We start from the raw sequence: 57,671 nt of genomic DNA on the forward strand, positions 1-57,671 counted from the left end.
GATCTCCAGCTGGCATCCAGCAGCCACCACACACTCCGTCACAATCCATTCCATCTACGATACTCCTTCGCTTCAATCCCAAACGGCTCCAGAAGCTTCGCCGCAATATGATAAACCATATCATCAATACACTCCGGCCTATGATAAAACGTCATCATCGGCGGAATGATCCTCACCCCCGGGAGCATAGAAAGCTCATAAAGATTCCGAAGATGAATTCCGCTTAAAGGCGTTTCCCTGGCAGCCAGTACCAGCGTTCTCTGTTCTTTGATCGTCACATCCGCCGCACGCAGGATCAGATTATCCGCATAACCACTGTGGATACCAGCAATCGTTTTCATACTGCAGGGCACGATCAGCATCCCCTCTGTTTTAAAAGAACCACTGGCCGGTTTTGCCCCGATCTCCTCCGGTGCACACACATGATCTGCCAGCCGTTTCACATCATCCACTTCCAGCTCTGTCTCCTGCCGGAGAGTCAGCTCTGCGCTGGAACTCATGATCAGATAAGACTCAAAATCCGGATCTTCCCGGATAATCTCCAGACATTTTACAAGGAGCGGCAGGCCACTTGCACCTGTCGCACCAACTATAATTCTCTTTTTCATTTTTTCAGCCATTTCTCCGGATCCAGTTCCATAAAACGTGCTCTGTGGAAACGATCTTTCAGATCATAAGGTACTGTACAGTCAAAAATAGTCTTGCATGCAATTCCATGGTCACGGATGCTTGGAGAAAATGCCGGATCATTGGACGGATCAAGGGGATGGCATCGAACACCCGGAATGGTGATCACATCCACATCTCCCTGGAATCTTGTGTTCATCGCCCAGAGAACATCATTCATGTCAAAACAATCCACATCTTCATCTACAAGAAATACATTTTTCAGCTCACTGAACGCGGAAAAGGCAAGAAGAGCAGCCTGGCGCTGTCTTCCCTCATCGCTTGGAGAAAGTTTTTTAAACTGAAGGACAGCCATATATTTTCCACCGCCGGCACTGCTGCAGTACACATTCTGAAGTCTTCCAGGCATTGCTTTTTCCACCATGCCATAGATACTGGCCTCTGTAGGGATCCCAGCCATGGAAACATGCTCTTCACTTGGTCCGATACAGGTCTGCATGATCGGATGCTCACGGTGTGTCACTGCCGTAACTTTGATCAGCCAGCACTGGTCACTTGCAGGTCCGGTATATCCAGGAAACTCCGGCATAGCGTATCCGGTGTTGCTGTTCTGATCTTCTTTTACACGCACACCAGGGATCACTTCTCCCTCAATTACATATTCCGCATTGGCAATGGCTCTCTCATTAACTGTCACACATTTACAAAGTTCCACCGGCTCTCCACGCAGCGCACCGGCTACAGACAGTTCATCATATCCCAGTGGTGTTGTAGGCGGCTCAAAGCAGGAACCGATCTCAATAGCAGGATCAACTCCGATACTGATAGAGATCGGAAGCTTCTGTCCCAGTTCCTCAGCACGCTCCGCCATAGCTCCGATATGTCTTGCTCCCGGTGTAAAGAAAATGGAAAGCTCATCTTTTCCCTGAATGCAGAGACGGTGAATCGTTACATCATGAACTCCTGTATCCGGGTGTGTGGCATAGCACATGCCAAGTGTGATATACGGACCTGCATCATCCGGCGTATTGGTTGGTGCTGGAACCAGTTTATAAAGGTCAAAATCCGGATCTGTTGTCTTATGCACTACCTGCTGGCACGGTGCATCCCCTTTAAAATCTACCGGTGGAATAGGATTCTCCACACTTTTACAGAGCATCTTTCCAAGATTTTCCGGCCGGGTATCAAGCAAAGCGGCAACTCTCTTTCTACTTGCCAGAAGACCGATGGCCACCTTTGCATCCGGATGTCCTTTCACATGATTAAAGATCATGGCAGGACCTTCTTTTGTAGGACGCTTTACCGTTCCGCCGGCTCCTACATAGCGGTATACCCCTGCAAGTTCTGCCATCGGATCTACTTCCACATCTGTCTCGATCAGCTGATCCGGCATCTGTTCCAGAAGTGCCAGGGCACTTCTTAAATCTCTTACTTTCTCTGCCATAAAAAACCTCCTGCATTCTCTTTATTTTCTGAAGTTATTTTATCTCTTTTTCACATGGTGAATCAATTCTTTCTATGGTATAATTGTTTCCAATATGGAATGATTAATTAAAAGGCAGGTGTTATCATGACTCTTGAACAGATCGACTATTTTATCTGTGCAGCCCAGTCCCGGACTTTTTTTGATGCAGCGGAAACCATGCATATCTCCCAGTCCTCCCTTTCCAAACAGATCATGAAACTGGAAAAAGAACTGGAACTTACCCTGTGGGACCGCAGCAAACGCACAGCTGTGCTTACTCCTGCAGGAGAGTTTTTTTACAAAGAAGCACTTAAAATTTCCAGACAGTACCATCGTTCTATGGAAGCAGTGTCCCATTTTAAGGACAGTGAATCCAAGGTCCTGCATATCGGAACTCTTCCTTTTCTCTCCCAGTACCATCTTACTTCTGTGATCCACAGTTTCTGTGCCGCACATCCGGAGCTTTCTTTTTCTCTGAAGGAGGTGGAAGATCAGGAACTTCTCTCCGGTCTTGAAAAAGATCTCTTTGACCTGATCTTTGCGCGGAAACACATGCTGGATCTGAACCTTTATACTTTTCACGTTCTCACAGAAGACCGGCTGGTTGCCGTATTTCCAAAAAATCATCCTTCTGCGTCCAAAAAAACGGTCTCTCTTACTGAACTGAAAAGAGAAACTTTTATCCTGATGCCTCCGCACACTTCCATTTATCGTTTCTGTATGCGAAGTTTTCACGATGCAGACATCCATCCGCAGATCCTGCGTACTGCCCGTGCAGAGTCTATCGTCAGTGCTGTGGAGATCGGTGAGGGGATCAGTCTCCTTACAGAAAGCAGCTTTCAGTTTTTCCGCCAGCCTTCTCTTACTGCTGTCCCGGTTAACGGACTGGAAAAATTATCGATCGGAATCGCCCATAAAAAAAATATGGCTTTCACATCTTCCGCAGAATGTTTTCTGCAGTTTGTGAAAAGCCATATGTAAACTTTTTTTATAATCCAAACAACATTCCTATTCCATGCACGATGAATGCAACGATCCACGCAGTCACACACTGGAGAAGTGCAATGCCTGCTGCCGTCCTTACGGTTCCCATTTCTCTTCGTACAGTTGCTACTGCTGCCACACAGGGCGTATAAAGCAGGGTAAAGATCAGAAATACATAGGCAGTAAACGGTGTGAACAAAGTCGTCAGCAATGCTGTTTTTCCGCCAAGAAGAACCGTCAGTGTAGATACCACGCTCTCTTTTGCCATAAATCCTGTGATCAGGGCTGTAGATACTCTCCAGTCTCCAAATCCAAGCGGTGCAAACAACGGCGCCACAAGACTGCCGATCTGTGCCAGAAGACTCTGATCTGTGCTGGTAACAAGGTGAAGACCAGCATCAAAGTTCTGCAGGAACCATACGATCAATGTCGCCGCAAAAATAATCGTAAACGCTTTCTGGATAAAACCTTTCGCCTTCTCCCAGATCAGCTGCCCTACACTTTTTGCAGAAGGAAGCCTGTAGTTTGGAAGTTCCATAACAAAAGGAACCGGTTCGCCTTTAAATTTCGTCATTTTCAGGATCAGTGCATACAAAATCCCACAGAGGATTCCCGCAAAATAAAGGCTGATCATCACAACACCACGCCACTGTTTCGGGAAAAATGCGCTGGTGAGAAGCCCGTAGATCGGAAGCTTGGCACTGCAGCTCATAAATGGAGTAAGCAAGATCGTCATCTTCCGGTCACGCTCACTGGAAAGAGTCCTCGTTGCCATAATAGCAGGCACAGAACAGCCGAATCCGATCAGCATCGGCACAAAACTTCTTCCGGAAAGTCCGATCTTTCGAAGAAGTTTATCCATAACAAAGGCAACACGCGCCATATACCCGGTATCCTCCAGGATCGACAGGAAGAAAAACAGGGTGACAATGGTCGGAAGAAAACCGATCACACTTCCGATACCGCTTAAGATTCCATCTACAACAAGAGAATGAAGTACCGGGCTGACACCGGCTGCATCAAGTCCTGCTCCGATAAGACTGATCACCCAATCTACGCCCATGGTCATCCAGTCAGACAGCCATGCGCCAAGGTAATTAAATGTCATGACAAACACAAATGCCATGATTCCTACAAAACATGGGATTGCCGTATATTTTCCGGTAAGTATGCGGTCAATGGACACACTTCTTTTGTGCTCCCTGCTCTCCGCCGGTTTTATCACAGTTTTCTCACAGAGCGTTTCTATAAAATTAAAACGCATATTGGCAAGTGCGGCTTCCCGGTCAAGTCCGCCCTCTTTTTCCATCACATCTACCAATTCTGCCAGAACTTTTTTCTGACCTTCCGGAAGATCCATCCTGCCTTCGATCAGCCGGTCTTTTTCCACGATCTTCGTCGCTGCAAAACGAACCGGAAGTCCTGCTTTCTTTGCGTAAGGTTCGATCAGATGAGCCGTCGCATGGATACAGCGGTGAACAGAGCCTACCGGATCCCCGGGTGACTGGTTTTCCGTACAGAAATCAATCCTTCCAGGTGCTTCCCGGTACATGGCCACATGGACCGCATGATCGATCAGTTCGTCGATTCCTTCATTCTTCACTGCAGAAATGGGAACTACCGGAATCCCCAGGATCTCTTCCAGTTCGTTAACCCGGATGGAGCCTCCGTTGGCTCTTACTTCATCCATCATATTCAAAGCAAGAACCATAGGAATGCCCAATTCCATCAGCTGCATGGTAAGATAGAGATTTCTTTCGATATTGGATGCATCCACAATGTTGATAATACCGGAAGGCTTTTCATTGAGCAAAAAATCTCTTGTCACGATCTCCTCACTGGAATACGGGGAAAGCGAGTAGATTCCAGGAAGGTCCGTCACCGTAGCCTCCGGATGACGCCGGATCGTTCCTTCTTTCTTGTCCACAGTTACACCTGGAAAATTCCCCACATGCTGATTGGAACCTGTCAATTGATTAAAAAGTGTTGTCTTTCCACAGTTCTGATTACCGGCCAGCGCAAATGTGATTGCCTGCCCCTTTGCAATCGGTTCTCCGATCCTGTTCTTCCGGTAATCCCTGGCTTTTCCAAGTTCTCCTACTCCCGGATGTGCAATGGAACGATGTCTCTTATCCTCACAGGGTTCTTCCGGAATCGTCTCAATCTCCGTAATCTCAATCTTTGCAGCCTCCGCAAGCCGCAGCGTCAGTTCATATCCCCGCAGTTCCAGCTGAATGGGATCTCCCATGGGAGCTGTTTTACGAAGGGATACCTCTGTTCCCGGCGTAAGTCCCATATCCAGAAGATGATGTCTTAATTCTCCCTCTCCATGAACATGGATGATTCTTCCACTTTCACCGGTGTTTAATTTATCCAGTGTCATTTCGTCACCTCATCATAAGTACAGTTTATATGGCTAATACCCGTATATGTATTATCCACTGGTATAAATGTAACATAGTTTAAGTTATTTGACAATAACTGATTATTTTCATAAGTTTTATGTAAATAACATGAATTTAAAAGTTATTTATCATTAACATTATTATTTTTTCTCATTAGAGTACAATTTTACCGTATAAAAAACAGACGACAGAAGAATCTGCCGTCTGCATTTCCATATCACTCTTATGTGTACAAAGAAAGGGACTTACTCACCGATCAGCCAGTTATACATCTCTTCATACTGACGTGCGGAATTATTCCAGGAGAAGTCTGCTGCCATCGCACGATCTACCAGTTTATTCCACTCGCGCTTCTTATCGTAATATACACTCTCCGCATAACGGATCGTAGCAAGCATCTCATGTGCATTGTAATTTACGAAGGAAAATCCGGTTCCTGTTCCCTCAAATTCATTGTACGGAACAACGGTATCTTTCAGACCGCCGGTCTCTCTGACGATCGGAAGGGTTCCATAACGAAGGCTCATCAGCTGGCTTAAACCGCATGGCTCAAACAGTGACGGCATCAGGAATGCATCGGATGCTGCATAAATTCTGTGAGACATTGCCTCATCATAGTAGATCTGTGCGGAAACCTTGCCATGGTATTTCCAGTCAAAGTGGCGGAACATATTCTCATAACGTTCCTCACCGGTACCAAGAACAACGATCTGAACTGCATCCTGGCACAGCTCATCCATGATGTAAGCGATCAGGTCAAATCCTTTCTGGTCTGTAAGACGGGATACGATACCGATCATCATGGCCTTCGGATCCTGCTCAAGTCCAAGATCTTTCTGAAGCTGGATCTTGTTCTTGATCTTCTCTTTACGGAAATTCTTGGCATTGTAATTTCTGGTGATGTTCGGATCTGTCTCCGGATTAAATTCATTGTAATCAATACCATTTACAATACCACGCAGGCTGTTGGCTCTCGCATTGAGAAGACCATCCAACTTCTCACCGTAGAACGGTGTCTTGATCTCTTCCGCATAAGTATTACTTACTGTGGTGATGGCATCCGCAAATACCATACCGCCTTTCAGGAAGTTTGCATCCTTGTATGCTTCCAGTTTATCCGGTGCAAAGTAGTAATCAGAAAGTCCTGTAATGTCCTTAACAGTCTTAACATCCCATACACCCTGGAATTTCAGGTTATGTATTGTCATAACAGTCTTGATTCCGCGGAAGAACTCATTCTCCTGGAAAGAATCGTGAAGATAAACCGGAACAAGTCCTGTCTGCCAGTCATGACAGTGAATGATATCCGGTCTGAATCCGATTACAGGAAGAACGGATAACACAGCCTTGGAAAAGAAAGCAAATTTCTCAAGATCCCATGGTGCGCTGTCATATGGTTTCGGACCGCTGAAATAATATTCATTGTCAATAAAGTAGAACTGAATTCCGTCGTACTGCATCTGCATGATTCCCACATAGCAGTTCTTGAATCCCAGATCCATATAAAAATGGGTCACATACTCCATTTTATCTTTCCATTCCTGTTTCATGCAGGCATATTTCGGTAAGATTACGCGGATATCAAAATATTTTTTGTCAAAGCACTTAGGCAGTGAGCCGGCAACATCAGCAAGTCCTCCTGTTTTAATAAAAGGTACTGCTTCTGATGTAGCAAACAGAATTTTTTTCATCTGTATTCCCCTCCCTGGGTACACCCGTTTTTATTTGTAATTATACTCCAAAATTCATTCAATTTAAAGACCGATTTTTATATTCCAGTCTGATTTTATCCGCGATCAGTGCTATGAATTCTGAATTCGTGGGTTTCCCTTTTCCGGTGCTTACGGTATATCCAAATAATTCATCAATCGTATCCATTTTTCCACGGCTCCACGCCACCTCAATTGCATGGCGAATAGCCCGTTCCACTCTGCTTGGCGTCGTCTGGTGACGCTTGGCAATGGTCGGATACAGTATTTTGGTAATGGAGTTCAGCATTTCCATATCATTTACAGATAAAATAATCGCATCTCTGAGATACTGATAACCTTTAATATGCGCCGGAACACCAATTTCGTGAATGATATTTGTCACATCGGTTTCCAGATTTCTCTCCGGTTTCCGTTCTCTCTTTTCTGCAATATTCGGTCTGCTGATCTCCCGAATTCTTCTGTCTCCAGCTCTCCGGATATGTTTAATCCGGTTCAGAAGCATGGTGTTATCAAAAGGCTTCAACACGTAATAGTCTGCTCCCAGACTGAATGCATCCTCCGTGATCCTTTCCTGTCCAACTGCGGATACTACGATAAACACAGGAACTTTACTGCCGCTGGTGTCATGGGAGAATTTCTCCATCACAGACAACCCGTCCATTTTCGGCATGATAATATCCAATATCACCACGTCCGGTTCCTTATCTTTTATAATGTTACAGATTTCTTCTCCGTTGTGTGCTTTTCCGACCAGTTCAAGGTCTTTATCTTCTTCGATCATCTGACCCAGCATATCTGCCATTTTTGTGTTATCGTCTGCAATTGCTACATTTAATTTGTCCATGAGGACATTCCCTCCTAACTTCTATCTCCTTCAATTTCCAGACCTACCCCGTATGACCGTCTGCAGAAATTAATATTCTACCCTTTTCACCCTTGTTTTCTGCCTACGGTTTCTTTTTCCCCTCTGCTGGCGACAAAATTATTATAGTGGAAATCCTATGCCGAAATCAAGATAAAAGTTGGTACTTTTCCTTATTTTCGTACGATATTTTTCGACATTTTATTTGGTTTATATCACAAAATTCACTTTACAGACACTTTTCCTCACAATGATCTACTTTTTTCTTACATAAAAAAGAGGCACTTTTCCTGTGTTTTTACAGCATTTTTCCGTGCCTCTTTTTCTGATTATGCCACATCCATCATATTTTCAATAAAAATTCCATACCCACTCGTGGAATCCTGTACAAAAACATGTGTTACCGCACCAAAGAGCTTTCCATTCTGAAGCACAGGGCTACCGGACATTCCCTGGACAATCCCGCCTGTTTTTTCCAGAAGTTCTTTGTCCGTAATCTGAATCACGAAGCTTTTGTTGGAATCTTCATGATTCAAATCGATCCTGGTGATCTCTGCCGCATACTCTTTTACCTCTCCATCTGTGCAGCAGAAAACAGATGCAGGTCCGGTTTTCAGATCCTGCTTGTACCCTATGGGAACTTTCTCCAGATTCATATTTTTCAGCTGACTGGCCTCCATCGTTCCAAAAATACCGTTTTTTCTGTTTTCAGAAATCTCTCCCAGGATATTGCCGGCTTCGTATCGAATCAACCCGGAAAGTTCTCCGGGATTTCCTTTTTCTCCTTTCCGGATTCCAAGGATCTGAGCATCATACAGATTTCCGTCTGCGATACTTAAGAGTTCGCCTGTGTCCACATCGCTGATCCCATGACCAAGAGCACCGAATCTTCCCTCTTCATCCACATAAGTTAATGTTCCGATTCCCTGCGTATCATCCCTCACCCAGATCCCCAATTTGTATTTCCCCTCCTCATCTTTCACCGGAGTTAAAGACAGAGGGATCGTTTCTTTTCCCCGACGAACCTTCAGTGTCACAGATTCCCCGTCAAGATCAGCCAGATCTTCCAGAAGATCCTGCTTACACTGGATCCGGTTCTGATTAAAAGCCACAATATAATCTCCCGGTTTTACAATGTCCCGGGCAGGTTCTTCCGTCTCGCCGCTTTCTGAGAGGATCTCACCTGTGTCAATGATCAGAACGCCTTTTGTCTGCATATAAATGCCCACTGCAGCTCCACTTACGTATACTTCTTTTGCAGTTGTATGTTTTACTTTCACATCCTTAAAAGGAATCACTCCCAACACTCTGCAGTGCAAAGTATAGCTGTCTTTTCCTGAGACTGCAATGGCATCATCAAAGCTGACAAAAGGGCGCTTAAGAAGGCTGGCCACCTCCCGGCTGTTCTCGTGATCCACCAGGATCTGATCCGGAATCTTCCGGTCCAGAATCCGGTAGCCCAGCCATCCCATCAGCATCAGATCCAGTGCAAGAAATGCCAGGATCAGATAACGGTACTTCCTTTTTCTGTTCATCATACGTCACATCCTTTGTATTTTTTTAACAAGGGGCTATTTGCAATCCACATTCGGTTAAAAAAGAGGACTGACCTTCCGGCCGTCCTCTCTTAGTATGTAACGTATGAATTATTTCAGTCTTGTATTTTTTTGTTGCTGTGCCAATTCCTTCATTTCTCTCGCATTTTCAAGAACAGCCGGTGTGATCTGGGCGCCACCCAGAAGTCTTGCAAGCTCACGAACAGATTCCTCTCCTTCAAGAGGATGGATCTGGGTGATGGTCTCTGTTCCTTCCACATGTTTCTCAATCTCAAAATGGGTATCCGCCATTGCCGCAATCTGTGGAAGATGGGTGATACAAAGCACCTGTCTGTGCTGTCCGATCACAGCCATTTTTTCGGATACTTTCTGTGCGGTACGGCCGCTGATTCCTGTATCGATCTCATCGAAGATCAGCGTATCAATCTGATCCTTATCTGCAAGGATCGCCTTGATGGCAAGCATAATCCTGGAAAGCTCTCCACCGGATACGATCTGCCCCAGCGGTTTTCTGCTCTCACCCGGGTTTGTGGAAATCTCGTATTCTACCGTATCATAACCATTGTCTGTATAATTTTTTCTGCGGTCAAAACGGATGGAAAAATCCACATCCTCAAAATTCAGCTCCTTCAGTCCGTCGATGATTTTTTCATCCAGCTGTTTACTGTATTCTTTCCGGATTTCTGAAAGTTCATGCGAAACTTCTTCGAGAACCTTTTCTGTCTGTACAAGTTTTTCTTTCAGAAACTGGAAATTTTCTTCAAATTTTTGAAGTTTTTCCAGTTTTTCCTGCTGTTCCTTCTGATAAGACAAAATTTCCGGGATCGTCTGGCCGTATTTTGCCTTCAGGCCATTGATCAAATCCAGACGTTTTTCTGTTTCAAAAAAAGTTTCTTCATCAAAAGTAAGGCTGTCCATATAAGAGGACAGATCCCGGCAGAAGTCACTGAGAAGAGAATCGATCTCTCCAAGGGCTTCCTGTAAAGGTGCAAGTTCCTTATCGTAATCCACAATTCTGGAAAACTCTTTCAATGCGTTTCCGGTCATGTCCGCGGCACCCTGTTCATATCCGGTCAGCCCGTGAACCATCTGTGCGGTTTCCATGATCCTTCTGGCATTGCTCAGTTTCCGGTAGCGGTCTTCCAACATTTCATCCTCGCCCGGAACAAGAGCTGCTTCTTCGATCTCGTTGATCTCAAATTCCAGAAAGGCTTTTTCCCGGTTACGCTGTTCCTCATCCATGTCCAGCGCTTTCAGCTGATCCATACAGTTCCGATACTCCCGGTAAGCTTCCCGGACCTTCTCCCTGGCCGGAAGGATCCGTTCTTTTCCGTATACATCCAGGATCGCCAGCTGGCGGTCACCGTAAAGAAGGGACTGATGCTCATGCTGTCCGTGAATGTCCAGAAGGCAGGCTGCTGCCGCTTTCATCTGGCTGACTGTGCTTGTCTCTCCGTTGATCTTGTTGATACTTCTGCCGTCCATGATCTTACGGGACATCAGCACCTGTCCGTCCTCCGGATAGATGTCAAGCGCCGCAAGGGACTCTCTGGCTTTCGTGTTTTCAACCTGAAATAACAGCTCTACCAGGGCATAGGAAGCATTTTCGCGGATCATGCTTCTGGAAGTTTTTCCGCCCAGGATGAGCTGTATGGATCCTAACAGGATGGATTTTCCGGCTCCGGTCTCACCGGTTAAAATGTTTAATCCCGGTCCGAATTCCACCTCTGTTTCCTCTATCAGTGCAAGATTTTTTACATGCAGATGTACTAACATTGGTTTCCTTTCTGGTATAAAGTGTCTACATATTCTGTCATTTTATTTTCCACGGGATAAGATCCCGCCAAGCTTCTGTACTACTCCCGGTGCCTGCTCGGAAGTTTTTACCACACACATGATGGTATCATCTCCGGCAATGCACCCCAGAATCTCCGGCCATTTCATGGCATCAAGAGCTGCTGCCGCTGCCATGGCCATTCCGGGAATCGTTTTTACCACTACGATATTCTGTCCGATATTCATGGAAATTACTGCATCTTTCAGGACTCTGGAATATTTATCACTTAACACATCCGGTGTGTGTTCTTCCAGGATCGCATATCTGGATTTTCCGTTGCTGCCTGCAACTTTTGTCATCTTCAGAGCCCGGATGTCTCTGGATACGGTAGCCTGTGTAACCTTGAAACCGGCCTCATTCAGTCTTGCCGCAAGTTCTTCCTGTGTATCGATCTCGTACTGACGGATCAGTTCGATAATTTTTTCATGTCTTGCTACTTTCAAAATTGAACCTCCTGCATCAGCTGTTACTCATTTTCTGTCTCAGAACCTCCACAAAGCTCAGATGGTTCAGCTTGAGGATCTTTGTCCTGACTGTGGCTTTCCGGATGACGATCCGGTCACCGGTGACCATGGATATCTGGGTATCCCCGTCAAAAGATGCCACCGCTTTCTCAATGGTATTATGTCTTCCCTCGCCGATCTCCACAGTAACCGCCTCTTCCCCGGAGAGAATGATACTTCGGGTATTCATGGTGTGGGGTGCAATGGGTGTCATGATCATCATACTGGCACTTGGGGAAACCACCGGGCCTCCTGCTGACAGGCTGTATCCGGTGGAACCGGTTGGCGTGGAGATGATGATTCCATCCGCATTATAGGAATTCATATATGAATCATTGACATAATTCTTGAAACGAATCACACGGAGATGTCCCTCTCTTCCGATCACAATATCGTTTAACGCGATATCTTTTCCGATCAGCTCTTCTCCCCGATAGATCTTTCCCTCCAGCATCATTCGCTCTTCCAACTCATAATCGTCAGTCAGAAGTCGATCCAGCGCCGGATATACGGAATTTTTGTCCACCTCTGCAAGAAATCCCAGAGTTCCCAGATTGATTCCGAGAAGAGGGATATCCAGATGCACCACATCCCTTGCAGCCTGCAAAAGCGTTCCGTCTCCGCCCAGTACGATAATACACTGTGTATCCTGTGGGATCCCATCCGGATCTGTATAATGATACGGTCCTTCCATTTTTTCGGTAATTTTCTGCACGTGGCACCTGGCACCATGTTCTTCCAGATAGTCGATGATCATATTGGAAAATGTCAGTTCCGGATCCTTGGCACTGTTTGGAATTATATAAAATCTGTCCATATTGCTTCAGTCCTTTCCAAACATCAGTCCAGCTGTCCGTGGGCTTCCTTTACCACATCCTCTACGGATACATCAAGACTCATAGGCACTTCAGTTCCTTCCGGATGTTTTTTGAGGTGAAGGAGATATTCAATATTTCCCTCCGGTCCCTTGATCGGGGAAAAAGAAAGATGACAGGGTTCCATGGCAATGCTCATGGCATAATCCCGTACCTTTTCAATGACTTCCTCATGGACCTTCGGATCACGGACAACGCCTTTTTTTCCAACTTTTTCTCTGCCTGCCTCAAACTGCGGTTTGATAAGACATACGATCTCTCCGTCTTCTGTGAGAAGATTTCTTACAGGAAGAAGAACTTTTGTCAGGGAGATGAAAGAAACATCGATGGAAGAAAATGCTGCCGGCCCTTCCAGATCTTCCGGTACCACATAACGGATGTTTGTCTTTTCCATGCATACGACTCTCGGATCATTCCGGAGTTTCCAGTCCAACTGTCCGTATCCCACATCAATGGAATAAACTTTGACTGCTCCGTTCTGAAGCATACAGTCTGTGAAACCGCCGGTGGATGCGCCTACATCCATACATACTTTATCATTCAGCGTTACGCCGAAATTTTTCATGGCTTTCTCAAGTTTCAGTCCGCCTCTGCTGACATAGGGAAGCGTTTTTCCTCTTACTTCCAGCTTAGCAGTCTCCGCAAACATGGAGCCTGCCTTGTCTTCTTTCTGGCCGTTAACGTATACCTCTCCGGCCATGATATAAGCTTTTGCTTTTTCCCGTGACGGTGCAAGTCCCTGTTCCACCATCATGATATCCAGTCTTTTTTTCATGTTATCCTCCAACAGCCCGGCTTTTTATGTGCCGGGCTGTAAAATGCCCCGCAGGTCCTTATTCCCCCACAAAGGCTGTCTCTTTTATTTTCTGTTATTCCCAAGATCTTCCCAGCTCTGCTCTATGGCATCCAGGATTCCCTGTACATTTAAACCGGTTTTTACCCGTTGGCTGTCTACAGTTCCATGCTCGATAAAATGATCCGGGATCGCCAACGGAAGCACTCTTACTTCCGGATGACAGGCTTCCATATAAGCAGATACGTGTTCTCCAAATCCGCCACTTTTTACATTTTCCTCTACAGTCACAAAAAGACTGTGATTCTGTGAAAGACGGTCAAGAAGGCTGGTATCCAGCGGTTTTACAAAACGTACATTGACAAATGTAGCTCTTGCAATTCTGTGATCTCTTATCTCCTCACAGACTTTCTGACAGACAGAAACCATACTTCCAACACCAAGGACAGCAATCTCACTGCCCGAGGTGATCACTTCACTTCTGCCCTTCTCAAGTGGCTCATCACGCTCTTCCATATCTGTACATGCTGTTCCCTTCGGATAACGGATCGCACAGGGACCATCCAGCTCTTCTACTGCAAATTTCAGCATCTGCTCCAGTTCTTTTCCATTCTTGGGAGCCATAACTGTCATATTAGGGATCATAGACAGATAGGAAAGATCAAAGCATCCATGATGGGTTTCTCCGTCTGCTCCCACAAAACCTGCCCGATCAATAGCAAAGATCACATGAAGATTCTGCATGCACACATCGTGGAGGATCTGATCAATTCCTCTCTGCAGGAACGAAGAATAGACCGCAAAAACCGGAATCATTCCTCCAAGAGCCAGCCCTGCCGCAAAGGTTACCGCATGCTCTTCTGCAATACCCACGTCAAAAAATCGTTCCGGGAATTTCTTACGGAACCGGTTCAGTCCGGTTCCATCGGGCATGGCAGCCGTAATGGCAACTACTTTCTGGTTCTTCTCTGCCACAGAACATATTGCGCTGGAAAAACAGTCCGTATATGTGGGCGCTGTTTTTTCTGCAAGAGGTCTGCCGCTTTTGATCTCAAAAGGACCGGTTCCATGAAAACGCTCCGGATGGGAAGATGCCGGTCCATAACCTCTGCCCTTTTCCGTAAGGACATGGACAACCACCGGTCCCTCCACTCTTTTTGCCTCATTAAAAAGCTTCATCATCTGACGCATATTATGGCCGTCTACTGGCCCCAGATAAGTCAGACCCATATTTTCAAAAAGCATTCCGGGAATGATCAGCTGCTTAATACTGCTCTTGGTTTTGCGGACCGTATCCACCACGGCTGTTCCAACATGTGGAATTTTTTTGAGCGTTTTTGTCACGCCGATTTTCATTCCCGTGTAAGTCTCCGCTGTACGCAAGGCACTTAAATAGGTGGACATTCCTCCAACATTCTTGGAAATGGACATGTTGTTATCATTGATGATAATAATAAAATTTGTCTTCAGCTCAGCCGCATTGTTTAATGCTTCATATGCCATTCCACCGGTAAGCGCACCATCTCCGATGACAGAAACCACATGATGTTTCTCTCCCCGCAGATCTCTGGCACGGACATAACCAAGTCCTGCGGAAATGGAATTGGAACTGTGTCCGGTATCAAAAGAATCACAGTCACTTTCATTTCTCTTCGGGAAGCCACTTAAGCCTCCCTCTTTACGAAGATCCTTAAAGCCGTCTTTCCTGCCTGTAAGAATCTTATGCGTATAAGCCTGATGTCCCACATCCCAGATCAGTTTATCCTGTGGAAAATCAAGCACATTATGCAGAGCAAGGGTCAGCTCCACCACACCCAGATTGGATGCCAGATGGCCGCCTGTCTCACTTACACTCTGGATCAAAAAGCTCCTGATTTCCTCGGCAAGGCGCGGAAAATCCTCCAATGAAACTTTATGAATATCATTTGGCTTTTTAATTTTTTCCAGAATCATTCGTATCCTTCCTTCGTTCTTTCTATTTCCTGCGGCTTACCAGACTTTCCACAAGAAGATCCAGAAATTCGTTCTTCCTGTCAAGACTGTTTAAAAGCTCTACCGCATGTTCAGAAAGTTCTTTAACCTTGCCGGCTGCTGCCGGGGCTCCCATGAAGCTTACATAGGTAACCTTATTGTTCTTCTCATCACTGTGGATCGGTTTTCCCAGTTCCTCCTGGGTACTGGTCACATCAAGGATATCATCCTGGATCTGAAAAGCCAGCCCGATGTTCTCTGCAGCCTGCTCCACAACTTCAAGTTCTTCCTCCGATGCCCCTGCCAGCACGGCACCAGCCATCATGGAAGCCTCGATCAGTGCGGAGGTCTTATTCTTGTAAATATAATCCAGCATCTCACGTTCCAGAGGTTTGCCGTCATTCTCCACATCCACACTCTGTCCTCCAAGCATACCGTTGATGCCGGTCTTATCTGCCATAATCCTCATGGCAGATATCACACGTTCTTTATCTTCAGTCAGGTTGAAAGCGGAAAGCATCACCTCATAGGCTCTGTTCAAAAGTGCCACACCGCTTAAAACACCCATAGCCTCTCCATATACCTTATGTGTGGTCAGCCTTCCTCTCCTGTAATCGTCGTTATCCAGTGCCGGAAGATCGTCATGGATCAGCGAATGCGTATGGATCATCTCCATCGCCGCCATAAAAGGCTCACAGAGCGCGCCCTCTCCTCCGAATAAACGATATGTTTCCATAATCAGAATCGGGCGGAGTCTCTTTCCGCCTGCCGTCATACTGTAATTCATGGCCTCTGCCATGGTTTTTGCAAAACCGGATTCTTCCGGAAGATATTTCCGGATCACCCGTTCCGCTTCTTCTGTTCTTTTTTTCAGTTCTTCATTAAAATTCACGAAATGTCCCATCCTCATTCATTTGAAGCATCTTTTTTTCTACAGTATCCAGTCTTCCGTTTAAATCTTTAAGAAGCTCCATCCCCTGCCTGTAAAGGCAAAAGGATTCTTCCAGAGATGTTTCTCTGTCTTCCAGCTTCCGGGCAAGCAGATCAAGCTCTCCGAAAGTCTCCTCTATGGATTTTCCTTCTTTCTTTTCTTCTGTTTCTGCCATTATCGTTCTTCCTCCCTGATGCTGTCCACAACTGCTTCTATTACACCATCTGTTACTGCAACAGAAAGTCTTTCTCCTTTTTTAACCTGACTGATTTCCGTAACTGCATGTCCGTCTTTGTCGGACACAAACGCATATCCGCCATTCAGCTTCTTCAGTGGAGAAAGTCCTTCAAACCGTTGAATCCATACTGCCAGTTCATGACGTTTTTCTGTCAGTTTATGCTCCATGGAAGAGCGCAGACGTTCTTCCAGATCTGCGGCATGTTGTCTTTTCTCTCTCAGCACAGATTCCGGGTTTAAATATTTCAGCTTCGTTTCATATGCTTTCAGCCTTTCGGCAAAAAGTTCTGTTTTGCTGTTCATGGCACTCTGCAGACGTTCTCTGTATATTCGAAAACTCTCCATCACGCTGCGAAAATCATCTACCGCAAGCTCTGCCGCAGCCGAAGGTGTGGGAGCCCTCAGATCCGCCACAAAATCCGCGATAGTAAAATCGGTTTCATGGCCTACCGCCGAAATCACAGGTGTTTTACACTCAAAAATAGCACGGGCTACGATCTCCTCATTAAAAGCCCAGAGATCTTCAATAGAACCACCTCCACGGCCGACAATGATCACGTCCACCCCTGCTTCATCCAGCATTTGGATTCCTTTTACAATACTCTGTGCCGCACCTTCTCCCTGCACAAGTGCCGGATAAAGGATAATCTGCAGATAGGGATTTCTTCTTCCCGCAATATTTCGGATATCCTGCACAGCCGCACCGGTAGGCGCTGTCACCACACCAAGAGTATGAATAAAATGAGGTATGGGCTGCTTATATTCCCGGGCAAACATCCCCATATCCTCAAGTTCCTGTTTCAGTGCCAGATACCGCTCATAGAGAGCACCGGCGCCCTCCAGAGTAATCTCTTTCGCATAAAGCTGATAACGCCCGTCTCGCTCATATACATCTACAGCGCCGCCTACAACCACCTTATCTCCGTCCTTCATGCGAAAGGCAAGGCCACGACGGTGTCCCGCAAACATCACACAGCTTAATGTACCCGTCTCATCCTTCAGGGAAAAATAGATATGTCCACTGGTATGATATTTACAGTTGGATACTTCTCCCTTTACATAGACTTTCCGGAGAAAGTAGTCCTGGGTAAACATATTTTTGACATAATGGTTTACCTGGCCGACAGAATAGACATTTCTCATGCGTTCTCTTCAGGAACTTCCGCTGCTTTCTCTTCTGTGTCAGCAGCTTTCTCCTCGTTCTTCTCTTCTTTTTCGGATGCGATCTTTCCGAGGACTCCGTTTACAAAAGAACCGGAAGCATCGCCGCCAAATCTCTTGGCAAGTTCTACAGCCTCATTGATGGCTACTCCTGTCGGTACATCCTCATCATATTCCATCTCGTATACTGCCAGGCGAAGTGCTGCGAGATCCACACGGCTCATACGTTTGGTCTTCCATCCACGGCTTGCACTGTTCAGCTGTGCATCGATATCTTCCAGATGCTCCCTTACATGTGCATATTTCTTCTTCATATATTCCTGGTCCTGCTCTGAAAGTTCTCCAAGACCTTCAAAATAAAGAGAGAGCTGTTCTGTCATCTCTTCTTCTGAATTAAACTCTGTCATAAACATAAGTTTAAATACATGTTCTCTCTGTTCTCTTCTTCTCATAATTTCCTCCTAAGACGGAAAAAAGGAAAGGTTTACTTTCCTTTTTCGTTCTCCATATCCACGCTGGCAATATGAATATTTACATCTGCAACCTCAAGTCCTGTCATATTCTCGATAGCGGATTTTACTTTTTCCTGGACCTTCTTGCTTGTCTCAAGAATGTTTCTGCCATACTCGATATTCAGTGACAGATCCACGGTAACGACGCCTTCCAGAATGGTTACTCGTACACCCTTGGACAGGTTCTTCTTTCCAAGTTTACTTACCAGCTCATTGGTGATATTTCCTGCCATGGAAGCAACTCCGTCCACATCTGTTGCTGCAAGTCCTGCAACGATTGCAACAACCTCATCTGCAATGTGAACTTCACCGATTCCGCCCAGATCCTGTATCTTATATGTTGTTCTTTTTTCTGCCATGGGAAACCCTCCTACGGATATAATATTTTTGTTCGTAATTTTATACTATTATACCAAAAAATGTTATGAAATAAAAGGGCTTATTTACTGAATTCTGTCAGTACCAGATCCGGGTTTCTGTCCTCAACCATGCCGACGCTCCATGCATTGACAAAAAGAAGCAGCGGATTTCCCTTAAGATCTGTAACTTTCTTCATATCTGAAGTTCCCACGATCTTGTCTACCTTCACAGCTTCCTTGTTGGCGATCCAGCGGATATGCTCATATGGAAGTGTTTCCAGACGGATATCCACATTATACTCATTCTCCAGACGATATTTAAGGACATCGAACTGCAGAATACCGACAACACCCACAATGATCTCTTCCATACCAGTATTAAACTCCTGGAAGATCTGGATTGCACCTTCCTGGGCGATCTGATTGATACCTTTTACGAACTGTTTTCTCTTCATGGTATCGATCTGACGCACACGTGCAAAATGCTCCGGTGCGAAAGTCGGGATTCCCTCAAAGGCAAATTTCTTTCCAGGTGCACAGATAGTATCTCCAATGGAAAAGATACCCGGGTCAAAGACACCGATGATATCCCCTGCATAAGCCTCATCCACAACATGACGGGACTCCGCCATCATCTGCTGCGGCTGGAGAAGACGCATTTTCTTGTCGCCCTGTACATGGTAAACTTCCTTGGTCGCATCAAACTTGCCGGAACAGATTCTCATAAATGCGATACGGTCTCTGTGAGCCTTGTTCATATTTGCCTGGATCTTAAATACAAAGGCTGAAAAATCATCACTCATCGGATCTATTGGTCCACAGTCTGCAGTTCTCGGAAGCGGAGAGGTGGTCATCTTCAGGAAATGCTCCAGGAATGTCTCCACACCGAAGTTGGTAAGAGCAGAACCGAAAAATACCGGTGTCAGCTGTCCTTTGCTGACTTCTTCCTGAGAAAACTCCGCACTTGCGCCATCCAGAAGCTCGATCTCTTCCATCAGTTGTTCTTTCTGTTCCGGATCCATGACCTCATCTGCATGAGGATCATCAATATCGATCTCTTCGATCACACCTTCCTTGGTACCTTTCTGTGTATCAGAGAAGGTAAGGATCTTCTTTGTATTACGGTCAAAAACGCCTCGGAATTTCTTACCGGAACCGATTGGCCAGTTGATCGGACAGGTAGCAATGCCAAGCTCTTTTTCGATCTCATCCAGAAGATCAAACGTATCATTGGCATCTCTGTCCATCTTGTTGATAAATGTAAAGATCGGGATGTGTCTCATAACACAGACTTTGAAAAGTTTACGGGTCTGTGCCTCAACACCTTTGGAACCATCGATGACCATGACCGCGGAATCCGCTGCCATCAATGTACGGTAGGTATCCTCGGAGAAATCCTGATGTCCCGGTGTATCCAGAATGTTGATACAATATCCGTCATAATGGAACTGAAGAACAGAAGAGGTGACGGAAATACCTCTCTCCTTCTCGATCTCCATCCAGTCTGATACTGCATGGCGGGCCGTAGCCTTACCTTTTACACTTCCGGCCAGATTGATGGCCCCTCCATACAGCAGAAATTTTTCTGTCAATGTTGTTTTACCGGCATCCGGATGGGAGATGATGGCAAAAGTTCTTCTTTTTTCTATTTCTTTCGTATACTTCGACACGTGAGCCTCCTGTATATTCTCTAATATCTCTATTTTACTATAACCTTACCTATTCTAGTATAGACAAGGCTTTGCTGTCAAGGCAATTCAGTCGTAAATTCCCTCTGTATCAATGGTGGAATCATTCTGGGCTTCTGCGGATGTCTCTGTATCTTTCTCCGACGCGGAATCTGCAGAATCATTTTCCACAGATGCTGCGGTATCCTGTGCTTCATCGCCTGTACTCTCCTCTGTATTTTCTGTACCTGCAGCATCCGATGCACTTTCATCTGCTGCTTCTTTGCTCTGGCTCAAAGGTGTAATCACAATACTCTCTGCCGCCACACCGGTTTTCCTTTTTACAATATCCTCGATCTGTGCACGTTTTGCATCTTCAAGATCCGCATCCGGCACTACCACATCCGCAGTTTCCCCGGTCAGATTTACAATCACATTCTCAAATCCCTTTGCTTCCAGAAGAAGCTCTGCTGCCGCCTCTTTTTCTGTAAGATCTGTCATGGAAACCATGGTATTGATGGCATTCTGCTTCTCCTCATCGCTGATATCCTTGTTGCTGATGATCGCCTGCAGGTCCGCTTTGTTCTGGGAGCGTACCTGTTCTCTGCTGATTTTTGCCTGCGCCGCAAAATCCGACGCACCGGTAAGTACGGCCTCACCCGGAGATGCGGTATCCATCACCTCCGACTGGGTTGTGCCATCTGCCCCGTTCTCATCCAGAAGGGCTGTTTCATCGGTCAGGTCATAATTCACATCGTCCAGGATACTGCTGCTGTCGGTGCTTGCCTCCTTATCTTTAAATCCCAGATCCACATCTGCGAAATTCAGATACCCGGCCACAGCGATCAGAATGGCCAGCGAGGTGATGATTACCTGGTTTTTCTTCATGATCTTTTTCACTTCTACTCTCCTCATTTCATTTTCATTATTCTAATTTTATTAGCGTCGATCTGAAATAATGCCATAATTGCCTGCTGAATATTCTGAACTGTCACTGCGCTGCCCGCTCCCTGGGCAGCTACCAGAACACCGGTGACTTCATTTTTGCTGCTTATGGAAAAACTGTCCGTATTTCCCTCATCCCCGGTCATGATGATCACTTCCACCTTCCCGACTCCTTCCACATTGGAAAGCAGTTCCTCCAGGCGGCTTTCCAGTCTTGTTTTTTCGGCCGCCTGGGTATTGATGTTCTTATTGCTTTTCTGAGTTACCGGAAGTCCTGCCACCAGAAGAAGGATCCCCAGAAGAAGGACGATCCCCCACTCCTTCCACCCCATCGCCAGGATCCAGGATCTGATACTGATCTTTTCCGAGTCCGCAGATCCTTTCACACCCATCTTGTACCGCCTCCTTCTGCTTTTCTGTGATCTTCTCAGAAAGCCTTATGATGACCCGGAGATTTTTCTCCATATCCACTTCAATTTCCCTGCAAAAAATCTTCTGTTCATTTAAAATCTCCTCCACCTGTTTTTTCAGCTCACTTTCGTAAGCTTCCTTCAGAAAGGTTTCCCGGATCCCCTGTGCTTCCACTTCCATCCGCTCCTGTTCTTCCTGGCTGTAATTTTTCCGGAACCCTTCCAGAAGTTCCTGACTTTTTCCCACAACAGCAAAAACTGGCGTACAGATAAGAAGTATCAGGAGAAGGCCCATAAACAGACGGACATACTGTTCATACCGCTTATCCGGCAGAATATGCAGGATTGCCGTAGTAAGCACATGAAAAAAAGCCAGATTTTTCATCCACTGATAAATTTCCTGCCTCATGATTAGATTCCTCCTGCCATCAAGATCAAAAATGTCAGCATGCACAAAACTTCCGCTGTAAACAGGATCCGCATCAGAAGAGCGCACCCTTCTCCCATAGTACTGAACACTTCCACAAGCCGTTTGTCAGACACCGGCTGCGCCACTGCTGCCAGAAACCTGTATACAAGTGCCAGCAGTCCGTAGCGGATCACAGGACCGGCTCCAGCCACCAGGAGCACAAGAAGAAACACCACTCCCAAACTGTTTCTTACAAGAACTGCTGTTGTAAGCACCAGTTCCGTCACTGCATTAACTGCATTTCCTACCCCAGGAAGTGCACCGGCGGTTTTTCCGATGGCACTTCTTTTCAGAGAATCCATCACCGGAGTTACCAGTCCCCGCACTACCTGAAGCCCTGCGACAACTCCCAGCAGCGTCCGTAGGCCCCAGGAAATCAGAGTCTCGATCAGTTCTGCCATTTTTCCCAGCATCTCTTCCCTGGAAAGATGATTTACAAACTTAAGAAGTATATACAAACTGACTCCAGGAAGCAAAATACTCTCCAGTATCCACTGAAACAGCCACACCAGAAAAAGTACTCCCTGATAAAAAACAGCGGCCGTAGATGCTCCGGATGCGGCAGCTACCGCCATAAAATACACCGGCGACAGCTCTTTCATAAATTCCGTGATCCACCGCAGCATAGAAAGTAGAGATGTACTTAACCCAGAAAAACTGTTCATCAGCAACGTAAAAACAAGAAGATACACAACATAAAAACTGATCTCCCCGATCTGTCCATTGTCAAAAGCACCTGCAAATCCGGAAAAAACTGCCGCAAATAAAAGAAGCAGCAGCAATTTTACGATCAGTCCTTTCTCTTTTTCAAAGCCGGAAAAAAGGAGACTGTGCAGAAATTCCCGCACACTCTCCTCCGAAAGCACTTCTTCACCGGACAACAACCTGTGGAAAGCTTCTGTGACAGAAAAGCTGTTATCACCAAGCATTTCATCCACCATGGACTGCAGATCTGTAAGTTCCAGCTGATCGGTGAGCTGTTCTTCTGCTGCCGCATAAACAGGCTGTCCTGACAAAAAACATACCCAGAATATTCCTGCAATCCAGATTGTTATCAGCAACACTACTGTTCGTTTTTTCTGCCTTCCGTTCATGCCAGAAATCCCTGTATTGTATCCAGAAGTGCCAGCAGCACCGGCATGCTCAGAACCATCACAGACAACCTGCAAAACAGATCGATCTGTGCTCCTGTGGAAGCATACCCTGCATCTTTGCATATACCGGATGAAAACTGTCCAATATAAGTGATCCCAATCATTTTTAACAAGGTAGTGACGTAACTTCCATCAACCGGAAGACTTTCCTTCAGCTTTTCAAGAGACTGAAAAAGATATCCGATCTTTCCTACCGCCAGGCCCAGGATCACCAGACCGATTCCCATAGTAATCAGACTTGTATATTCAGGAGCCCGTGATTTCAGAAGGATTCCCAGAAGCACACCAACGGTTCCCAGAATGGAAATTCTTAAAATATCCACGTTTTCTCCCTCCTTTACAGAACAAAAAGCTGCTGGATATTTTCAAAGAGTTCATAGATATACGGTACGATCCAGAACAGCACAATCAGAAGTCCCGAAAGACTTACGAGAAATGCCTGTTCTTCTCTTCCGCTGTGCTTCAGGATCTGGGAAAGAACTGAGACCAGGATCCCTACTGCTCCGATCTTAAATATGATACTGACCTCCAAAAGCTCCCTCCTTTTTCTTCAAAAGCCCGTCCCATCTTATTTGTCCAGACAGAATCTTTACACCAAAAGCACTGCCAGAAGCAATCCTCCCAGAATTCCCAGACTCCGGTACAGTCTCTTTTTTCCGGAGGCTTCTTCTTTCAGCCGGGAAATCTCCTCTTCCAGATTTTTCTCATACAGAGAAAGCTGCTTTATCTGCATTTCCAGATCCATATATCCAAGATATTCTCCGACAGAAAAAAAAGCGTCCTTTTCCCCATGGGTAAGGCAGCTTTTTTTCAGGGAATTTTCCGCACATTCCCTGCATATCTGTGAGAGTTTTTCTCCTTTTCCCGCTTTCATTCTGTCAGCGGCAGTTATGAGAAATTCTCTGTATTTTCCATTCATTCTTCCGGCGGCTCCATAAAAAGCATCCGGCAGCGATGCATTCCCGCAGCGGATCTCCCCTTTCAGGCAGATCACCATCCTAAGCAGCATCTCCAGGGTATATATTCTTTCCGAAACCCTTATGCTTTCAGAAACTCCCAGCCCGGCTCCTGCAGCTACCACCAGAATACATCCTACAATCCGGTACATATGCATTTTCCGTTTTCATCATAAATTGCTTCCACAATTCCCGCACGGTCATGTTTCCCAAGAAAAATATATCTCTGGAAAACCCGCGCCTCCCACAGTTTCCGGAAAAACGGCTGTGCCAGTGTTTCTTCCATAGAATCTCCATGTGCAGTTGCAATCAGACGACATCCACAGTGGATGACAGATTCCACAGCTTTGAAATCTTCCTCTTTTCCAAGCTCATCTACAGCTACCACAACCGGCGACATGGACCGGATCAGCATCTGCATTCCTTCTGCCTTGGGACATCCGTCCAGAATATCCGTACGCATTCCCAGATCATTCTGCGGAATTCCCTGATAACAGCCGGCAAGCTCGCTGCGTTCATCTACCACTCCTACCGTAACACCGGAAATGTTCCCCCAGCCATTGCTCATCTGGCGGATGATATCCCGAAGAAGCGTCGTTTTCCCGCATCTGGGTGGGGAAACGATCAATGTGTGCATGATCTGCTCTCTTGTCTGAATATAAGGCATCACACTTTGGGCACATCCCTGGATCTCATGAGCCAGCCGTACATTGATGCAGGAAATATATTTCATTCCCCGGATCCGGTTTCCGTCCAGGATTACTTTTCCGGTAACTCCTACACGATGTCCGCCCTGTACACTTAAGAATCCCTGACGTATTTCATCTTCATAGGCATACAGAGAGTACCCGCTGACATACTCCAGTGTCTCCTTCAGATCCTCCCGTGTCACCAGATAAGGCTCTGTGTCTTTCTGCCGCAGAAAACATTCTCCCCCATCGTAGGTAAGAAACAGGGGCCTTCCCACACGGAGACGTATCTCATATAATTTATCATAATCAAGGTCTGCATCCACCAGAAGCTGGCGGACATTACTGGCAAACAGGTTCTGAATCTGGTTTGCGTCCATTTTTTCACCTCTTACACTTAAATATATTGCGGACGTGCCGGATTTAGTACCCCTTGTCTCCTTCGAAAAAGATCTGTTTCTCCCTTATTCCGACAGGAAAAACAGACTTTCTTCCTCATCATAGGCTTCCATCTTCGGAAGACTCAGCTTCAGTACACGGTCCACAATATTTACGGAGGACGCACGGTATGCATAGGCGCAGGATTCAAACATTACATAGAGATTGTCACCTTCCACCACGATCTGTTCCAGTCTCTCCGGAAAACGGTAAGTTCTGGCCGAATTTTCGTTTACATACAGACGCTTGTCGGACTGTTCATAAAATACCAGTCTGGATGGCAGGATTCCAAAAGAATGGGAGATCAGCAGTTTGTCATTGTAAAAAGCGATCCCCTGAACCTGCTCCGATATAGTAGAATAATCCAGCGGAACTGCCATTTCAAAATCCATGCCCAGTTCCTCATCCATGGTATTGATTAGATTTCCATCTGCGTCAACTCCGTATCGTGCAATTACACTTTCGTTATATTTTTCAAAGCAGCCTACATACAGACACCCTTCGTAAAAAGTCATAAACGAGTCCCTTACAATTCCATAAAGGCTGACTGTCTGGAAAGTATCCACCGGCAGGTGACTGTCATCATAATCATATGCTTCTATTGTATCCATCTTTATACTTACTGCCTGTGCGATTCCGTTGATATTGGAAGAATACCACAGAATCTTATGCTCCGGGTCGTAGGCAAGGCCTCCCACATGAGGCTGTCCAGGCAGTATTATTTCTTTTATAAAATTATGCTTTTCTTTATCGATCACATAGATGACCGAATTATGTTTCTGTGTGCTGCAGTAGGCACTAACCAGCACATAATCATCGGTAACTGCCAGTCCCTGAGGAGTCATGGACGTACACATGGCCGGTGTCGCACCTTTTTCCGTAAGCAACGTCCTTATATTTTTCAGTCCGGGAATGACATAAGTTCCATATTCTTTCTCTTTTTCTCTCCCGTCAAAGGCAAAATAGGAAAATGCCTCTTTCTGGGAAAGCATCTGTTTCTGGCCCCGCAGCGTATACACCGCAGCACCTCTGTTTGTCACCACAGCTTTTGTGGGCAGTTCTGTCTTTGCCCTGTAAACAAACGCATATAAAAAATAACACATGCACAGCACAAAAACAACTGCCAGAATCTTCAGAAGGAAGATCCGGAAGCTGCGTTTCATCTCTTTGTTCATTTCATCGTCTCTATTCGCTATCTCAAAATGATGTCTTCGTATTCAAACCGTAATTCCAGGCTGTCTCTGGACCAGATCGCTCCACTGTATCCTGGCTCCATCTCAAGCATGATGTAATTTCCCTTATCCATGGGAATGGTTCTCAGATCTCTGGACAGACCCTCTCCAGTCCATTTGATATAGGCCTCCCTCAAAACCCACTGGGTAAAAAAGGCCCTTTCCATATCATCCGCATCCAGAATTTCCCTCACCATATCTGCAGGCACCATTCTTTCAAGAATTCTTTCGTAATTTACTTTCTTGTGAATCTGCACATCAATGCCCACTTCTTCTCCTGCAAACAGGCACATCACATATTTTCCGGAATGGGTGATATTATAATGAATTCTGGGAAGCAGGGTAAAAAACGGTTTCCCATGCTCCCCTTTTGCACGGGGTTCAAAGGCAAGTTTCCGGCCAAACTCTTTCTCGAGCCCGATCTCAAGAAGCTTTTCTCCGATCATGTGCTCCATGTTCTTGTTGTCATATTCGTCTTTTATTTTTGTATAATATATGATCCCGTTCATAATCCGGCCTCCTCAAGGAACCGGGAAGGCTCCCGTTCCTTCTCATACTGCTGTCTCACATAACACAGGGAAAGTTTTTTCTTTGCCCGCGTCATCCCAACGTAGAAAAGTCTCCGTTCTTCCTCAAGGTGTGCCTCCAGAACTGCCTTCCGGTAAGGCATACTGCCCTCATTGACATTCATAATATATACCCTGTCATACTCCAGGCCTTTTACTGCGTGAAGGGTAGATATCACACATCCTTCCCTTTTTACGTCCTGTTTCTTCGCCTGTTCTTCCAGTTTTCTGGTATATTCATCCATATAGGCCAGCCATTCTTCCAGTGTTTTCATTCCTCTGGCACTTTCGTGTATCCGGTTTAAGGTTTCCCAGAGCTCTTCTGGTTTTATTTTACGATACCTTGCGTATTCCTGCAAGTATTCTTCATATCCCATACCATTTCGGATAAAATTAATGGCAGCATAAGGGGCCATTGTTTTCAGGATCCGGAGATGTGTTTCCAGCGTTGTGATCCGGTCACACATCCAGTCCTTATCTTTATAAAATTCTCCAAGAACTTTAAAATCTATATTTTTTTCGGTAAGAGCCTCTCTGGCTATGTAGCGGTTGGGACGATTCATAATTTCCAGAAATGTACTTCTGCTCCGGTCCCCCTGTGCCATCTTCAGATAGGCGATCATATTCTTGCAGATCCAGTCTCGGAACAGATTGGGCAATTTCTCTTTCATGGTAAAAGGAACCCCGTATTCCATCAGAGCAGCAACCAGTCCCTCTGCTTCCTGGTTGGTCCGAAAAAGAAAGGCCGTATCTTCAATATCTTCCCCTTTTTCCATCCGGTTTTTTAAGGCTCCTGCTGCTGCCATATACTCATCCCTGGGGTTTTTAAACTCTTTTACCACTACAGGTTCTCCCGGTTCATTGGGCGTGAAAAGTTTCTTTACATAACGGTTTTCATTATGATCAATTACCTTCATAGCTGTATTTAAAATATTTCCGCTGCACCGGTAATTAATATTCAGAAGCACTGTTTCCGCATTTTTAAAATCTTCCGGAAAATTCAGCATAATCTCCGGACGTGCCCCACGGAAATGATAGATAGACTGGTCATCGTCTCCCACCACAAACAGGTTATTTTCCGGAGCTGCCAGCATTTTTACAATATCATACTGAAGATGATTGATATCCTGAAACTCATCCACCAGAATATACTGAAATTTTTTCTGCCATGCAGCCAGGATATCTTTTCTTTTACGCAGAAGTTCATAGCAGCTTAAAAGCATGTCATCAAAGTCAAGCTTTCTTCTTTCGTTCAGAACTTTCCTATACCCTTTAAAAATCTGCCGGAACACTTCATCCGGACAGCAGGAAGAATAATAATGTTCCAGCGAAATTCTTCCCCCTTTGACAACGCTGATCTCTTTTGCCAGATCTTCCACAAAATCCCCCTCTTGGGACTGTTCTGTGGCACAGTTTACTGCCAGCTCTCTTAAGATCGCATATTTTTCCTCTTCAGAGAGAATATTGCTTCCATTGAGACCATATGCCTGTTTCAGGATTCCGTAAAATACACCATGAAAAGTTCCAAATGTAACGCCTGTCCTCGGAACTCCGGTAAATTTCAGAAACCGTTCTTTCATTTCTACAGCTGCTGCCCTGGAAAAAGTCACAACAAGAACAGAGGAAGCCGGTATCTTCCCTTCATGAATCATATGTGCTGTTCTTTCTACTATGACGGAAGTTTTCCCCGAACCGGGGCCTGCCAGAACCATCATCGGTCCTGACAGGTGGGCGATCGCCCTTTTCTGAGATGGATTTCGTTTCATAACTGGATGATTGACCACGCACTTATTCGCGCTCAAGTTTTTCGATTGCCGCATGTACACGTTTCAGTGTCTCGTCCTTGCCAATGATTTCCATGATCTCTGTTGCACCGGCCGGTGTCATCTGCTTGCCGGATACTGCTGTACGAAGCGGCCACATTACATAACCGTTCTTATAGCCATGCTCCTTTACAAAAGCACTTAAAGATGCATACAGCGGATCGTTGGTGTAATCCTCCTGTGCTTCCAGTACAGGAAGTACTTCTTTGAGAACTGCAAGGGAAGTCTCCTCTGTTGTTTTCATTTTTTTGTGACGGTACATTGCACTGTCATACTCCGGAACTTCCTCAAAGAAGTCTACAAGGTCCGGAATATCCGGGAATACTTCGATTCTGGTCTGAACCATACCTGCGATCTTCCTGAGATCAAAGTCTTTCTTCAGTACTTCTTTCAGATATGGAAGTGCTCTCTCATAGAATGCATCCGGATCCATCTTCTTGATGTACTCACCATTCATCCATTTCAGCTTGGCAATATCGAAAACTGCCGGTGATTTGTTGATATGGTGATAGTCAAATGCTTCCACAAGTTCCGGAAGTGTGAAGATCTCACGGTTATCTGCCGGGCTCCATCCAAGGAGTGCAACATAGTTGATCACTGCCTCTGTAACGAATCCCTGGTCGATCAGATCCTCATAGGAAGAATGGCCACATCTCTTGGAAAGTTTCTGATGTGTCTCATCTGTGATCAGCGGACAGTGAACATAGGTCGGAATATCCCATCCGAATGCTTCGTAAATACGGTTGTATTTCGGTGAAGAGGAAAGATACTCATTACCTCTTACCACATGTGTGATTCCCATAAGGTGGTCATCAATAACGTTTGCGAAGTTGTATGTGGGATATCCGTCGGATTTAATCAGGATCAGATCTTCCATCTCCTCATTGTTGACTGTGATATCGCCGTAAATAACATCGTGGAATGTTGTAGTTCCCTCTGTCGGCATATTGAAACGGATAACATGAGGCTCACCTGCATCCAGACGGCGCTGAACCTCTTCTTTGGAAAGGTGAAGACATCTCTTGTCGTAGATGGAGATCTCCTTACCTGCAACTGTACGTTTCATGCTCTCCAGCTCTTCCTTGCCACAGAAGCAGTAGTATGCATCTCCCTGCTCGATAAGCTGTTTCGCATATTTCAGGTACATACCGGTTGCCTGACGCTCGCTCTGTACATACGGACCGAAACCGCCGTCTTTATCCGGTCCCTCATCATGGAGAAGTCCGGTTTTCTCAAGGGTACGGTAAATGATATCTACTGCTCCCTCCACATAACGTTCCTGGTCTGTATCTTCAATACGGAGGATAAAATCTCCGCCTTCATGTTTTGTGATCAAATAAGCATAAAGAGCTGTTCTTAAGTTACCCACATGCATTCTTCCTGTAGGACTCGGTGCAAATCTTGTTCTGATCTTTGTCATTTCTTTTCTCCTCGTTTTGTTGTTTCTCATTATAAGTGATATTATATACCTAAATCCTTCAAAATGTCCATAGGTTTTCCGACGGAATCCCCCCGTCTTCCCTGTACACAGAAAAATCCCCTGAGACACCATTGTCCCAGAGGATCTCTTAATTCCTGCTTATGCTTCCACGCCTTTGTTTTTAAGGTACTCGATTACGTCTCCGACTGTATTCAGATCTGTAAGCTCCTCTGCCGGGATCTCAACGTTGTACTCATCCTCAAGAGCCATAACCAGCTCAAAAAGATCCAGAGAATCTGCTCCAAGATCATCCTTAAAAGATGTCTCCGGTGTAATTATAGACGCCTCACAATTTAACTGCTCTGCAAGCATTTCTTTCATTTTTTCTAACATGTCTTATTTTCTCCTTTAATCGTTACAGATCGAATCTGTTTCCTCTTTTTGAGCAAAGTATATAGTCTGCAAAAACAGTTGTCAAGAGGATTTTCCCAAAAAATGGCTCCAGAGCAAAAATATTTTGATTTTAAAACTATTTTACTCTTGAAATTTTATCTGACGGGCCACACTGAGGGCAATTGCCATCTCCGACATCAGGAATACGATCGATGTTCCTCCGTAGCTGATAAAGGGCAATGTAACACCTGTATTCGGCATCAGATTCAGCACAACGGCAATGTTTAAGATTACCTGAAGTGCAATATGTATAAAAATTCCCGTAACGATCAGAGAGCCGAACAGATCCGGGGCATTCTGTGCAATAAAGAACAGTCTGTACAGAAGATACCCGAACAGGATCAGCACAAAAATACCTCCGAAAATCCCAAGTTCCTCACAGATAATAGAAAAGATCATATCGTTCTGAGCCTCAGGAACGCTTCCCAGTTTCTGGATACTGTTTCCAAGTCCCCTTCCGAAAAAGCCACCGGAGCCGATCGCATAAAGTGCCTGTAACGTCTGATATCCGCCTTCATCGGAATATTTCTCAGGCTGAAGCCATACCAGTACTCGCATAATACGGAAGCTGTTACTGCTCTTGGTTGTCGCAACCAGAAACAGCACCCCAATCACGATCAAAACGATACCGACGATACCTATAATGATAAACGGACGGGTATCCGGATGTGCCACAAAAACCATTCCTACAGTAATGCCCAGAATGATCATGGCAGTACTTAAGTTATCGGTAAGCACATAAGCAGCCAGCGCAAGTCCTGCTCCCGGAAGTCCCAGGATCATACAGCTTTTCAGAGTTTTTACCTTTCGTCCCATCTTTCCGATCATATAGGCCATCATGATGATGACCGCAATCTTGGCTATTTCGGCAGGCTGAAAGTTGATCGGTCCGATATACAGCCATCTGGTTGCACCATGGGAAGAATGCCCCAGCGGAGTGCTGACCAGGCCCATAAGGATCAGTGAAGCCACATAAAGTGCGGTTGTAAAAGGAAGAAGGACATGATAATCCAGTATTTTTGAAATAAATAATGCTCCGATCAGACAGGCCGCACTGATCAGTGCCTGTTTCTTAAAATAAAACATATCATTGCCATAATTTACTTCCGCCATATAAGAACTGGTGCTGTACAGCATAACCAGTCCGAAACATACCAGAAGTACGATGACAGCGACAAGATTATAATCATAGTAATCTGATTTTGTATTCTGCTTTTTTAAATTGAGCAGAGGTTTTTTCATTTTATCACCATCGCTTTCTGTATCCGCGAAGAAATTTCTGATATCTAAAAAAGAAAGTAAAAAAAATTCCCGGAAAGCCGCATAAATGCTGTCTTTCCGGGACGTTCCATAAATGGACCTGAGGGGAATCGAACCCCTGTCCGAAAGCCTATCCCTTAAGGCATCTCCCATCACAGTCGCTGATTTAACATTCCCTCGGCAGCACGCCCACCGACAGGCTTACTGCTTCAGTAGCTTCATGATACATCTACCGGGGCAAAGCTTACCCGGCAAGGTTTCTCACATAGTCGACGCCAGATTCCCGATGTGTGAGTGCATCGGGGCTGACGAGCAGCTTAGGCTGCTAACGCTAACTTTTCGTCTGCGTTTATATTTAGTTCCCGGTTGGTACGCAGTCCAGGAGTCTGCGGATGGCTTCCCTAACTTCAAAGCCCCCGTCGAAACCAGTACAAGCCCTTGTATAAAAAAGACTTCTGATGACTTCATTCTCTTCAAGTCATCTCTGGTGGACAGACGAACTCTAAGCCAGTTGTTTTTTGACTGGATTTAATTATACCAGAATGTTTTTTCGTGTCAAGGATATTTGCAAAAAAGGTTCCGGGCTGTGCACGGTTTTTCTTACCCTCACAGCCTGGAACCCAAGTCTGAAACTGTCAGCCTTATATGCTCTGCATCATATTCATTCGCCGTCTTTTACTTTCAGACAGATGATATGTTTCTCTTTGTCATATCCGTTAATACGGACCTTCATTCCCTCTTTTGTCTCTTCGCACTGTACATTAAGTGTTGAATCCAGTGTCTCTGCACTTCCTTTTACGCCCGGAATCAGCACTGTATTCTCTTCCTGGGAAAGTCCCTCTATAAATACATAAAGATCTTTTTCTTTTGCTGTAAAAAACAGCTGTACACCATCTCCTGCTGTTTCCGGAAGATGTGCGGAACAACTGGTATCATAAATACCTTCTCCGTTGATCTCCAGCCATTTTCCAAGCGCAAGAAGACGTTTTTCCTGCTCAGCCGGAATAGTTCCGTCTGGTTTCGGGCCGATATTGAGAAGCAGGTTTCCGTTATCAGATACTGTTGCAACCAGAAGATGAATCAGATCCGGAACACTGATCAGCTGATCATCTCCTTCATTTTCATTGTATCCGAAAGAAAGTCCCATACCGCGGCACATTTCCCACTTTTCCTTGCGATTAGCTTCGCCCTGTTTGTATTCTTTTGTGCTGAAGTCATGATACAGTCCATTAAACCGGTCATTGACCACGCCTTCCTCCACCACATTATAATAATGTGCCAGGAAATACGGCATCATATGCTCACTCTGCTTTGGCCATCCAATATCATTCCAGAATACGGACGGGTGATATTTGTCTACCAGCTCTTTCATCTGGTTGTAAGAATAGTCTGCATACTCAAAAGTCGGGCAGGCATTTCCGAAATTGTCCTCTTCCTTGAAAATCGGATCATTGGCAAACTGCCAGTCGATCAGCCCTGAATAATAAAGTCCCATTTTCAGACCTTCACTGCGCACAGCATCTGTCAGCTCTCCTGTGATATCTCTCTTCGGACCAAGTTCTTCACAGTTGAAATCTGTATATTCACTGGGATACAGGCAGAAACCATCATGATGCTTCGTTGTCAGCACAACATATTTTGCCCCTGATTTGCGGAAAAGTTCTGCCCACTTCTGTGGCTGCCAGTTCTCAGCCTTCCACATTGGCAGGAAATCTTCATAAGAAAAATCCTTGCCGTATTTCTCAATGTGATGTTCATAAGAAGGTCCTTTTCCAACATTTATGGAATTATAATACCACTCCGCATAAGGATTGTTGCAGAACCATTCTTCATTGGTCTCCACCGCACCAAGCTCCCATGTTCTTGGCGCGAAGGCAGGAACTGAATAGATTCCCCAGTGGATAAAAATTCCGAATTTACAGCCGTCATACCATTTCGGTACCTCATGCTCATTTACAGAATTCCATGTTCCTGTATATTTTTTTGACATTTTTCATATCCTCCTTGATATTATCCGCATCAGCCCTTTACAGCACCGGCTGTCATACCTGCGATCACCCATTTCTGTGCAAAAATGTATACCAGGATTACCGGCAAAGAAACCAGTACAACGTCTGCGCATACAAGATTCCAGCTTCTGCTGAACTGTCCGTAGAAATTGTATACAGAAAGAGGCAGCGTCCACTTGGAAGAAGAATTCAGAAGATACATCGGAATCTGAAGCTCATTCCATACCCACATAAAATTCAGAACGCCTGTTGTTGCAAGAACCGGTTTCAGAAGCGGCATGATCACTGTGCAGAACAGTCTTCCGCCTACTGCACCGTCCATAACTGCTGCCTCATCCAGTTCTTTCGGGATTCCTTTAATAAATCCGCTGAACATCATTGTTGTAAACGGCATGTACAGAGAAGAATATACAAGACAGAGACCGATTCTTGATCCGTAAATCCCCATTTTCTGCATCAGCTGGATAGTTGGAAGTGCAGCAAAAGGTGCAATGATTCCAAGAGTGATGATCTTATACCCGATCCTGCATCCTTTTGTATCTCTTCGTACAATGATAAAGCTTAAGAATGCAGAAAGAGAAACGATCAGTGCCACTGATATAAAGGTGATAAACACACTGTTCCCGAGAGAACGCATAAAATCTTTTTCCAGAACTGTTATGTAGTTTTCCGGATGCCACTCACTTGGCAGGCTGATATTCATATAAGCAGCTTCGCCTTTGTTTTTAAAGGAAGTGAGAAGCACCATCAGCATCGGATAGATCGTCACGATGCTCACAAGCCAGAGAATGATCTCCAGTATCAGATTGATCCTAGTTTTTTTCTTATTCATATTATAACACCGTCTCCCATCTTGATGAAAACTTCTGATATACAACTGAAACAATGACCAGAAGCACTGTGAATACAAGGTTGACAGCTACAGATTGTGAATAACGTCCTGCAGACATTTCATTCATCATCAGCGTTCCGAAACTCTCAGTCGCATTTCCTGGGCCGCCGCCTGTCATAACGTAAATCAGATCGAACATTTTCAATCCATAAATCAGACTGAACAGAATATTAACGTTTACAGTAGGCATGATCAGCGGAAGTGTGATATGGCGGAAAAGCTGCCACTCAGATGCACCGTCAAGCTTACCTGCCTCCAGATAATCAGAAGAAACTGACTGCAGACCCGCAAGTGTGATGATGATCGCATATCCCACATTTCTCCATACCTCAGCTACGCAGATAGCAAAAACTGCTGTGCCTCGTTTTCCCAGCCACTGTATATTTGCAATTCCCATAAGGTTCAGGATATTATTGATCGTACCGTGACGTGTCTGAAATACAGCACTGAAGATAAGGCCTACAACAAGGCAGGAAAAGATAGACGGGATAAAATAAACCGTTCTCAGAGCAGTCCGTGTTTTGATCTCACGGTTCAGGATATAGGCAAATACAAAGCCCAGAAGTGTTACGGTAATGGTTTTTACGCCTGCGTAGATCAGGGTATTTACAAAGGCTACCGGCACTTTCGTACTCGTAAGAACTGACATGATATTTTCAAATCCCACAAATTTCAGATTGGTTGTTCTGGCTGCACTCCAGTTGGTAAATGCATAGTAATAACCCACAGTGGACGGTACAATAAAGAAGATAAAAAATACCACAGCAGGGATCAGTGCCAGATACAGCGGATATATTTTTTTTCGATTCATGAATTTCCTCCTTAAACAATTTCAGGTTTGAAGTTTTACCCTCAAACCTGAAACCATCTTTAAAACGGATGTTTATTTACTGGGCAAAAGACTCAAGTGTTGCAACTCTGTCATCATCGATCAGTTTTACACATTCTTCTACGCTGATGTCTCCGTTCATAAGCTGAAGCAGAGCCTTGCCACCTTCCTGCTGGTTGAAACCAACGATCTTCGGCTGTGCGGAAGATGCACGGATCAGTTTATCTACGCTGTCTTTGTTTCCATCATACTGAGTGGAATTTACATTGGTTGTCTCCTGTTTGAATACTGCTGCTGTGGAAACACCATCAAATGCCTGGTTGTAATTCTCCGGATCTGCCATAAAGTTTACGAAATCACTGGCAGCCTCTACATTATCACCATTTTTGTTTACAAGCATCAGGTTTACATTTCCGCCTTCATAGGTTCCCTCATCGCAGGTTCCCATAAATACAGGCATGATTCCGAAATCATCACCTACATAATCATAAGATTCACTGTCATAATCTGTGTCAAACCAGGTATCCCAGCAGAAGAGCATTGCAGCTTCACCTGTTCCAAGAACCTCACTTGTGTAATCCCATGTATCAGATGCAAAGTTCTTTCCAAAGTATCCTTTATCTGCTGCTTCTTTAAACCAGGTACACATATCTGTGAATTCCGGGATATCTGCGTAGGACATTTCTCCTGCATTCAGTTTTTCGATATATTCCGGATGCTCCTCAAGTACAGGATCCAGTGCGAACTGATAAAGGATTGGCCATGCATCAGCTGCTGCAAGGTAAATCGGCTGTACTCCGTTCTCCAGAAGTGTATCACAGGCTGCATTGAATTCTTCCTGTGTTGTAGGCTGCTCAATTCCCAGTTCCTCGAAGATCTTTGTGTTATAGAAGCAGCCGGAGTTGGATGCTTCCCAGAACGGAAGTCCGATCACTTTGTCATTGTAGGTTGCCTGTGGAAGAACTGAGTCCTGAATATCGGACACCCAGTCAGCATCGGACCAGTCTACAAAATTCTCTTCCGGATTAAAGTTTTTCAGGTTGCTGTTTCCGAAATGAATGTAAAGATCCGGGATATCACCTGTTGTAAATTTTGTCAGTGCAATGGTCTCTGCATTATCTGTATCAAGACCCTGCTGGTCAATCTTGTTTCCGGAAGACTCTTCCCACAGAGAAATGATCTTCTGCATGTACGGTTTTGCAAGGTCATCTGCATTTCCGTAAAGTGTCAGTGTTACTCCATCTGCTGCGCTGGCGGTTACCACGCTCCCGAATACAGATACCGTCATGCACGCTGCCATAAGTGCTGCAAACATTTTTTTCTTCATTGTAAATTTCCTCCCTTTGTTTGTTTTTTCGTTCTTAATATGGTCATATTATATAAAACTGCCTTCGGAAAATCCATGGACTTTTGTTTAATCCAACATGTACTTTTTTCCTTTTTTACATTCTTCCATCTATTTGTACAATTTTCCTTGTTTCTTTTTCGCTGTTCATATAAAATAGATACAAGAAATCTTCCGGAGGAACGATCATGAAATTCCATGAATTTTCTTTTCAAAAAAAGCTGTTCATTTCCTGCATCCTGCTAAACTCCCTTCTGCTTGTCGGTTTTTCGCTGTTTTTCTATTATTATTCGGCAAATTCCCTGCGGGAGAACATGCGCAGTACATTAAGCGGCAGTGCATCCATGATACAGAACAATCTGGACACCCTTCTCAATGATGCAGATAATACGCTGAAAGAGCTGCAGCTAAACGCCTCACTCCTTGATACTGCCAGAAATATCCCTGAGGGCGAAAACAACTACCTGCCTACCCATATCACAGCCAGATCTGCTTTTCAGGACCGGTTCCGCACTACCTTGATGTCTTCAGACCTGGATATATCCCTTAATTATGTCAGCAAATATTACGACCATCTGGGAACTTCTTCCCCAAACGGTACCAGTTATACAAAAAAAACCGTTCTGGAGAACAATCCCTATCTTACAGACGTTATAGATAACATTAATTATGTTTTATATGTCCCTCCTCACAAGGATTACTGGAAAAACAACCGAACTGTAATTTCTGTTGTACGTTCCATGCGGGATATTTATCATCAGTACGGACTTCTTATTGCTGATTTTGATATGGATACCCTGACCAGACAACTTCTCTCCGGTTTTGATACTCCTGAAGATTGTGATATCACCATTCTGGATGATGCTGATAATCTGGTTTACACAAGTGCATCCTCACTGAACCGCAGGACTTTTCTGGCCAGCTGGCGTTCCGCTTCCGAGATTTCTCCTGACAGTGGCAGCTTTTCCTACGGAAATCTTTCTGTTTCCAGCTATCACCTTTCCGATAAGACCGGATGGACGGTGATCCTCAGTGAGAATTCTTCCATATTTGCAGCCTCCATAAAACGGCTTCTCATAATCAGCACATTGCTTTTTGTAATCATGTTCATAATTATGTCCACCTTCCTTATGGTACTGACGCGAAACCTCACACAGCCACTTCGACAGCTGACAGATAAGCTGACAGTTCTTGATCCCGGGGAAAATATTTCTGCTATTCCCGGAAGCAGCGATAATGAGATCATCTTTCTCACCAATGCGATCCAGGGATATCTTTCTGAAATTTACGACCAGAACCAGCGTCTTGCAGAACAACGGAAACGGACATTGATTGCCCACTATGACGCCATGGAAGCGCAGCTGAACCCGCATTTTCTGTACAATACTCTTTCTGTCATCGGAATGACAGGGCTGGCCTCTGGAAATATGGATGTTTCCAACATGTGCACAGAGCTTTCCCAGCTTCTTCGCTATTCCCTCTCCTACACAGGGCAGTCCGTTATTTTGTCCCAAGAGATCGACAATGCAAGACATTACCTCTATATTATGAAGATACGCTACGAAGACGATCTGGAATACGAATGGCAGCTTGATGAGTCCCTGAATTCCATTACTGTGCCAAAGCTGATTCTTCAGCCTCTTATTGAAAACTGTTTTCAGCATGGCTTCCACCAGGCCGGCGTGGAGATTCCTCCTCCCTGGAAGATTTCCATACGTTCCCACTGTGACGACACCCGGTGGTATCTGTCCATCTCCAACAACGGAGCTCCGTTTCCTGAAGAAAAGCTTACTGCTCTTCACCAGAAACTCTCCGGCTTCACCTTTACCGGAAACCAGGATATGGATTACGAAAACACCTTTCGCCATCAGGGCTATGGCCTGGAAAATACCATTCTCCGTTTTCATATTTATTACCGCGGCGAAGAATATTTCCATGTTTCCAAAAATGATTCTGACAACCTTACGACCGTCACCATCGGCGGCCCGTTAAAGCCCGAAAAATTATTCAGCCGGAGCACTTCCTGACAGGGAAGCCTCCGGCTTTTTTCCTTAAACTTTATTTACTCCTGATCTGATAGATCGCGTCTTTCTCTGTATCAAATACGTATCTTTCTTTTTCATCTATGATCACAGGAACTTTTATTCCATCTTTGGATATCTCCAGTTCCTCTCTGCATCTGAGAACTGCTTTTTCCCCATGTTTCGAAAGAAGCCACCCATGAGAAAATCTGCCCTTTTCCCAGGTCATATCCACCTCAAAACCGCCTTCTGCACAAATACCTGTGACGCTTCCCTCCTGCCAGTTTTTCGGAAGAGCCGGAAGCAGGAATATCTCATCCAGATGGCTCTGGAGCAGCACCTGGGCAATTCCGCACGCTCCGCCGAAATTTCCGTCTATCTGGAATACCCACGGAATACCTGAAATCCGCTCAAGTGGCGGATGCAGATCAAACATATTCGGTGCTGTCAGTTTATTGAGAAGATAATCGATATATTCCTCTGCTTTATCTCCATTTTGAAGTCTTGCATACAGATTGATCAGCCATGCACAGCTCCAGCCTGTGTGACCGCCACCAAATTTCATTCGTCTCTCCAGAGATTTCTCACATGCTTTTACCAGCTCCGGATTCTCATATTCATTAATCTGGTTTGCCGGAAACAGGGGATATAAATGCGAAAAATGTCTGTGCCCAAGTTCCCACTCCTCATAATCTTCTCTCCATTCCAACAGCTGACCGTATTTTCCAACCTTGTACAAAGGGAGCTTATCAAGAGTTTCATGCACCCAGTCTTCCTGAGATGCTTTTTTCCCAAGGATCCTGTTTCCTTCCAGATAGGCATGAAAAATATCTCTCAGGATTCCGGTATCCATGGTACAGCCTGCGCAAGCACTTCCCGTTGTTCCATCTGCCTGATAATAGGTATTCTCCGGAGAAACAGAAGGACACACCACCATTTCACCCTGATCTTCGATCATGAAATCTTTAAAAAACAACACGCACTCTTCCAGAACCGGCATCATCCTCTCCAGAAAAGCCTGGTCCATGGTATAGCGGTAATGCTTCCAGATATGTGCTGCCAGCCATGCGCCGCCCATTACCCAGTATGACGCTGCCAGTGCCAGATCCTGCGGTGCTGTGTCTGCCCAGATATCTGTGTTATGATGTGCCACAAAACCTCTGCATCCATACATTTCCCTCGCTGTTTTCTTTCCATTCTCCACCATTCGTTCCAGCAGGTCAAAAAGCGGCTCATGACACATGGAAAGATTACAGATCTCTGCTGGCCAGTAATTCATTTCTGTGTTGATATTGATGGTATATTTGGAATCCCAGGTAGGCTCCAGCTTCTCACACCAGATTCCCTGAAGATTGGCAGGAAGTCCTCCCGGGCGGCTGCTCGCCATAAGAAGATATCTTCCGTATCCATAATAAAGAGCTGCCAGCCCTTTGTCTTTTTTACCTTCCCGGAGTCGTTTCAGGCGTTGATCTGTTGGAAGTCCGGACAGACCTTCATCCTCTTTCAGTTTCAGAACAGAACGGTCAAACACCTTGCTGTGTTGCTCCACATGTTCTGCCAGTATTCGGTCAAAATCCTCTGCTGTGTAAGAAGCCAGCTGTTCTTTGAGGTAGCTGTATGGATCCTCGACCTTCTTTTTTCGGTAAGGGAAAGTAGTCACTCCGTTTACATAAAAAATCACCCTGGAAGCATTTTGGATCACCAGGTGTTCTCCGATCACCTGTACACTTCCGCCTTCTGACACCGCGCGGGCCTGAATGCAGAATTCACTTCCACCCTTTCCCAGATCTCCATCAATATAAATACTGTCCTCACCGGCTTTTCCTGCACAGTTGTAAAATCGTCCCCTTGTTATCAGAACAGACATGGCAAGACCTTCTTCTCTGTCTGTGGAAAACTCCGCTGCCATCAAATCTTCTTTTTCAGAGATCAGACATCGCATTCTGTACTGTGCTCCATTATGTACAAACGAAGTACTTGCAACACCTTTTTCCAGATCCAGCTCTCTTCTGTAATTCTGGATCTCTCCCTCTTCGTGATCTATGCTGTAATTCACATCACACATGGTCTGATACGGCCGTTCGCTCTGAGGTGTTCCAGACAATGCAAAAAGTTCCAGTTTCTGAGCTTCCCGGATCTTTCCTTCCAGCACCAGTTTCCGGATTTCCGGGAAATACTTCGCCGCGTCCGGATTGATGCGGTCAAGCGGTCCTCCATAGACAATACTCTCCTCATTCATCTGGATCTGTCCGCAAAAAGGTTCACCGGATATCATAGCTCCCATCCGGCCATTACCAAGAGGCAATGCTTCGATCCAGCTTTTTGCTGCTTCTGTATACCATAAACAGTTCATATTCTTCCTCCCTGTTTTTTTTCCTATCATATCATACCTTCTGTATATACAACATGGAGAAAAAGCGACTTTCGTATGGACTTTTTTCTTGTTTTCAGGTCTATTCATGCTATAATTAGAACATATGCAAAAAATTTCTTTCACATATAAAGGAGAAATTATGATACACGTACTTATCATCGAAGATGAACCGGCCATTGCCAGGGGGCTTTCTCTTCTCATCACCAAAAATTACCCGGATTTTCAGATTTCCGGTATCTGCAAAAACGGCAGGGACGGTCTTCAGAAAATTCTGGAACTGAAACCGGAACTGGTTTTCACAGACATTACCATGCCTGTGATGAACGGACTGGATATGATCGAAGAAGTGCAGAGGAACCACCTTCACACCCGCTTTGTGATCCTCACCGGATATGCTGATTTTGAATATGCCAGAAAAGCCATCCATCTTGGCGTCTCTGATTATCTGCTTAAACCTATTGACCTCAAAACTCTGGATGACATCCTTCTCTCCTGCCTGGAACAGCAAAAATCCGAAACCCGGCTGCTTCAGAAAGAATATCTGCAATGTGCTGTCCGAAGTGACAAACTTTCCGCAGGTGATCCTGATTTTATGAATGGTTTTCACTGTTCTTTTGTATTTGTTTTTCAAGGCCCGCTGTGTTCCAGTGTTTACGGTGAAACTATCCCCGATTCCAGGTTCCGTCCTCTTTCCCCGGAGATCCTTTTCCAGCTGGAGCAGGAATACCCTGTTTACATTCATCTTCTCTACGGACGGCACCAGAACGAACAGGTTTATGCGCTGGTCTATGCATCTTCCGATCAGCCGGATCTTTTATCCCTTGCAGAAAAGATCCAACATTTATTATCCGCAAACACAGAAGACCAGGAATCAGATATCTGGCTGAATACTATCCTGGCACGAGCCTCTGACGGATCTTCTGTAACAGATCTTATCAAAGATACATACCTTTTTGCCCTGTTCCACAACTGTTTCGGAAGCAGTTCCATAAAAATCTGCAGCTCCGTTTCAGATCAGAAGATACTTATTTCCCAGGAAGTCAAGCAGCTTTGTGCAGGGATTTCTTCCAGCTCTGACCAGGATTGTTTCTACCATATGATCCATTCTCTGATCACTCTGGAAAACAGAAAAAATATCTCCCAATTCCAGCTGACTGCTGATCTCAGGTACTACATCTCTGCTGTGATCCAGAACTGCCACAGGGACATTGTCTATCCTGATGTTGCAGAGATCGTTTCCACCTGCTATTCTTACGAAGAACTGGAACGGGAACTTCAATATGAAACTGACAAGATCTGCGGTTTCCACAGCAAAACACCAGGTGAAGAACTCCCTTCTCTTGCACGCCAGGTACGGAACTATCTGGACCGGAATTTCACTCAGCAGATCACAACGAAATCCTTTCAGGATATTTTTGGTTACAATGAAAAATATATCTCCACACTTTTTAAATCAGAATTCGGGATCTCTCCCAGCAAATATATCAGTGAACTGCGCCTGAAAATGGCAAAGACATTAATGCAGAACAACCCGGATATCCTCACCAAAGATGTGGCTGAAATGGTAGGATTCTCCGATGCTTTTTATTTCAGCCGGGTATTTAAATCCCACGAAGGAATGTCACCCAGCCAGTTTCTGAAAAATCTCAGAAAAGATTAAATGTATTAAAAAAACCCGCTTGCGCGGGTTTTTTTATTGTATCGCATTATACACGGGAGAGATACTCTCCTGTTCTTGTATCGATTTTCAGTTTGTCGCCCTGGTTTACGAACAGCGGAACCTGAACCTGTGCACCTGTCTCAACAGTTGCCGGTTTGGTAGCACCCTGTGCTGTATTTCCTGCGAATCCTGGCTCTGTCTCAATAACCTCAAGCTCTACGAAAAGAGGTGGCTCGATTGCGAATACTTCGCCGTTATGAGAGCAAACCTTAACCATCTCGTTATCCTTAACGAATTTCAGAGAATCGCCAACCTGCTCCTCTGTAAGACCAACCTGGTCATATGTCTCTGTGTTCATGAAGTAGTATAAACCACCATCCTGATACAGATACTGCATATCTACACGCTCAATACGTGCAGCCGGGAATTTCTCTGTAGGACGGAAAGATTTCTCCACTACAGATCCTGTAATAATGTTTTTGTATTTTGTTCTTACAAAGGCTGCGCCTTTTCCTGGTTTTACATGCTGGAATTCAACGATCTGACATACGTTTCCATCAATTTCAAGTGTGATACCATTTTTGAAATCACCTGCTGAAATCATAAATATTTCCTCCTTAATATATGCGGTTCTTTTTCGCTATGGATTATTCTATAATACCTTTTGTCATTTTTCAACTGTTTTTTTGTTTAAGCCCTTAATTTTTCTTCAATTTCTGCAATCAGTTCGTCAAAAGGCTTCACTCCTGTGACAACTTTAATGTCTGCAAACTTCTCATAAACAGGATCTCTCTGCTTGAGAAGTTTCTTGATCTTGTCCTCTTTGTTCTCAGCTCCCTCCAGTGTTGGATTGTTGCTTCCTTCCAGACGTTTGATCAGTGTTGCCGCAGATCCCTTCAGATAGATGATCGTCCCCATATTCTGAAGATATTTCTGGTTCTGCTCCTGCAGAGGCAGTCCAGCGCTGACAGAGATTACCTTACGCTCACCATCTGTAGACAGCTCTTTAACTGCCATTGTCTCCAGTGCACGATAAAACGGCTCTCCAAAGCGTTCAAATACCTCCTTTACCGACATGTTCATTTTCTTCACGATCAGTCTGTCCACGTCAATAAACGGAAGTCCCAGGTCCTTCGCCAGCCTCTTTCCAACTCGTGTCTTTCCTGAACCCATAAAGCCGATAATTACAATATGGTTCATGAATTCTTCCCCTCCTCTTTTTGGTAAAAATATAGTACTATTTTTTCCAGATAGCGTTTCAGCACAATCTGGATTTCCTCTTTTGGATGAATCGGTTTCACAAGAATCGTGCGGATTCCCGCCCGTTTCGCTCCGTAAATATCCGTAAACAGCTGATCCCCTACAAAAATCGTCCGGTCAGGTTCTGTTCCTATCACCTGACAGGCTTTTTTGTAATTCTTCACAGCCGGTTTATGGGCATTTTCTATAAAATTTCCCTCTACGGCCCTGGCAAAAGGCTCTACGCGGGGTTTCTGGTTATTGGATACAAAACAGTATCGAAACCCGATCCCCCTCAGCTTTTCAAACAGTTTCCTTGCCCGTTCATCTGCCGGTGCGCCGTGCGGGACAATGGTATTATCAATATCAAAAAGAAGCCCTCTGTATCCTTCTCTGTAAAGCTTCTCATAGTCAATTACATACGCAGAATCCAGATATTCATCCGGAAAAAAACTTCTGAACATCTATTCCACCTCAGTTTTCTTTTTCCAGGTAATCATAAAGTTCACCCAGACGATCTTTCATTACTTCATACCCATGCTTGTAAAATCCGCTTAATGCTTCCGCATTCTGTTCCGTACGGGAAACGGTCTCGATTTCCGGTCGGATCACAAAAATATGACCTTCTTTTTCCCATTTTTCAATCAGTTCCAGGGTCTTATTATACACCTGATAACGGTTGAGCAATGTATTTAAAAGATTCGGATACTTCTTAAAAGCAGCCACATATACGGCTTTGCTTTTACCTGGTTTTTTCTTACGGTATTCCTGATTTCTGGTAAGAATGACCACATTTTTCCGGTGGCCTTTTTTCATGGCATGGATAAGAGGTATGGAATCTGCCGCCCCTCCATCCAGATACAGCTGCCCGTCTATCGTTACCATCGGGCTCATTCCCGGAATGCTGCTGGACGCTCTGCAGATATCCATAAGTCTCCGTCTGTCCTGCTTTTCGGACAGATACTCTGCTTCTCCTGTAAGACAGTTCGTCACAACCATCTCACATTCAATGTCCGATTTAAAATACTCGTCAAAATCAAATGGGAAAATCTCATTGGGATACCTGTCAAAGATCATATCCATGTCAAACAGACTTTTCTTATCCAGAATATTTTTCAGGCTGATATAACTGTATTCCTTATTTTCCACGATCATACATCTTCTGGTACGCCCTACCTGCCCGGATACATAATCCATGGCATTGCAGGCGCCCGCTGATACTCCCACTACATATGGGAATTCCACTTTCTGTTCCATCAGGTAATCCAGTACTCCTGCAGTAAAAACACCTCTGTTTCCACCGCCTTCCAGTACCAGTGCTGTCTCATTATATTCTGTCATTTTCCATTGCCTTTCCTATCGCTCACCAAGAGGAATATACTCTGCTTCCGGAAGAACATTCTTATATGCAGGACGGATAATTTTATCCACATTGATAAGCTCTTCCATACGATGTGCACTCCAGCCTACAATACGTGCAATGGCAAACATCGGTGTGTAGAGTTCCAGGGGCAGATCCAGCATACTGTAAACAAATCCACTGTAAAAGTCCACATTGGCACTGACACCTTTATAGATCTTACGCGCCTCTGCAATAACCTTTGGCGCAAGGCGCTCTACCGTAGCATACAGCTGATAATCCTTCATTCTGCCTTTTTCTCTTGCAAGCTGCTCCACATACCCCTTAAATACTTCTGCACGTGGATCGGAAACAGAATAGATCGCATGTCCCATACCATAGATCAGCCCACGTTTATCAAAGGCCTCTTTGTGAAGAAGTTTCTTAAGGTAAACACTGACTTCCTCTTCATCACTGTAATCATGCACATGCTTACGCATATCGTTGAACATTTTTACAACTTTGATGTTGGCGCCACCGTGTTTCGGGCCTTTCAGAGAACCCAGGGCTGCCGCAATTGCGGAATACGTATCGGTTCCGGAAGAAGAAACCACATGTGTAGTAAAGGTAGAGTTGTTACCACCGCCATGCTCCATGTGAAGAATCAGGGCAATATCCAGAATCTCCGCCTCCAGTGCCGTGTATTTCTTATCCGGTCTTAAAAGGCGTAGAATATTTTCTGCTGTGGAAAGTTCCTTCTTCGGCTGATGGATATAAAGGCTCTTACCTTTCTCATAATGATTATAGGCCTGATACGCATAAACAGATAACAGCGGAAAAACACTGATCAGATTAATACACTGACGGAGCACATTCTCCAGTTCAATATTATCCGGATCTTTGTCGTAGGAATAAAGTGTCAGCACACTTCTTGACAGAGCATTCATAATATCTCTGGATGGCGCCTTCATAATGACATCCCTTACAAAATTCCGCGGCAGCTGGCGCTGATTCGCAAGAATCCCGGAAAATTCATTCAGTTCTTCCTGATTCGGAAGTTTTCCGAAAAGAAGCAGATAGGTTACTTCCTCAAAACCAAAACGCCGGTCATTGATGAAGCCTTTTGTCAGATCCTTGATATCATATCCCCGGTAAGAAAGCTTACCTGCACAGGGAACCTCTTTCCCATCCACGATCTTGGTTGCCTGGACATTGGAAATCTGGGTAAGTCCCGCAAGGACACCCTTTCCATTCAGGTCACGCAAACCTCGCTTGACATCGTACTTGCCATATAAAGACAGATCCAGTTTATCATTCTCACGACAGATCTGCGTAAGTTTCTCAATCTCAGGTGTCACTTTCATGTTGAATTTGCTCATCCGTTATTTCCCCTTTCGATTTCTGTTTTATTGCTGTCCGATAACGGTCCCTCCTCATTCCCCTCTCAAGCAATTCTGGTCTTATTTCATATATCCCGGCCCTGATGACCGGGATATTTCAGATATGATTATAGCATTTTTTTCCGTTTTGGTCTATGCCGAAAATATTTGTATTGGTGATCAGACCTGCTTATATGTAGCAAAGAACTCTTTCATCTTCTTCATTGCCTTATCCAGCTGACGGATATCCGGCAGATAAACAATACGGAAATGATCCGGCTGGTTCCAGTTAAAGCCTTTACCCGGAACGATGAGAACCTGCTTGTCATGAAGGAAATCCAGGGCAAACTGCTCATCATTATAGATATTGAATTTCTCGGTATCGATCTTCGGGAATATGTAAAATGCCGCACGCGGCTTTACAGCGGAAATTCCCGGAATATCATTCAGAGCCTTATAGATAAAATCTCTCTGCTCGTAAACACGTCCGCCTGGCTGGATATACTCATTGACACTCTGATATCCGCCCAGTGCAGTCTGTACAATCGACTGTGCCGGAACATTGGAGCAAAGGCGCATGGAAGAAAGCATGTTGATTCCTTCTATATAACCTTTGGCCTTGTTCTTGGCTCCGCTTAAGATCATCCATCCGATACGGAAACCTGCGATCATATGAGACTTTGACAGTCCTGAAAATGTCACGCAGAATACGTCCGGTGCAAGAGAAGCGATGGAAGTATGTTTGTATCCATCCATAACAAGGCGGTCATAGATCTCATCGGAAAAGATGATCAGCTCATGCTCTCTTGCAATGTCCGCGATCTGCTCCAGGATTTCCTTCGGATATACCGCACCTGTAGGGTTATTAGGATTGATGATAACGATCGCCTTGGTCCTTGGTGTGATCTTGCTCTTGATATCCTCAATATCCGGATACCAGTCAGACTGTTCGTCACAGATATAATGAACTACATTTCCACCTGCCAGAGTTGCAGTAGCTGTCCACAACGGATAATCCGGAGCCGGGATCAGGATCTCATCCCCGTTATCAAGCAGCGCCTGCATACAAAGGTTGATCAGCTCACTGACACCATTTCCCGTATAAATATCATTAATGGTAACTCCCGGGATCCCGCGAAGCTGTGCATACTGCATGATCGCCTTTCTTGCGGAAAAAATGCCCTTGGAATCGGAATATCCCTGGGAAGTACGTACATTACTCAGCATATCCAGGATCACTTCCTGAGGTGCTGAAAACCCAAACGGATACGGGTTGCCGATATTCAGCTTCAGAATCTCCATTCCATCTTCTTCCATTCTGGCAGCCTCATCCACAACCGGTCCGCGCACATCGTACAGCACGTTGTCAAGCTTTGATGATTTCCCGAATGTTCTCATAAAAACCACTCCTCTTCTAATTTTCACTATTATTTAACCATTTTAATTTCATAGTCAAAAAATATCTATTTCTATATCTTCTCACATTTGGGCTTTCAACGCAAGAAATAAAAATTTAAAAAAATTTAATTTAGCACTTCCCTTTTTTAACATGTTAATGTATAATAGCACTCGAATTTAGTTTTCAATGCAATTTAATATGTGATGAGGAGGAAACAACAATGTCTTACACAGAAGAAGTTTATGAAAGAGTTGTAGCACAGAATCCTGGCGAGCCAGAATTCCATCAGGCAGTTAAGGAAGTTCTCGATTCCCTTAAAGTCGTAATTGACAAAAATGAGGAAGAGTATCGTAAGCTTTCCATTCTTGAGCGTCTTGTAGAGCCAGAGAGAATCATCTCCTTCAAAGTACCGTGGATCGATGACAACGGAACTGTACAGGTTAACAAAGGATACCGTGTTCAGTTCAACAGTGCTATCGGACCATACAAGGGCGGCTTAAGATTCCATCCTTCTGTAAATCAGGGTATCCTGAAATTCCTTGGCTTTGAGCAGATCTTCAAAAACTCTCTTACAGGCCTTCCGATCGGTGGCGGAAAAGGTGGCTCCAACTTCGATCCTAAGGGTAAATCTGACAGAGAGGTTATGGCATTCTGCCAGAGCTTTATGACAGAGCTTTGCAAATATATCGGCGCAGATACAGATGTTCCGGCTGGTGATATCGGTGTCGGCGGACGTGAGATCGGATATCTCTTCGGACAGTACAAGAGAATCCGTGGTCTTTATGAGGGTGTCCTCACAGGTAAAGGCCTCTCCTTCGGCGGTTCCCTGATCCGTACAGAGGCTACTGGTTACGGTGTTGTATACATGCTCAACGAGATCGCAAAAGCACACAACGACTCCGTAGCAGGAAAAACAATTGTTGTAACAGGTTCTGGTAACGTAGCTATTTACGCTGTTGAGAAAGCTACTCAGCTTGGTGCCAAAGTTGTTGCAATGAACGACTCCAACGGATATATCTACGATCCGAACGGAATCAACCTTGACGTTGTAAAAGACATCAAAGAAGTTAAACGTGGACGTATCAAAGAGTACGCTGACCGTGTTGAGGGTGCTACTTACACAGAGGGACTTGGCATCTGGAACATCAAATGTGATATCTATCTTCCATGTGCTACTCAGAACGAGCTTGGTCTTGACGGAGCTAAAACACTGGTTGCAAACGGCTGCAAATATGTCGTTGAGGGTGCTAACATGCCTACTACTCTTGATGCAACAACATACCTTCAGGAGAACGGTGTTCTCTTCATGCCTGGTAAAGCCGCAAACGCTGGCGGTGTTGCCACATCCGCACTGGAGATGAGCCAGAACTCCATGAGACTTTCCTGGACAAGAGAAGAGGTTGATGAGAAACTTCACAACATCATGATCGACATCTTCCACAAAGCTGATGACGCTGCTAAACGTTACGGTATGGAAGACAACTATGTTGTAGGTGCAAACATCGCCGGCTTCGAAAAAGTTGTTGACGCTATGAAAGCTCAGGGTATTGTTTAATTTAAGTTTCCTGAATCATTAACGTAAGTTATAACAGGGACCGCAGAGGAATTTTCCCATGCGGTCCCTGTTTTTATATCCTGCTTTACTGTCTGTGATAACTCATAAATTGAAATCCATATTAAAAATCGTACAAAAAAAGACCGGCTGCCCTTTGACAATCGGTCTTAAATATTCAACATTCATTTTTCTAGTTGATCAGTTTCTTCAGCTCGTCCATAAAGGTACTGACATCTTTAAATTCCCTGTATACAGACGCAAAACGTACATATGCCACAGCATCCAGATCCTTCAGATGCTCCATGACGATCTCTCCGATCTTGGTGCTGCTGATCTCACGATCTTCTGACCGGAAAATATCCCCTTCTATGGAATCGATCATCTCTTCCACTCTCTCAATGGGAATGGGGCGTTTATAGCAGGCACGAAGAACACCATCCTGGATCTTGGAACGTTTATAGCTCTCCCGGTTCTGATCCTTCTTGATCACAGTCAGTGGAATCGTTTCCACCTTCTCATAAGTTGTAAAACGCTTTCCGCAGGCATCACAGAGACGGCGGCGGCGGATAGAATTGGTATCCTCTACAGGTCTGGAATCTACAACTCTTGTATTATCCTGGTTACAGAACGGACATCTCACGGAACTCTCCCCCTTTCCGGATCAAAAAATCATTACTAAATTTGTTTTTATTATAGAATAAATGCATATAATGTGTCAATAATCGGACTTGCATAAATTTTACAGATTTTCCATAAAATCATATCAGGTGATGAATTTTATGCGTATCTGCGAACTGAAACAGAAAGAAGTGATCAATATCCACACCTGCCGTAGCCTTGGCTGTCCTCTTGATGTGGAATTCTGCTGTGAAACCGCCCGGCTGAAAGCCCTGATCATGCCGGAACCCGGGAAATTCTGCTGGTGTTTTTCAAGAGAAAGTGAATGCATCATCCCCTGGGACTGCATCCGCCAGATTGGTGAAGATATCATCCTTGTTGATTTCCGTGATGAAAAACGGCTGGGAGGAGACTGAACCGACTACATTTGTCAAGGCCCTTTATTTTTTATATTTTCCCCGGAAAAGTATATTTCAACCGCCCTCTGAGAATCATCTTAATGTACTGACAAGACAAGGAGGATTCTAAGATGGCACTGAATAAAGTTGAAATCTGCGGAGTAAATACCTCAACGCTTCCTGTTCTCAACCAGGAAGAAAAGGATGAGCTCTTCAAAAGAATCAAAGCTGGCGATGAAGAAGCCAGAGAATTGTACATCAAAGGCAACCTGCGGCTTGTTTTAAGCGTGATCCGCCGTTTTCAGAACAGCAGTGAAAATCCAGATGACCTTTTTCAGATCGGCTGTATCGGCCTGATCAAAGCAATCGATAATTTTGATACCACCCTTCAGGTAAAGTTTTCTACCTATGCAGTTCCTATGATCGTCGGTGAGATCCGAAGATATCTCCGGGATAACAACAGCATACGGGTCAGCCGCTCTCTGCGGGATATTGCCTACAAAACCATCTACACCAGGGAAAACTATATGCGGCAGCATCTCAAAGAGCCTACCATCGCGGAGATCGCTGATGAGATCGGCATTGACAAGGAAATGATCGTCTATGCCATGGATGCGATCCAGAGCCCGGTGAGCCTTTTTGAGCCGGTGTATTCCGAAGGAGGAGATACTCTCTATGTCATGGATCAGATCAGCGACAAAAAGAACCGGGAGGAAAACTGGGTGGAAGATATTTCTCTCCGGGACGCCATGAACCGGCTGGGAGAACGGGAACGACACATTATTGATCTCCGCTTCTACGAAGGAAAAACCCAGATGGAAGTGGCCGATGAGATCGGCATTTCCCAGGCCCAGGTCAGCCGCCTGGAAAAACATGCCCTTCACAGTATGCGAAATTATCTCAGAAATTGATTCATAAATATCTTCAAACAAAAACTGCGGCAGAATATCCATTATCCTGCCGCAGTTTTTATCTTTTATTTCAACGCTTTCTCAATTTCCTCAATCACGATCCGAAGCGCTTTCAGCCTTGCATATTTCTTGTCTACCGATTCCAGAATATGCCATGGCGCATAAACCGTGCTGGTTTTCTGCAGCATCTCATCTACTGCCATTTCATACTGATCCCATTTCTCGCGGTTTCTCCAGTCCTCGTCTGTGATCTTCCACTGTTTTTCCGGGTTGCTCTGGCGGTCATTAAATCTTGCAAGCTGGGTATCTTTATCAATGTGGACCCAGAATTTCACGATCACAGCACCCCAGTCGGAAAGTTCCTTCTCGAATTCATTGATCTCATTGTATGCACGTCTCCAGTCGTTCTCACTGCAAAAACCTTCCAGTCTTTCCACCATCACTCTTCCATACCAGGTCCGGTCAAATATGGCAATGTGTCCATCTTTAGGCAACCTTGTCCAGAAACGCCACAGATAATGACGGGCTTTTTCATGAGGTTCCGGGCTGGCGATGGGATGTACCTCAAAACCACGGGGATCAAGAGCTTCCGTGATCCTCTTGATATTTCCGCCTTTTCCGGCAGCATCCCAGCCTTCATAGGTGATGATCACCGGCACTCTTTTGCGGTAGAGCCGATTATGCAGGCTTCCGAGCTTCGCCTGGAGTTCTTTAAGCTCTGCCTTGTACTCTTCGTCTCCCACTTCTTTTCCATCCAGAGGGATCTCGCTTAATTTCGGCATCTCCACCAGAGGAAAAACATTCTGGAGAATCGGCACAGCATGTTTGCTGTTCTCCATGGCAACCTCGATGTTGCTGATCATGGTTTCCAGTACCTGTAATTCCGCCCATTTCCGGTCACTGGCATCTACGATATACCACGGAGCAGAAGAAGTGTTGGTATCCTGCATATACTGGTCAAAAACTTTTCTGCATTTCTTGTAGTGATCATTCTGCCAGAGATCGTATTCATTCACTCTCCATCGGGTATCTTTGCTTTCCAGAAGGATGCCCATACGTTTCTCCTGATCTTTCCGGTCGATCTGCATAAAGAATTTCAGAAGTACGTATCCGTTATCCGTCAGCTGCCGTTCAAATCTGCGGATGCTGTCAACCCGTTTTACATAATCATCCCCTTTCAGTTTTTTGTCCATGCGCTCCCGACAGGTCTGATCCATCCATCCGGAATCCAGGAATGTAAATTTACCGGCTTCCGGGATCTCCTTAAAATACCGGTAAAGAAATGGTTTCCGAAGGTCCTCTTCTGTAGGCGCTGACATAGTTGCGACTTTAAAAAAACGGGGATCGATATTCTTGATCACTTTACTTATGGTACTGCCTTTTCCGGAAGCTCCCCAGCCTTCAAACAACACGATCACCGGAATCTTATGCTCCTTTAGAGCCATCTGCAGCTCATATAATCTGGTTCTTGCAGCACTTAAACGCACTTTGATATCCTCTTTTTCCGGAATCTGTTCCGGGTTCCAGTTTTTTAACATCTGCATCGTCCTTCCTCGAATTTTTTGAATATTCTTATTATACCACAGGAGTCCCTGTTTTACGACGAATTTTACATAGATTTAACGCATCATTCCGAAAAAATATCCATATTGCACAATTGTAACTCTTGTTAAACAGCTAAAAATATTTTTTAACCTATTGACATTTTGATCTTCTCTTCATACAATATAGGCGCTGTTCGTTATTTTTTTAACTCGTAGTCAAACGGATATTCGCAACCCCGCAGGGTACTTCCTTGATTCGGTTAAAACAGCACAAAAAAGCTGCCCCAAGCAGCAAATCTCAAGGAGCCGATCATGAAACTTACAGAAGAACTTCTGAAAGAAATGGAAAAGAAAAAAGAACTCTACGGTGACGGCATCATCATGCCGGATGGGGATTACCGCCTAATCCAGGACGGACATTTGAAGACCCTTATGGCCCTTTTACCATATACGGAAAACGAAATCTGGAAAATGATCCCGGAAGATGATTCCGCTCTTTTCTGGCTGGTAGAAAAAACAGGCTGCGTGCTGACAGATGTCAATTCCGCCATTGGAATGAAAATGACCCCCGCACAGCAGAAAACTTACGAAGCACTTTCCAGCCGTGGGATCATCTCTGATGAATATTATGATCTTACCAGACAACGGGAAAAAGTAAAAGCTGCCCGGGCGAATGCCTGAGCAGCTTTTGTTTTTGTATATCAGTCGTCATACCCTTCCAGGAAGGAATGTTTCACGCCATCTTTCTTATAGGCAATGACTGTATGAAGATTCACATTTTCCACACTTCGGAAAATATTGCTTTCAATATGAGGATTTACCTTCTTAAGCTCTGCAATAAGATTCTTGATCTCCATTCGTTTGGAAACACTGGTTCCATCTGTACGACAGGTAGTACAGGTATCGGTAAACTTGCAGGCACACTGGATAAAATGCAGGTCATTGTAATCTCTCCAGTGCTTGATATCTGCCTCCCGGATCAGATACATAGGGCGGATCAGCTGCATCCCTTCGAAGTTTGTGCTGTGGAGTTTCGGCATCATGGTCTGTACCTGTGCTCCATAAAGCATTCCCATCAGGATGGTCTCAATCACATCATCATAGTGATGTCCAAGGGCGATCTTGTTGCATCCAAGTTCTTTTGCCTTGCTGTAAAGATATCCTCTCCGCATACGGGCGCAGAGATAACACGGAGATTTTTCCACATTGTAAACTGCATCAAAAATCTCAGTCTCAAATACTGTGATCGGGATTCCGAGAAGCTTGGCGTTGTGTTCGATCACCGCACGGTTGGCCTCATTATATCCCGGATCCATCACAAGAAATACCAATTCAAAAGGAAACTTGTTATGACGTTTCAACTCCTGGAACAGTTTGGCCATCAGCATGGAATCCTTACCACCGGAAATACAGACCGCGATCTTGTCTCCCGGCTTCACCAGTTCATAGTCGTTGATTCCTCTGGCGAATCTGGAAAACAGCTGCTTGTGGAACTTCTTGCGGATACTCAGCTCGATATCTTTCCGGCGCTGTTCCATTGCTTCATTTTCCTCTTCTTCACTGTCCCCTTTATTGGACTCTTTCTGCATCTGCTGGAAAAGCCAGCCTGTATATCCGCCCTTCAGGCTCCGTGCGGGAATTCCTTTTTCCCGGAGCATCCCTGCCCCTTCCTGGCTGAAAAGTCCTCTGGTACAGTAAAGAACCGGAATCTTATCCCCTTTCAGTTCTTCTGCCCGTTCTTCCAGTTCCTGCTCCGGAACAGAAATCGCTCCCGGGATCATTCCATATTCCACAGTTACTTTATCACGGGTATCTACCAGAAGATATTTTTCCCGTTCCTTCTCTATTTCATCAAAAGAAATCTCCAGTGTTTCTTCACTCATGCTGTTTTTATTCCTTTCCTTACAGCTCCTCCCTGATCGTGCCGTCACAGGCAATGGTCACTACCTGCCATGGGATCATCTTTCCGCTTCGCTCCATGGCACGGATCACTGCATTCTCGATGCCTCCGCAGCAGGGAACTTCCATGCGGACGATACGGATACTCCGGATGGAATTATTTCCTATGATCTCTGCAAGCTTATCTGCATAATCTCCCTCATCCAGTTTGGGGCATCCGATCAGCGTCACATGATCTTTCATGAATTTCTCATGAAAACCTGCATAAGCGTAGGCAGTACAGTCTGCCGCGATCAGAAGCTGTGCATTTTCAAAATATGGTGCATTGACAGGAACCAGTTTGATCTGTACGGGCCACTGGGCAAGACGGCTTGTCTGTTCCCCTGCATTTTGGGGAACTTCTTTCTGCTCTGCCTGCACCGGCGGTTCCTGCTTTTTATTAAGGCTTCTTGCCATACTTCCGGGGCACACGTGTGGCTTCCCTGCTGGCATCGAGGCCTCTGTTTTCTTAAGCTTCATTCTTTTTTCCACTGCCTCCGCGTCATAATCTGCGGCTTCCCGCTCTATAATGCGGATCGCATCGGCAGGGCAGGCCGGAAGACAGTCTCCCAGTCCGTCACAGTAATCATCCCGGATCAGTTTCGCCTTGCCACTAGCCATGACAATAGCTCCTTCGTGGCAGGCAGCTGTGCAGGCACCACAGCCGTTGCATTTCTCTTCGTCAATGTGTACGATCTTTCTTATCATGATATCATCTCTCCCTGATTTTTATATTTCTGCAAATGTTTTTTTGTTTTCACTGACATCATACAAAAATCCCGGAGATTCTTCGGTAACATATGTTACCTTACAGATATAACTCCATTTTTTCCTGATCTTTCACAAGGATCTGACGCCTGTCAAGTTCCAGGATTCCTTCTTCCTGCATCTTTCCCAGCTCTCTGGAAAGAGACGGCCTGGTGATGTTTAAATGATCCGCCATCTCTTCTCTGGACAGGTTCATATGGATCTTCCCTTCACTGTCCTGGCATTCCACAAGAAAACGGACGATCCTCTCACGGAGACTGCCACTTCCCAGGATCCGAAGCTTCTGGTTCATATTGTAAGCCTTCCCGGCAAAAACCTCAAGAAGATTTTCCCGCAGTTTCCGGCTTAAACTATTTTCTTCCCTGTCCGTAAAGATCCTGCTGCTCATGATCAGGACAGAAGTCTGCGTCAGCGTCTCCACATACATATCATAGGAAGATTTTCCCATAAAGGCATAAACCTCCCCAAACAGAGCACCCGGATCTTCCAGTTGAGCCAGAAGGATCCTTTTTCCGGAAAATGTTTCTTTGGCAATGATCACACTTCCGCTAAGAAGCATATAAACCGAATCCGGCCGGTCTGTTTCCTGAAAGATCCGCTTCCCTCTGGAATAAGTCCGTACCGTTCCTTCCCGCTCCATGAGGCTTAGTAGCTCTGTTTCTTCCAGATTTCTGCAGAGCCGGCTTTTTCTTAAAACTGCCATCCACTCTTCTCTTTTTTTTTCTTCCACTTTTTCACCTCATCTCTGTACAGGTTTTTACCATATTTCTGCAATCTCTGTCAACTCCTGCGAACTTCATAAGACCCCAGCCTGTACTTTTTTCTGAAAATCAGTTATAATATTTTTTGTTTGTAAAAAATTCTACCAAGGAGGATACCGGAAATGAAAACACAGAATCAGACTATGCTTTCTGAGAATACACTGACATCCCGACCCACAGATATTATCGCGGGATTTCCTGTACGTCCCGGTTTTTTTGAATTAAATGGCGCTACTCCTCTTTCCAACGGAGTCAACTTTACCGCACATACCCGTCACGGTACATCCTGCGAACTTCTTCTTTTCCACTCCGGAGAAGAGGAACCTTTCGCAGTTCTTCCTTTTCCCAATGCCTGTCGTATCGGTGATGTATATTCCATGGTCGTTATGGGACTGGACATCGAAGATCTGGAATACGGCT

The 57,671-nt window shown here is 45.0% G+C and carries 55 protein-coding genes, 1 other RNA gene and 1 pseudogene (2 of these 57 cut by a window edge); 8 read left to right on the forward strand and 49 right to left on the reverse strand.

Annotation, left to right across the window (positions count from 1 at the left end; all coding sequences use genetic code 11):
- The 3 genes in view from lpdD to GPK88_RS07455 are tightly spaced (each overlapping or abutting the next) and all read right to left on the reverse strand, a layout consistent with a single transcriptional unit that may run on beyond the window.
- Positions 1–54, reverse strand: the 5' end (the start) of a protein-coding gene (gene lpdD / locus GPK88_RS07445) for a prenylated flavin chaperone LpdD (protein WP_173761946.1). The gene continues 324 nt to the left of window position 1, outside the view; the window shows 54 of its 378 coding nt (coding positions 1–54); the start codon lies at positions 52–54; its stop codon lies off the left edge, out of view.
- Positions 39–608, reverse strand: a complete 570-nt coding sequence (locus GPK88_RS07450; protein ID WP_173761945.1) for a UbiX family flavin prenyltransferase — start codon at positions 606–608, stop codon at positions 39–41. The genes lpdD and GPK88_RS07450 overlap by 16 nt, the downstream gene beginning before the upstream one ends.
- Positions 605–2,071: a UbiD family decarboxylase gene (locus GPK88_RS07455; protein WP_173761944.1), complete on the reverse strand. Its 1,467-nt coding sequence runs from the start codon at positions 2,069–2,071 to the stop codon at positions 605–607. Before GPK88_RS07455 ends, GPK88_RS07450 begins: the two co-directional genes overlap by 4 nt.
- Before the next feature lie 126 nt (positions 2,072–2,197).
- On the opposite strand from GPK88_RS07455, the gene GPK88_RS07460 reads away from it, so the two are divergent.
- Positions 2,198–3,073, forward strand: a complete 876-nt coding sequence (locus GPK88_RS07460) for a LysR family transcriptional regulator (RefSeq protein ID WP_173771475.1) — start codon at positions 2,198–2,200, stop codon at positions 3,071–3,073.
- Positions 3,074–3,080: 7 nt separating this feature from the next.
- Here the strand turns inward: GPK88_RS07460 and feoB are convergent, their stop codons facing one another.
- From feoB to GPK88_RS07630, 34 genes and pseudogenes are all read right to left on the reverse strand, one after another.
- The gene (gene feoB, locus GPK88_RS07465) at positions 3,081–5,459 is read right to left on the reverse strand and encodes a ferrous iron transport protein B (RefSeq protein WP_148446625.1); all 2,379 of its coding nucleotides are present in this window, start codon (positions 5,457–5,459) and stop codon (positions 3,081–3,083) included.
- Between the two features lie 267 nt (positions 5,460–5,726).
- On the reverse strand, positions 5,727–7,172 hold the full coding sequence (gene glgA / locus GPK88_RS07470) for a glycogen synthase GlgA (protein WP_148446627.1): 1,446 nt from the start codon (positions 7,170–7,172) through the stop codon (positions 5,727–5,729).
- 58 nt (positions 7,173–7,230) lie between these two features.
- Complete coding sequence (gene spo0A, locus GPK88_RS07475; protein WP_148446629.1) at positions 7,231–8,037, reverse strand: sporulation transcription factor Spo0A; 807 nt, start codon at positions 8,035–8,037, stop codon at positions 7,231–7,233.
- A gap of 347 nt (positions 8,038–8,384) precedes the next feature.
- Entirely contained in the window at positions 8,385–9,593 is a 1,209-nt protein-coding gene (gene spoIVB / locus GPK88_RS07480) for a SpoIVB peptidase (RefSeq protein ID WP_243278896.1), read from the reverse strand.
- Between the two features lie 108 nt (positions 9,594–9,701).
- Entirely contained in the window at positions 9,702–11,387 is a 1,686-nt protein-coding gene (gene recN / locus GPK88_RS07485) for a DNA repair protein RecN (RefSeq protein WP_195565790.1), read from the reverse strand.
- Positions 11,388–11,429: 42 nt separating this feature from the next.
- A complete protein-coding gene (gene argR / locus GPK88_RS07490) occupies positions 11,430–11,891 on the reverse strand; it encodes an arginine repressor (RefSeq protein ID WP_118063042.1) in 462 nt (153 codons plus the stop codon).
- Positions 11,892–11,907: 16 nt separating this feature from the next.
- The gene (locus GPK88_RS07495; RefSeq protein ID WP_148446633.1) at positions 11,908–12,768 is read right to left on the reverse strand and encodes an NAD(+)/NADH kinase; all 861 of its coding nucleotides are present in this window, start codon (positions 12,766–12,768) and stop codon (positions 11,908–11,910) included.
- A gap of 23 nt (positions 12,769–12,791) precedes the next feature.
- The gene (locus GPK88_RS07500) at positions 12,792–13,601 is read right to left on the reverse strand and encodes a TlyA family RNA methyltransferase (protein ID WP_173761943.1); all 810 of its coding nucleotides are present in this window, start codon (positions 13,599–13,601) and stop codon (positions 12,792–12,794) included.
- A 114-nt stretch (positions 13,602–13,715) separates the two neighbouring features.
- A pseudogene (dxs, locus tag GPK88_RS07505) lies at positions 13,716–15,572 on the reverse strand (1-deoxy-D-xylulose-5-phosphate synthase); the annotation flags it as partial.
- Between the two features lie 22 nt (positions 15,573–15,594).
- Entirely contained in the window at positions 15,595–16,482 is an 888-nt protein-coding gene (locus tag GPK88_RS07510; RefSeq protein ID WP_215707650.1) for a polyprenyl synthetase family protein, read from the reverse strand.
- Positions 16,472–16,696, reverse strand: a complete 225-nt coding sequence (gene xseB / locus GPK88_RS07515) for an exodeoxyribonuclease VII small subunit (protein ID WP_148446639.1) — start codon at positions 16,694–16,696, stop codon at positions 16,472–16,474. The genes GPK88_RS07510 and xseB overlap by 11 nt, the downstream gene beginning before the upstream one ends.
- Complete coding sequence (gene xseA, locus GPK88_RS07520; RefSeq protein ID WP_174095626.1) at positions 16,696–17,901, reverse strand: exodeoxyribonuclease VII large subunit; 1,206 nt, start codon at positions 17,899–17,901, stop codon at positions 16,696–16,698. The genes xseB and xseA overlap by 1 nt, the downstream gene beginning before the upstream one ends.
- A complete protein-coding gene (nusB, locus tag GPK88_RS07525) occupies positions 17,898–18,371 on the reverse strand; it encodes a transcription antitermination factor NusB (protein ID WP_148446643.1) in 474 nt (157 codons plus the stop codon). Before nusB ends, xseA begins: the two co-directional genes overlap by 4 nt.
- Positions 18,372–18,403: 32 nt before the next feature.
- Positions 18,404–18,790: an Asp23/Gls24 family envelope stress response protein gene (locus GPK88_RS07530; protein ID WP_015524453.1), complete on the reverse strand. Its 387-nt coding sequence runs from the start codon at positions 18,788–18,790 to the stop codon at positions 18,404–18,406.
- An 80-nt stretch (positions 18,791–18,870) separates the two neighbouring features.
- Complete coding sequence (locus GPK88_RS07535; RefSeq protein ID WP_118063046.1) at positions 18,871–20,460, reverse strand: peptide chain release factor 3; 1,590 nt, start codon at positions 20,458–20,460, stop codon at positions 18,871–18,873.
- Positions 20,461–20,547: 87 nt separating this feature from the next.
- Positions 20,548–21,357, reverse strand: coding sequence for a SpoIIIAH-like family protein (locus GPK88_RS07540; RefSeq protein WP_148446645.1), 810 nt, complete (start codon positions 21,355–21,357; stop codon positions 20,548–20,550).
- Between the two features lie 11 nt (positions 21,358–21,368).
- A complete protein-coding gene (locus GPK88_RS07545) occupies positions 21,369–21,683 on the reverse strand; it encodes a SpoIIIAG-related protein (RefSeq protein ID WP_177290918.1) in 315 nt (104 codons plus the stop codon).
- On the reverse strand, positions 21,649–22,221 hold the full coding sequence (locus GPK88_RS07550; protein ID WP_177290917.1) for a stage III sporulation protein AF: 573 nt from the start codon (positions 22,219–22,221) through the stop codon (positions 21,649–21,651). The genes GPK88_RS07545 and GPK88_RS07550 overlap by 35 nt, the downstream gene beginning before the upstream one ends.
- A 2-nt stretch (positions 22,222–22,223) precedes the next feature.
- Positions 22,224–23,342, reverse strand: coding sequence for a stage III sporulation protein AE (locus tag GPK88_RS07555; RefSeq protein WP_252197705.1), 1,119 nt, complete (start codon positions 23,340–23,342; stop codon positions 22,224–22,226).
- A gap of 29 nt (positions 23,343–23,371) precedes the next feature.
- Positions 23,372–23,758, reverse strand: coding sequence for a SpoIIIAC/SpoIIIAD family protein (locus GPK88_RS19345; protein ID WP_177290915.1), 387 nt, complete (start codon positions 23,756–23,758; stop codon positions 23,372–23,374).
- A gap of 14 nt (positions 23,759–23,772) precedes the next feature.
- Positions 23,773–23,967 carry a stage III sporulation protein AC gene (gene spoIIIAC, locus GPK88_RS07565; protein ID WP_021976821.1) on the reverse strand — a complete coding sequence of 65 codons (195 nt, stop codon included), beginning with the start codon at positions 23,965–23,967 and terminating at the stop codon, positions 23,773–23,775.
- Between the two features lie 57 nt (positions 23,968–24,024).
- Positions 24,025–24,543, reverse strand: a complete 519-nt coding sequence (spoIIIAB, locus tag GPK88_RS07570; protein ID WP_173761939.1) for a stage III sporulation protein AB — start codon at positions 24,541–24,543, stop codon at positions 24,025–24,027.
- Entirely contained in the window at positions 24,528–25,460 is a 933-nt protein-coding gene (gene spoIIIAA / locus GPK88_RS07575; RefSeq protein ID WP_148446655.1) for a stage III sporulation protein AA, read from the reverse strand. The genes spoIIIAB and spoIIIAA overlap by 16 nt, the downstream gene beginning before the upstream one ends.
- A gap of 84 nt (positions 25,461–25,544) precedes the next feature.
- Positions 25,545–26,693: a YncE family protein gene (locus GPK88_RS07580; RefSeq protein ID WP_215707651.1), complete on the reverse strand. Its 1,149-nt coding sequence runs from the start codon at positions 26,691–26,693 to the stop codon at positions 25,545–25,547.
- Between the two features lie 17 nt (positions 26,694–26,710).
- Entirely contained in the window at positions 26,711–27,259 is a 549-nt protein-coding gene (locus tag GPK88_RS07585) for a 4'-phosphopantetheinyl transferase family protein (RefSeq protein ID WP_215707652.1), read from the reverse strand.
- Positions 27,256–29,118 (reverse strand): ATP-dependent helicase, encoded by a 1,863-nt coding sequence (locus GPK88_RS07590; RefSeq protein ID WP_330626638.1) that lies wholly within the window; start codon positions 29,116–29,118, stop codon positions 27,256–27,258. Before GPK88_RS07590 ends, GPK88_RS07585 begins: the two co-directional genes overlap by 4 nt.
- Positions 29,105–30,559 carry a glutamate--tRNA ligase gene (gene gltX, locus GPK88_RS07595; protein WP_148446663.1) on the reverse strand — a complete coding sequence of 485 codons (1,455 nt, stop codon included), beginning with the start codon at positions 30,557–30,559 and terminating at the stop codon, positions 29,105–29,107. Before gltX ends, GPK88_RS07590 begins: the two co-directional genes overlap by 14 nt.
- 159 nt (positions 30,560–30,718) lie before the next feature.
- A complete protein-coding gene (gene acpP, locus GPK88_RS07600; RefSeq protein WP_021976814.1) occupies positions 30,719–30,952 on the reverse strand; it encodes an acyl carrier protein in 234 nt (77 codons plus the stop codon).
- A 141-nt stretch (positions 30,953–31,093) separates the two neighbouring features.
- Positions 31,094–32,254 carry an FtsW/RodA/SpoVE family cell cycle protein gene (locus GPK88_RS07605; protein ID WP_215707653.1) on the reverse strand — a complete coding sequence of 387 codons (1,161 nt, stop codon included), beginning with the start codon at positions 32,252–32,254 and terminating at the stop codon, positions 31,094–31,096.
- A 110-nt stretch (positions 32,255–32,364) separates the two neighbouring features.
- Positions 32,365–32,710, reverse strand: a transfer-messenger RNA (tmRNA) gene (ssrA, locus tag GPK88_RS07610).
- A 223-nt stretch (positions 32,711–32,933) separates the two neighbouring features.
- Entirely contained in the window at positions 32,934–34,262 is a 1,329-nt protein-coding gene (locus GPK88_RS07615) for an alpha-L-fucosidase (RefSeq protein WP_148446667.1), read from the reverse strand.
- Positions 34,263–34,291: 29 nt separating this feature from the next.
- Entirely contained in the window at positions 34,292–35,113 is an 822-nt protein-coding gene (locus GPK88_RS07620; RefSeq protein WP_148446669.1) for a carbohydrate ABC transporter permease, read from the reverse strand.
- Between the two features lies 1 nt (position 35,114).
- Entirely contained in the window at positions 35,115–35,984 is an 870-nt protein-coding gene (locus tag GPK88_RS07625; RefSeq protein ID WP_148446671.1) for a carbohydrate ABC transporter permease, read from the reverse strand.
- 76 nt (positions 35,985–36,060) lie between these two features.
- Positions 36,061–37,329 carry an ABC transporter substrate-binding protein gene (locus GPK88_RS07630; RefSeq protein WP_148446673.1) on the reverse strand — a complete coding sequence of 423 codons (1,269 nt, stop codon included), beginning with the start codon at positions 37,327–37,329 and terminating at the stop codon, positions 36,061–36,063.
- Between the two features lie 332 nt (positions 37,330–37,661).
- On the opposite strand from GPK88_RS07630, the gene GPK88_RS07635 reads away from it, so the two are divergent.
- Positions 37,662–39,374, forward strand: coding sequence for a histidine kinase (locus GPK88_RS07635; RefSeq protein ID WP_252197706.1), 1,713 nt, complete (start codon positions 37,662–37,664; stop codon positions 39,372–39,374).
- A gap of 31 nt (positions 39,375–39,405) precedes the next feature.
- Here GPK88_RS07635 and GPK88_RS07640 read toward each other — a convergent pair whose 3' ends face one another.
- Positions 39,406–41,721 carry a glycoside hydrolase family 95 protein gene (locus tag GPK88_RS07640; protein ID WP_148446677.1) on the reverse strand — a complete coding sequence of 772 codons (2,316 nt, stop codon included), beginning with the start codon at positions 41,719–41,721 and terminating at the stop codon, positions 39,406–39,408.
- A 160-nt stretch (positions 41,722–41,881) separates the two neighbouring features.
- Between GPK88_RS07640 and GPK88_RS07645 the strand changes: the two genes are divergently transcribed.
- The gene (locus GPK88_RS07645) at positions 41,882–43,402 is read left to right on the forward strand and encodes a response regulator transcription factor (RefSeq protein WP_173761935.1); all 1,521 of its coding nucleotides are present in this window, start codon (positions 41,882–41,884) and stop codon (positions 43,400–43,402) included.
- Between the two features lie 46 nt (positions 43,403–43,448).
- On the opposite strand, the gene efp is transcribed toward GPK88_RS07645, so the two are convergent.
- The 6 genes from efp to GPK88_RS07675 form a co-directional block, all read right to left on the reverse strand.
- Complete coding sequence (gene efp, locus GPK88_RS07650) at positions 43,449–44,006, reverse strand: elongation factor P (protein ID WP_015524430.1); 558 nt, start codon at positions 44,004–44,006, stop codon at positions 43,449–43,451.
- Between the two features lie 86 nt (positions 44,007–44,092).
- Entirely contained in the window at positions 44,093–44,602 is a 510-nt protein-coding gene (locus GPK88_RS07655; protein WP_148446681.1) for a shikimate kinase, read from the reverse strand.
- The gene (locus GPK88_RS07660; protein WP_173761934.1) at positions 44,599–45,105 is read right to left on the reverse strand and encodes a YqeG family HAD IIIA-type phosphatase; all 507 of its coding nucleotides are present in this window, start codon (positions 45,103–45,105) and stop codon (positions 44,599–44,601) included. The genes GPK88_RS07655 and GPK88_RS07660 overlap by 4 nt, the downstream gene beginning before the upstream one ends.
- 10 nt (positions 45,106–45,115) lie before the next feature.
- The gene (locus tag GPK88_RS07665; protein WP_148446685.1) at positions 45,116–45,982 is read right to left on the reverse strand and encodes a patatin-like phospholipase family protein; all 867 of its coding nucleotides are present in this window, start codon (positions 45,980–45,982) and stop codon (positions 45,116–45,118) included.
- A gap of 15 nt (positions 45,983–45,997) precedes the next feature.
- Positions 45,998–47,359 carry a citrate/2-methylcitrate synthase gene (locus GPK88_RS07670; RefSeq protein WP_215707655.1) on the reverse strand — a complete coding sequence of 454 codons (1,362 nt, stop codon included), beginning with the start codon at positions 47,357–47,359 and terminating at the stop codon, positions 45,998–46,000.
- A gap of 180 nt (positions 47,360–47,539) precedes the next feature.
- Complete coding sequence (locus GPK88_RS07675) at positions 47,540–48,757, reverse strand: aminotransferase class I/II-fold pyridoxal phosphate-dependent enzyme (RefSeq protein ID WP_021976807.1); 1,218 nt, start codon at positions 48,755–48,757, stop codon at positions 47,540–47,542.
- Positions 48,758–48,978: 221 nt separating this feature from the next.
- Here GPK88_RS07675 and gdhA point away from each other — a divergent pair, with 221 nt between their 5' ends.
- On the forward strand, positions 48,979–50,313 hold the full coding sequence (gene gdhA, locus GPK88_RS07680; protein WP_173761932.1) for an NADP-specific glutamate dehydrogenase: 1,335 nt from the start codon (positions 48,979–48,981) through the stop codon (positions 50,311–50,313).
- Positions 50,314–50,503: 190 nt separating this feature from the next.
- Here the strand turns inward: gdhA and nrdR are convergent, their stop codons facing one another.
- On the reverse strand, positions 50,504–50,953 hold the full coding sequence (gene nrdR, locus GPK88_RS07685) for a transcriptional regulator NrdR (protein ID WP_021976805.1): 450 nt from the start codon (positions 50,951–50,953) through the stop codon (positions 50,504–50,506).
- 139 nt (positions 50,954–51,092) lie between these two features.
- Between nrdR and GPK88_RS07690 the strand changes: the two genes are divergently transcribed.
- Complete coding sequence (locus GPK88_RS07690) at positions 51,093–51,347, forward strand: YlmC/YmxH family sporulation protein (RefSeq protein WP_118063059.1); 255 nt, start codon at positions 51,093–51,095, stop codon at positions 51,345–51,347.
- A gap of 113 nt (positions 51,348–51,460) precedes the next feature.
- The gene (gene sigG, locus GPK88_RS07695) at positions 51,461–52,240 is read left to right on the forward strand and encodes an RNA polymerase sporulation sigma factor SigG (protein WP_148446691.1); all 780 of its coding nucleotides are present in this window, start codon (positions 51,461–51,463) and stop codon (positions 52,238–52,240) included.
- 65 nt (positions 52,241–52,305) lie between these two features.
- Here the strand turns inward: sigG and pap are convergent, their stop codons facing one another.
- Positions 52,306–53,778 carry a polyphosphate:AMP phosphotransferase gene (gene pap, locus GPK88_RS07700; protein ID WP_148446843.1) on the reverse strand — a complete coding sequence of 491 codons (1,473 nt, stop codon included), beginning with the start codon at positions 53,776–53,778 and terminating at the stop codon, positions 52,306–52,308.
- A gap of 318 nt (positions 53,779–54,096) precedes the next feature.
- Between pap and GPK88_RS07705 the strand changes: the two genes are divergently transcribed.
- On the forward strand, positions 54,097–54,465 hold the full coding sequence (locus GPK88_RS07705) for a hypothetical protein (protein WP_148446693.1): 369 nt from the start codon (positions 54,097–54,099) through the stop codon (positions 54,463–54,465).
- A 20-nt stretch (positions 54,466–54,485) separates the two neighbouring features.
- Here GPK88_RS07705 and GPK88_RS07710 read toward each other — a convergent pair whose 3' ends face one another.
- From GPK88_RS07710 to GPK88_RS07720, 3 genes are all read right to left on the reverse strand, one after another.
- On the reverse strand, positions 54,486–55,667 hold the full coding sequence (locus GPK88_RS07710; protein ID WP_215707656.1) for a PP-loop family protein: 1,182 nt from the start codon (positions 55,665–55,667) through the stop codon (positions 54,486–54,488).
- A 19-nt stretch (positions 55,668–55,686) separates the two neighbouring features.
- Positions 55,687–56,430: an ATP-binding protein gene (locus GPK88_RS07715; RefSeq protein ID WP_021976799.1), complete on the reverse strand. Its 744-nt coding sequence runs from the start codon at positions 56,428–56,430 to the stop codon at positions 55,687–55,689.
- Positions 56,431–56,530: 100 nt separating this feature from the next.
- Positions 56,531–57,220, reverse strand: a complete 690-nt coding sequence (locus GPK88_RS07720) for a Crp/Fnr family transcriptional regulator (protein ID WP_147419612.1) — start codon at positions 57,218–57,220, stop codon at positions 56,531–56,533.
- Positions 57,221–57,373: 153 nt separating this feature from the next.
- On the opposite strand from GPK88_RS07720, the gene GPK88_RS07725 reads away from it, so the two are divergent.
- Positions 57,374–57,671, forward strand: partial view of a glycogen debranching protein gene (locus GPK88_RS07725; protein WP_215707657.1) — the beginning only. The gene runs 1,835 nt beyond the window's last position; only the first 298 of its 2,133 coding nucleotides appear in the window; the start codon lies at positions 57,374–57,376; its stop codon lies beyond the right edge, outside the window.

Source organism: Blautia sp. MCC269, assembly GCF_018785655.1.
Classification (GTDB): Bacteria; Bacillota; Clostridia; order Lachnospirales; family Lachnospiraceae; genus Blautia_A.

What these genes read in the sequence shown, in the direction of transcription:
- GPK88_RS07450 (WP_173761945.1), bottom strand. Translation starts at nt 608, where the DNA reads ATGAAAAAGAGAATTATAGTTGGTGCGACAGGTGCAAGTGGCCTGCCG.
- GPK88_RS07455 (WP_173761944.1), bottom strand. Translation starts at nt 2,071, where the DNA reads ATGGCAGAGAAAGTAAGAGATTTAAGAAGTGCCCTGGCACTTCTGGAA.
- GPK88_RS07460 (WP_173771475.1), top strand. Translation starts at nt 2,198, where the DNA reads ATGACTCTTGAACAGATCGACTATTTTATCTGTGCAGCCCAGTCCCGG.
- feoB (WP_148446625.1), bottom strand. Translation starts at nt 5,459, where the DNA reads ATGACACTGGATAAATTAAACACCGGTGAAAGTGGAAGAATCATCCAT.
- glgA (WP_148446627.1), bottom strand. Translation starts at nt 7,172, where the DNA reads ATGAAAAAAATTCTGTTTGCTACATCAGAAGCAGTACCTTTTATTAAA.
- spo0A (WP_148446629.1), bottom strand. Translation starts at nt 8,037, where the DNA reads ATGGACAAATTAAATGTAGCAATTGCAGACGATAACACAAAAATGGCA.
- spoIVB (WP_243278896.1), bottom strand. Translation starts at nt 9,593, where the DNA reads ATGATGAACAGAAAAAGGAAGTACCGTTATCTGATCCTGGCATTTCTT.
- recN (WP_195565790.1), bottom strand. Translation starts at nt 11,387, where the DNA reads ATGTTAGTACATCTGCATGTAAAAAATCTTGCACTGATAGAGGAAACA.
- GPK88_RS07495 (WP_148446633.1), bottom strand. Translation starts at nt 12,768, where the DNA reads ATGGACAGATTTTATATAATTCCAAACAGTGCCAAGGATCCGGAACTG.
- GPK88_RS07500 (WP_173761943.1), bottom strand. Translation starts at nt 13,601, where the DNA reads ATGAAAAAAAGACTGGATATCATGATGGTGGAACAGGGACTTGCACCG.
- xseB (WP_148446639.1), bottom strand. Translation starts at nt 16,696, where the DNA reads ATGGCAGAAACAGAAGAAAAGAAAGAAGGAAAATCCATAGAGGAGACT.
- xseA (WP_174095626.1), bottom strand. Translation starts at nt 17,901, where the DNA reads ATGAGAAATGTCTATTCTGTCGGCCAGGTAAACCATTATGTCAAAAAT.
- nusB (WP_148446643.1), bottom strand. Translation starts at nt 18,371, where the DNA reads ATGAGAAGAAGAGAACAGAGAGAACATGTATTTAAACTTATGTTTATG.
- GPK88_RS07530 (WP_015524453.1), bottom strand. Translation starts at nt 18,790, where the DNA reads ATGGCAGAAAAAAGAACAACATATAAGATACAGGATCTGGGCGGAATC.
- GPK88_RS07550 (WP_177290917.1), bottom strand. Translation starts at nt 22,221, where the DNA reads ATGAGGCAGGAAATTTATCAGTGGATGAAAAATCTGGCTTTTTTTCAT.
- spoIIIAB (WP_173761939.1), bottom strand. Translation starts at nt 24,543, where the DNA reads ATGTACCGGATTGTAGGATGTATTCTGGTGGTAGCTGCAGGAGCCGGG.
- spoIIIAA (WP_148446655.1), bottom strand. Translation starts at nt 25,460, where the DNA reads ATGGACGCAAACCAGATTCAGAACCTGTTTGCCAGTAATGTCCGCCAG.
- GPK88_RS07580 (WP_215707651.1), bottom strand. Translation starts at nt 26,693, where the DNA reads ATGAACAAAGAGATGAAACGCAGCTTCCGGATCTTCCTTCTGAAGATT.
- GPK88_RS07585 (WP_215707652.1), bottom strand. Translation starts at nt 27,259, where the DNA reads ATGAACGGGATCATATATTATACAAAAATAAAAGACGAATATGACAAC.
- gltX (WP_148446663.1), bottom strand. Translation starts at nt 30,559, where the DNA reads ATGACAAAGATCAGAACAAGATTTGCACCGAGTCCTACAGGAAGAATG.
- acpP (WP_021976814.1), bottom strand. Translation starts at nt 30,952, where the DNA reads ATGTTAGAAAAAATGAAAGAAATGCTTGCAGAGCAGTTAAATTGTGAG.
- GPK88_RS07605 (WP_215707653.1), bottom strand. Translation starts at nt 32,254, where the DNA reads ATGAAAAAACCTCTGCTCAATTTAAAAAAGCAGAATACAAAATCAGAT.
- GPK88_RS07615 (WP_148446667.1), bottom strand. Translation starts at nt 34,262, where the DNA reads ATGTCAAAAAAATATACAGGAACATGGAATTCTGTAAATGAGCATGAG.
- GPK88_RS07620 (WP_148446669.1), bottom strand. Translation starts at nt 35,113, where the DNA reads ATGAATAAGAAAAAAACTAGGATCAATCTGATACTGGAGATCATTCTC.
- GPK88_RS07625 (WP_148446671.1), bottom strand. Translation starts at nt 35,984, where the DNA reads ATGAATCGAAAAAAAATATATCCGCTGTATCTGGCACTGATCCCTGCT.
- GPK88_RS07630 (WP_148446673.1), bottom strand. Translation starts at nt 37,329, where the DNA reads ATGAAGAAAAAAATGTTTGCAGCACTTATGGCAGCGTGCATGACGGTA.
- GPK88_RS07635 (WP_252197706.1), top strand. Translation starts at nt 37,662, where the DNA reads ATGCGCAGTACATTAAGCGGCAGTGCATCCATGATACAGAACAATCTG.
- GPK88_RS07640 (WP_148446677.1), bottom strand. Translation starts at nt 41,721, where the DNA reads ATGAACTGTTTATGGTATACAGAAGCAGCAAAAAGCTGGATCGAAGCA.
- GPK88_RS07645 (WP_173761935.1), top strand. Translation starts at nt 41,882, where the DNA reads ATGATACACGTACTTATCATCGAAGATGAACCGGCCATTGCCAGGGGG.
- efp (WP_015524430.1), bottom strand. Translation starts at nt 44,006, where the DNA reads ATGATTTCAGCAGGTGATTTCAAAAATGGTATCACACTTGAAATTGAT.
- GPK88_RS07655 (WP_148446681.1), bottom strand. Translation starts at nt 44,602, where the DNA reads ATGAACCATATTGTAATTATCGGCTTTATGGGTTCAGGAAAGACACGA.
- GPK88_RS07660 (WP_173761934.1), bottom strand. Translation starts at nt 45,105, where the DNA reads ATGTTCAGAAGTTTTTTTCCGGATGAATATCTGGATTCTGCGTATGTA.
- GPK88_RS07665 (WP_148446685.1), bottom strand. Translation starts at nt 45,982, where the DNA reads ATGACAGAATATAATGAGACAGCACTGGTACTGGAAGGCGGTGGAAAC.
- GPK88_RS07670 (WP_215707655.1), bottom strand. Translation starts at nt 47,359, where the DNA reads ATGAGCAAATTCAACATGAAAGTGACACCTGAGATTGAGAAACTTACG.
- GPK88_RS07675 (WP_021976807.1), bottom strand. Translation starts at nt 48,757, where the DNA reads ATGAGAACATTCGGGAAATCATCAAAGCTTGACAACGTGCTGTACGAT.
- gdhA (WP_173761932.1), top strand. Translation starts at nt 48,979, where the DNA reads ATGTCTTACACAGAAGAAGTTTATGAAAGAGTTGTAGCACAGAATCCT.
- GPK88_RS07690 (WP_118063059.1), top strand. Translation starts at nt 51,093, where the DNA reads ATGCGTATCTGCGAACTGAAACAGAAAGAAGTGATCAATATCCACACC.
- sigG (WP_148446691.1), top strand. Translation starts at nt 51,461, where the DNA reads ATGGCACTGAATAAAGTTGAAATCTGCGGAGTAAATACCTCAACGCTT.
- pap (WP_148446843.1), bottom strand. Translation starts at nt 53,778, where the DNA reads ATGTTAAAAAACTGGAACCCGGAACAGATTCCGGAAAAAGAGGATATC.
- GPK88_RS07705 (WP_148446693.1), top strand. Translation starts at nt 54,097, where the DNA reads ATGAAACTTACAGAAGAACTTCTGAAAGAAATGGAAAAGAAAAAAGAA.
- GPK88_RS07710 (WP_215707656.1), bottom strand. Translation starts at nt 55,667, where the DNA reads ATGAGTGAAGAAACACTGGAGATTTCTTTTGATGAAATAGAGAAGGAA.
- GPK88_RS07715 (WP_021976799.1), bottom strand. Translation starts at nt 56,430, where the DNA reads ATGATAAGAAAGATCGTACACATTGACGAAGAGAAATGCAACGGCTGT.